The 47002-nt window shown below is 48.1% G+C and carries 41 protein-coding genes; 24 read left to right on the forward strand and 17 right to left on the reverse strand.

What is annotated here, in order from left to right; all coding sequences use genetic code 11:
* Positions 1-732 (reverse strand): beta-ketoacyl-ACP synthase III (locus ABY802_RS04655; RefSeq protein ID WP_372625845.1); only part of this gene is annotated, 732 nt, incomplete at its 3' end.
* A 342-nt stretch (positions 733-1074) separates the two neighbouring features.
* Between ABY802_RS04655 and ABY802_RS04660 the strand changes: the two genes are divergently transcribed.
* Both ABY802_RS04660 and ABY802_RS04665 read left to right on the forward strand, forming a co-directional pair.
* The gene (locus ABY802_RS04660; RefSeq protein ID WP_372625846.1) at positions 1075-2796 is read left to right on the forward strand and encodes an autotransporter assembly complex family protein; all 1722 of its coding nucleotides are present in this window, start codon (positions 1075-1077) and stop codon (positions 2794-2796) included.
* Positions 2797-2827: 31 nt separating this feature from the next.
* A complete protein-coding gene (locus ABY802_RS04665; protein ID WP_372625847.1) occupies positions 2828-6454 on the forward strand; it encodes a translocation/assembly module TamB domain-containing protein in 3627 nt (1208 codons plus the stop codon).
* Positions 6455-6485: 31 nt separating this feature from the next.
* Here the strand turns inward: ABY802_RS04665 and ABY802_RS04670 are convergent, their stop codons facing one another.
* Together ABY802_RS04670 and ABY802_RS04675 are read right to left on the reverse strand one after the other, a co-directional pair.
* Positions 6486-7274, reverse strand: coding sequence for a methyltransferase domain-containing protein (locus ABY802_RS04670; protein ID WP_372625848.1), 789 nt, complete (start codon positions 7272-7274; stop codon positions 6486-6488).
* A complete protein-coding gene (locus tag ABY802_RS04675) occupies positions 7271-8032 on the reverse strand; it encodes a Nif3-like dinuclear metal center hexameric protein (RefSeq protein WP_372625849.1) in 762 nt (253 codons plus the stop codon). Before ABY802_RS04675 ends, ABY802_RS04670 begins: the two co-directional genes overlap by 4 nt.
* A 140-nt stretch (positions 8033-8172) precedes the next feature.
* On the opposite strand from ABY802_RS04675, the gene ABY802_RS04680 reads away from it, so the two are divergent.
* A complete protein-coding gene (locus ABY802_RS04680) occupies positions 8173-8556 on the forward strand; it encodes a hypothetical protein (protein WP_372625850.1) in 384 nt (127 codons plus the stop codon).
* Between the two features lie 53 nt (positions 8557-8609).
* Here ABY802_RS04680 and ABY802_RS04685 read toward each other — a convergent pair whose 3' ends face one another.
* Entirely contained in the window at positions 8610-9836 is a 1227-nt protein-coding gene (locus ABY802_RS04685) for a glycosyltransferase (RefSeq protein ID WP_372625851.1), read from the reverse strand.
* A 173-nt stretch (positions 9837-10009) separates the two neighbouring features.
* Between ABY802_RS04685 and ABY802_RS04690 the strand changes: the two genes are divergently transcribed.
* Both ABY802_RS04690 and ABY802_RS04695 read left to right on the forward strand, forming a co-directional pair.
* Positions 10010-10660 (forward strand): hemolysin III family protein, encoded by a 651-nt coding sequence (locus tag ABY802_RS04690; RefSeq protein WP_372625852.1) that lies wholly within the window; start codon positions 10010-10012, stop codon positions 10658-10660.
* A 90-nt stretch (positions 10661-10750) separates the two neighbouring features.
* Positions 10751-11785, forward strand: coding sequence for a mechanosensitive ion channel family protein (locus ABY802_RS04695; RefSeq protein WP_372625853.1), 1035 nt, complete (start codon positions 10751-10753; stop codon positions 11783-11785).
* Between the two features lie 80 nt (positions 11786-11865).
* Here the strand turns inward: ABY802_RS04695 and ABY802_RS04700 are convergent, their stop codons facing one another.
* Entirely contained in the window at positions 11866-13401 is a 1536-nt protein-coding gene (locus ABY802_RS04700) for a S8 family serine peptidase (protein WP_372625855.1), read from the reverse strand.
* A gap of 372 nt (positions 13402-13773) precedes the next feature.
* On the opposite strand from ABY802_RS04700, the gene trxB reads away from it, so the two are divergent.
* The 4 genes from trxB to infA all read left to right on the forward strand — a co-directional run bounded on the left by trxB (position 13774) and on the right by infA (position 16496).
* Positions 13774-14736, forward strand: coding sequence for a thioredoxin-disulfide reductase (trxB, locus tag ABY802_RS04705; protein WP_372625856.1), 963 nt, complete (start codon positions 13774-13776; stop codon positions 14734-14736).
* A gap of 7 nt (positions 14737-14743) precedes the next feature.
* Positions 14744-15460: a leucyl/phenylalanyl-tRNA--protein transferase gene (gene aat, locus ABY802_RS04710; protein ID WP_372625857.1), complete on the forward strand. Its 717-nt coding sequence runs from the start codon at positions 14744-14746 to the stop codon at positions 15458-15460.
* A 4-nt stretch (positions 15461-15464) separates the two neighbouring features.
* Positions 15465-16181 (forward strand): arginyltransferase, encoded by a 717-nt coding sequence (locus ABY802_RS04715; RefSeq protein WP_372625858.1) that lies wholly within the window; start codon positions 15465-15467, stop codon positions 16179-16181.
* A gap of 96 nt (positions 16182-16277) precedes the next feature.
* Positions 16278-16496: a translation initiation factor IF-1 gene (gene infA / locus ABY802_RS04720; protein WP_019676586.1), complete on the forward strand. Its 219-nt coding sequence runs from the start codon at positions 16278-16280 to the stop codon at positions 16494-16496.
* A 63-nt stretch (positions 16497-16559) separates the two neighbouring features.
* Here the strand turns inward: infA and clpA are convergent, their stop codons facing one another.
* Together clpA and clpS are read right to left on the reverse strand one after the other, a co-directional pair.
* The gene (gene clpA / locus ABY802_RS04725) at positions 16560-18827 is read right to left on the reverse strand and encodes an ATP-dependent Clp protease ATP-binding subunit ClpA (protein WP_372625859.1); all 2268 of its coding nucleotides are present in this window, start codon (positions 18825-18827) and stop codon (positions 16560-16562) included.
* A gap of 52 nt (positions 18828-18879) precedes the next feature.
* Positions 18880-19200 (reverse strand): ATP-dependent Clp protease adapter ClpS, encoded by a 321-nt coding sequence (gene clpS / locus ABY802_RS04730; RefSeq protein WP_372625860.1) that lies wholly within the window; start codon positions 19198-19200, stop codon positions 18880-18882.
* A 192-nt stretch (positions 19201-19392) separates the two neighbouring features.
* Here clpS and cspD point away from each other — a divergent pair, with 192 nt between their 5' ends.
* On the forward strand, positions 19393-19605 hold the full coding sequence (gene cspD, locus ABY802_RS04735; protein ID WP_019676583.1) for a cold shock domain-containing protein CspD: 213 nt from the start codon (positions 19393-19395) through the stop codon (positions 19603-19605).
* Between the two features lie 101 nt (positions 19606-19706).
* Here the strand turns inward: cspD and ABY802_RS04740 are convergent, their stop codons facing one another.
* Positions 19707-21935, reverse strand: coding sequence for an NADP-dependent isocitrate dehydrogenase (locus tag ABY802_RS04740; RefSeq protein WP_372625861.1), 2229 nt, complete (start codon positions 21933-21935; stop codon positions 19707-19709).
* A 309-nt stretch (positions 21936-22244) separates the two neighbouring features.
* Here ABY802_RS04740 and ABY802_RS04745 point away from each other — a divergent pair, with 309 nt between their 5' ends.
* From ABY802_RS04745 to ABY802_RS04765, 5 genes are all read left to right on the forward strand, one after another.
* Positions 22245-22793: a pseudouridine synthase gene (locus ABY802_RS04745; protein WP_372625882.1), complete on the forward strand. Its 549-nt coding sequence runs from the start codon at positions 22245-22247 to the stop codon at positions 22791-22793.
* Between the two features lie 131 nt (positions 22794-22924).
* Positions 22925-24028: a tRNA 2-thiouridine(34) synthase MnmA gene (mnmA, locus tag ABY802_RS04750; protein WP_372625862.1), complete on the forward strand. Its 1104-nt coding sequence runs from the start codon at positions 22925-22927 to the stop codon at positions 24026-24028.
* A 2-nt stretch (positions 24029-24030) separates the two neighbouring features.
* Complete coding sequence (hflD, locus tag ABY802_RS04755; RefSeq protein WP_372625863.1) at positions 24031-24660, forward strand: high frequency lysogenization protein HflD; 630 nt, start codon at positions 24031-24033, stop codon at positions 24658-24660.
* Between the two features lie 15 nt (positions 24661-24675).
* Entirely contained in the window at positions 24676-26046 is a 1371-nt protein-coding gene (gene purB, locus ABY802_RS04760) for an adenylosuccinate lyase (protein ID WP_372625864.1), read from the forward strand.
* Between the two features lie 93 nt (positions 26047-26139).
* Complete coding sequence (locus tag ABY802_RS04765; RefSeq protein WP_372625865.1) at positions 26140-27306, forward strand: JmjC domain-containing protein; 1167 nt, start codon at positions 26140-26142, stop codon at positions 27304-27306.
* Positions 27307-27417: 111 nt separating this feature from the next.
* Here ABY802_RS04765 and ABY802_RS04770 read toward each other — a convergent pair whose 3' ends face one another.
* Positions 27418-27882, reverse strand: coding sequence for a DUF4826 family protein (locus tag ABY802_RS04770; protein WP_372625866.1), 465 nt, complete (start codon positions 27880-27882; stop codon positions 27418-27420).
* Between the two features lie 70 nt (positions 27883-27952).
* Here ABY802_RS04770 and ABY802_RS04775 point away from each other — a divergent pair, with 70 nt between their 5' ends.
* A complete protein-coding gene (locus ABY802_RS04775) occupies positions 27953-29134 on the forward strand; it encodes a Leu/Phe/Val dehydrogenase (protein ID WP_372625867.1) in 1182 nt (393 codons plus the stop codon).
* Between the two features lie 82 nt (positions 29135-29216).
* Here the strand turns inward: ABY802_RS04775 and ABY802_RS04780 are convergent, their stop codons facing one another.
* Entirely contained in the window at positions 29217-31532 is a 2316-nt protein-coding gene (locus tag ABY802_RS04780; protein WP_372625868.1) for an acyl-CoA dehydrogenase, read from the reverse strand.
* Positions 31533-31543: 11 nt separating this feature from the next.
* Positions 31544-32218 (reverse strand): TetR/AcrR family transcriptional regulator, encoded by a 675-nt coding sequence (locus ABY802_RS04785; RefSeq protein WP_372625869.1) that lies wholly within the window; start codon positions 32216-32218, stop codon positions 31544-31546.
* A 479-nt stretch (positions 32219-32697) separates the two neighbouring features.
* Between ABY802_RS04785 and ABY802_RS04790 the strand changes: the two genes are divergently transcribed.
* The 5 genes from ABY802_RS04790 to ABY802_RS04810 all read left to right on the forward strand — a co-directional run bounded on the left by ABY802_RS04790 (position 32698) and on the right by ABY802_RS04810 (position 39546).
* Positions 32698-35301, forward strand: a complete 2604-nt coding sequence (locus ABY802_RS04790; RefSeq protein WP_372625870.1) for a TonB-dependent receptor plug domain-containing protein — start codon at positions 32698-32700, stop codon at positions 35299-35301.
* Between the two features lie 194 nt (positions 35302-35495).
* Positions 35496-36758, forward strand: coding sequence for an HD-GYP domain-containing protein (locus tag ABY802_RS04795; RefSeq protein ID WP_372625871.1), 1263 nt, complete (start codon positions 35496-35498; stop codon positions 36756-36758).
* Between the two features lie 31 nt (positions 36759-36789).
* A complete protein-coding gene (gene upp, locus ABY802_RS04800; protein ID WP_372625872.1) occupies positions 36790-37416 on the forward strand; it encodes a uracil phosphoribosyltransferase in 627 nt (208 codons plus the stop codon).
* 65 nt (positions 37417-37481) lie between these two features.
* Entirely contained in the window at positions 37482-38363 is an 882-nt protein-coding gene (locus tag ABY802_RS04805) for an alpha/beta hydrolase (protein ID WP_372625873.1), read from the forward strand.
* A gap of 64 nt (positions 38364-38427) precedes the next feature.
* Complete coding sequence (locus tag ABY802_RS04810) at positions 38428-39546, forward strand: META domain-containing protein (RefSeq protein ID WP_372625874.1); 1119 nt, start codon at positions 38428-38430, stop codon at positions 39544-39546.
* Between the two features lie 144 nt (positions 39547-39690).
* Here the strand turns inward: ABY802_RS04810 and rplT are convergent, their stop codons facing one another.
* The 6 genes from rplT to ABY802_RS04840 form a co-directional block, all read right to left on the reverse strand.
* The gene (rplT, locus tag ABY802_RS04815) at positions 39691-40047 is read right to left on the reverse strand and encodes a 50S ribosomal protein L20 (protein ID WP_372625876.1); all 357 of its coding nucleotides are present in this window, start codon (positions 40045-40047) and stop codon (positions 39691-39693) included.
* Between the two features lie 16 nt (positions 40048-40063).
* Complete coding sequence (gene rpmI / locus ABY802_RS04820; RefSeq protein ID WP_027672243.1) at positions 40064-40261, reverse strand: 50S ribosomal protein L35; 198 nt, start codon at positions 40259-40261, stop codon at positions 40064-40066.
* A gap of 91 nt (positions 40262-40352) precedes the next feature.
* Entirely contained in the window at positions 40353-40895 is a 543-nt protein-coding gene (infC, locus tag ABY802_RS04825) for a translation initiation factor IF-3 (protein ID WP_026349420.1), read from the reverse strand.
* Between the two features lie 41 nt (positions 40896-40936).
* Positions 40937-42847 (reverse strand): threonine--tRNA ligase, encoded by a 1911-nt coding sequence (gene thrS / locus ABY802_RS04830; RefSeq protein WP_372625877.1) that lies wholly within the window; start codon positions 42845-42847, stop codon positions 40937-40939.
* 194 nt (positions 42848-43041) lie between these two features.
* The gene (locus ABY802_RS04835) at positions 43042-43542 is read right to left on the reverse strand and encodes a DUF6436 domain-containing protein (protein WP_372625878.1); all 501 of its coding nucleotides are present in this window, start codon (positions 43540-43542) and stop codon (positions 43042-43044) included.
* A 50-nt stretch (positions 43543-43592) separates the two neighbouring features.
* On the reverse strand, positions 43593-45086 hold the full coding sequence (locus ABY802_RS04840; RefSeq protein WP_372625879.1) for a methyl-accepting chemotaxis protein: 1494 nt from the start codon (positions 45084-45086) through the stop codon (positions 43593-43595).
* 147 nt (positions 45087-45233) lie between these two features.
* Between ABY802_RS04840 and ABY802_RS04845 the strand changes: the two genes are divergently transcribed.
* The 3 genes from ABY802_RS04845 to ABY802_RS04855 all read left to right on the forward strand — a co-directional run.
* Positions 45234-46094 (forward strand): fructosamine kinase family protein, encoded by an 861-nt coding sequence (locus tag ABY802_RS04845; protein ID WP_372625880.1) that lies wholly within the window; start codon positions 45234-45236, stop codon positions 46092-46094.
* Positions 46095-46103: 9 nt separating this feature from the next.
* The gene (locus tag ABY802_RS04850) at positions 46104-46856 is read left to right on the forward strand and encodes a pteridine reductase (RefSeq protein ID WP_372625881.1); all 753 of its coding nucleotides are present in this window, start codon (positions 46104-46106) and stop codon (positions 46854-46856) included.
* Positions 46857-46871: 15 nt separating this feature from the next.
* The coding region (locus ABY802_RS04855; protein WP_372625884.1) for a CPXCG motif-containing cysteine-rich protein at positions 46872-47002 on the forward strand (131 nt) is incomplete at its 3' end.

Here is a 47002-nt window from a genome sequence, read left to right on the forward strand (position 1 = left end):
GGTGTAGCCAATATCACAACGGATATTGTTTGAAAAACTGGTTTGCAGCCGCATACCCAGAATGGCAAAAGCCTGGTCTGACGTGCAACTGCCTTGTGCTTCAATGATGGTGGCGGTACAGACATCACCAAAAATAAAATGACTGTCACGATTTTTATAATCTACCTGAGGTGAAGCAAATTCGGGGTTAACCACTAACACTACTTTCGCTGTGCCACCCCGTATGGCATTGGCAGCGTTACTAATGGCAAATGTGGCGGATGAACAGGCGACATTCATGTCAAAAGCATAGCCACTTACCCCCAGAATATGCTGCAGTTCGATAGAGAGTGCCGGATAAGGCCGCTGCATATTGGAAGCCGCACAGATAATAAGATCGATATCTGCTGCGGTTTTATTGGCCTGGGCCATCGCTTCACGGGCAGCAGCTACGGCCATCTCGACCATTTCTGGTGGCGTATTTTCATCTCGCTTTTCAAATACAGGGTGCATGATGGTGGGATCAAGAATGCCTTCTTTGTACAACACGTGCCGCGACTTTATGCCTGAGGCTTTTTCAATAAACTCACTACTGGAATATTCCAGTGCTTGATGTTGACCCGCGCTGATTTGAATCGCATGCTGCCGATTGTGTAAATCAACGTATTGGTTATAGCTGGCAACCAGCTCCTCATTGCTGATAGTAGCGGTTGGCGTAAATAGCCCTGAACCACTGATTACAATATTTTGCATTTCAATACACCTTGTCTGGTTGCAACGATCTTATTATCTGTTTAAGGCAATGCCGGACCTGATTTGCTAACAGGGACATTATACTATGCCCGGCACACGGCATAGTATAACGAAAAATAGGGCTGGCGTTTAGTGCCACCCAAACTGTGCGGCTTAGCAAGTGACCAGCCAACACGCTAAACTGTACCTAACCTTGCTTTTGTGGCGGCTTGTTAAGCTAAGATCCAGTATCGGCGGTGTACACTGTGCCACGGTCTGCGGCATAATAGCAGCTAATTATCCAGGACAGACCACATCCACCAGGGGTTTTTCTTCATTTTACCGGGGAACAAGATCATCCGCATGACGCTATTTCGAAGCCTGATTTATCTTTTACTGTTGATTAATGGCAGCTGCTTTGCGCAAACCAAGCTGAAAATTGAGGGACTAAAAGGTGAGTTAGCGCAAAACGTCGATGTTTTTATCGCAAAATATGATGCCAACGACATTTCAGGGTCGTTGCGTTTTCAGTTGAGCTTGCAACAGGATATTGAGACGGCATTGCAAGCGCTCGGCTATTACCAGAGCGAAGTGGCATTTAAACTATCAGAGGGTTCCGGTAAAACCACATTAACCGCTACCATTACCCCTGGAAAACCCGTCAGGATTAACATCGCTGACATTGTGCTGAGCGGCGATGCGATTGACGATCAGCAATTTACCAGCGTGCTTAACAACCAGGCTCCGAAAGCAGGTGATATTCTGCATCATGGAAAATACGAAAGTCTGAAAAATGAGTTACGCAGTCTGGCGCTTCGTAAAGGTTACTTTGATGCTGCGTTTAGCCGCAGCCGGCTGGAAGTGATTCCTGAACTGAATCAGGCCAATATCCACCTGCATTTTGCCAGCGGTAAGCGTTATAAATTTGGCGAAGTCACCTTCAGTGGTCAACAAATCCGGGACGAATGGATGCAAGGGTTAATCCCGTTTGAACCGGGTGAGCCCTATCTCGCCACTGAGCTGGGTGAGTTTAATCAGATACTTGCCAATACCAACTGGTTTTCATCTATCGCCATTGAAGGTGCTACCGAACAAATTAACGATTACACCTTACCGATAACAGTTAAACTGGAACCGAGGCTGCGCAACAGTGTCGAAACCGGTATTGGCTACTCGCAAGAGGTTGGCGCTCGTCTTAAGTTAAGCTGGTTTAAACCCTGGCTAAATGACCGTGGTCATAGTGTAAATGCCGATCTGATCTTATCCGGTGAGGAGCAAAATATTGAAGCGCGCTACAAAATGCCGTTGGCAGAATCGCCCAGTGACTTTTATCAGTTTCAATATGGCGTTGGCGTTAAAGAATATAGCCGGCAGGACAATGTCCGCACCAAGGTCTCAAATCTGGCAGCAGAGCGCCACTGGCTGTTAGAAAGTGACTGGTATCGCATTGCGTCAGTTCGTTGGTTGTATGAAGAGGCAACCGAGTTTGAACAAACCAATACCAGTAATATTCTTATGCCGGGTCTTAGTTTTAACCGGCTACGGCAATCGGCTGGTCAGATGCCACGGTCGGCCGATAGGTTACTGTTTACTGTTGAAGTATCTGATAAGCATTGGGGCTCCGATGCAAACTTTGTCAGATTGCGCGGCCGGGCCGGCTGGATTGGCAGTATCGGCAGCGATCATCGATTTATTACCCGCGCCGACGCCGGAGCGGTGGTCGGCGCCGCACTCGAAGACTTGCCCCCTTCACTGCGTTTTTTTGCTGGCGGCGATAATAACCTGCGTGGCTATGGCTATGAATCACTGCCGCTGCAAGATGAAAGTACCGAGGTGATCGGTGGCCGCTATATGGCAACCGCCTCTTTGGAGTACCAGTACCGGGTCAAAGGCAATTGGTGGCTCGCCAGCTTTTTTGACTATGGCAGTGCCTGGAAAGACAAGCCGGAGTTTAAACGCGGTGTGGGTTTAGGTGTTCGCTGGGCCTCACCGGTCGGTCCGGTGCGACTTGATTTTGGTTATGGGCTGGATAGCGGTGAGCGGAAAGCCTTTAAAATTCATTTCGCGCTTGGTCCTGAATTATGAGCGATAAACGTCAAACGATAAGGCCAGTGCTATGAAGCCAGTGATCCGTAAAACCCTGAAATGGCTTAACTGGACCCTGATCCTGCCATTACTGGTTGTGGTATTGCTGCTGGTAATTCTGCTCTACACCCCTACAGGCATGAAGCTGGGGGTATGGCTTGGTCACAAATATGTCCCTGAGTTATCGGTTGCCGGGCATAACGGTAGCTTGCTTGGCGGTATGCAACTTAATAATGTCCGCTGGCAAAACGATAACACCGCTTTTCAACTTGATCAGTTACAGCTGGACATTGATAACGGCTGTTTTTTTCAGTTTAAGCTGTGTGTATCTAAGCTAGCATTAAGCAATGGCACGGTGACGCTTGGCGAAAATATCTTTCGGTTTGACCAGTTCAATACGTCTGTAGAAGCCTGGGGCCGTGAGCTGCAAGTGAATAACAGCCAGCTGCAACAGTTGCAAATTGAGCTGGCAGCTAAAAGTGAACCATCGCCAGAGCCATTTAGCTATCAGCCGCCCGCACTTAGCGACATCACGCTGCCACTGGCAGTTTTCGTCAACGGCTTTAGTCTGATCGATGCCAGCATCATCCAGGAAAAGCAGAAAACGTTGTTGCCGGATGTACGGTTTAGTCTGCAAGCGCGTAAGCAGAGTATCCGCCTCCTCGACTTGCAAGCCAGCCACCCGCAGGCACGGCTCAGCGCCACCGCCGATATAACCCTTAAAGGCAATTACCCGCTGAACGCCCGGCTAAGCGCCGTTCTTAAGGAGGCACCACTGGCTGAACAGCAATTGAATATCAGCCTCAGTGGCAGTTTGGCTGAGCTGGCGGTACGTGTCCGCGCCACGGGTACAATTGAGGCAACCGGAGAGGCGCAATTAGCAGTACTTAGCGCCGGGCTACCGCTAAATGTCGATTTACAGTATGAAACTTTTGCCTGGCCTCTTGAGGGCGACGACAGCTGGCAACTTAGCCGCGGCAACCTGAGCGCCAGTGGCGATTTACAACAATTACAATTTAAGGTGAAGGCCGGGGTATCGCACCGCACTTTACCCGCCGCAGTGCTGAGCGCAGCCGGGCAGTATCTGCTGACAGATTCGGTATTAACAGTTGATTCTGCAAAGATAGCCACACTGGATGGTACTGTTGTCGGCAACGCCCGAATTGAACTGGCCGACACCCTGCGCTGGCAGGCAGCGCTTAACCTTAGCAGCATAAAACCAGGTTCATTCTGGCCAGAATTTAGCGGCGAAATAAATGGCAAATTAGCTAATACCGGAACTTTTAGTCAGGATGGCAGCTGGCAAACGGAATTAAGCCAATTAGCCATCGACGGCCGCTTAAAAGATGAAACAGTTAACATCCAGGGTAAGCTGGCCGCCAGTTTTCGCCAGCCCGTTAACCGTTATCAACTCGACAGCGAACAGTTGATCCTGCAACATGGCGATAATCGCATTACCCTGTCGGGGTCGCTGGCAGAGCAGTGGCAGCTGGATGCACAAGTTTCTGTACCTGATTTAAGCAGCAGCCTGCCGTCAGCCCAAGGCATTATCAATGCCAACATTGCCGTTCGCGGCGCCCAGCGACAGCCACAGCTGACGGCAACGATTGCCGCCAGTGATTTACGTTACGACGGTAATTCGTTGCAACAATTAGCCCTTGATCTGCAACTGCAGATACTACCGAGCCAGCAATTACAAGCAAACCTTGACCTTACCGCCAGCGAGGGTTCGGTGCAGGGATTTCAGATTGACAAATTTAATCTGACAGGCACAGGCGACGAAACACAGCACCAGCTTAAGCTTGCGTTGCAATCGACCCGGTCTGATATTTCATTCGCGCTGAGTGGCCAGCTAACTGAACGCCAGCGCTGGCGAGGTCAGTTAAGCGATGCCACAGTAGGCAGTCCGATTGGTGCATGGCAACTGCAAGATGCGGTCGAGTTGCGCTATGCGCATCAACCTCAGCAACTGAATATCAGTCGGCACTGCTGGCGAAACGACCCTGGTTCACTATGTTTAACCGACAATGCCAGTCTTAGTGCCGAAAACCTGGCCGCAACAATGGAATTGCAACAATTAAACCTGGCCAGCCTGAATGCCCTTATGCCACTGGCAGTAAATTTATCGGGTGAGTTAAATGCCAGCGTCAGTGCAAATTGGCAACCAGGCCAGCGCCCTCGCCTTGATTTATCAGTACAAAGCAACCACGGTGCGTTAACTGAGCAAAGCTCACCGCCGATTGCGTTAAGCTGGCAGCAGTTAACCCTGAGCAGTCAGTTAGCAAATGACCAGCTAACGACGTCGGTGCAAGCCACGTTAAATGAGCAAGCAGGTTTAACTGCCAAGCTTAATATTGCTGATATTAGCAGCAGTAACCGGCCACTGAGCGGCAGCGTGCAGTTAACCGACTTTACCCTGGAGTTCCTGCAACCTTTACTGGATGAGTACAGTGAGTTAGCCGGCGTAATTAGCGCTGATATTGCTGCCGAAGGTAGCCTGGAAAACCCATTACTCTCTGGACAGCTCGCCCTTGATAAACTGCGGGTAAAAGGCAAACTGGCCCCCACCGATATCAATAACGGTAGCCTGCGGGTTGCCTTTAAAGGTGCTCAGGCCGATTTGCAGGGTGATATTGTCACCCCGCAAGGTGATTTGGCACTGACGGGTAAGGCCGACTGGCAACAACTTGACAACTGGCAAGCCCGCCTGGGGGTCAAAGGAGACCCGCTCAGTATTCAGATTGAGCAAGGCAAACTGCAGGTTAAGCCAGACCTTGAAATCAGTGCTAACCCGCAACTGATTAAACTTACCGGTAGCGTCGCCATCCCAAGTGCGCAGTTAAGTATCGATGAATTACCACAAAATGCGGTCGGCTTATCTGGCGATACCGTTATTCTGAATGCTGAAGGCCAGCCTGTTACGGAACCACAAGCCATGGCAACGCCCATTATTGCAGATATTAAGTTGCAACTGGGCGACAAGGTTAAGTTGGCCGCATTTGGTCTGGAAACCTTATTACGCGGCAATTTGCAGGTAAGGCAGCAAGACGGCAAACAAACCATTAATGGTGAAGTCAGACTGGTTGATGGTACGTTTCGTTCGTATGGCCAGGATTTGCTAATCCGCCGCGGCAAAATGACCTTTAATGGCCCGCCAGATCAGCCCTATTTAAATGTAGAAGCGATCCGTAACCCAGCCAATATGGAAGATAATGTGGTGGCCGGGATCCGGGTGACTGGCCCGGCAGACAAACCACAAATTACTATTTTCTCAGAGCCTGCCATGCCGCAGGCCAATGCCCTGTCTTATTTGCTGGTGGGGCGTGATCTGGATAGCCAATCGGGCAGCGCCGCCAATGCCGTAACCACCAGCCTTATCGGTATGAGCATTGCCTCAAGTGGCAGTCTGGTTGGCGAAATAGGTGAAGCGTTTGGAGTAAGTGATTTAACCCTTGATACAGCGGGATCAGGTGACAAATCACAGGTAACGGTGAGCGGCTATTTAACCCGGGATTTGCAGGTAAAATACGGCATTGGGATTTTTGAACCTATTGGCGAATTCACCCTGCGCTATCGTTTAATGCAAAGTCTGTATCTGGAAGCGGTATCTGGCCTGGACAACGCCATAGACTTATTATACCGCTTCGAGTTTGATTAACCCTGCTTAGATTACTGACAACGTCAGCGGTTTAACGCGGTTTTTGCAGCAGCAGATGGGTATAACGGCCCAGTGACGCATAGGGCTCTTGCTGATTATATAACAACTCCAGTGCCAGCAGCTGTTGGAAATGGCTTTGCTGCTGGGTACGATCCCTTAAATAATCATGAAAGCAACGAACCCCGGTTTTACTGATCAGGGAAAACCCTGCCTGCTGATACCATTGTTCTACCTTAAGCGGTTCCAGCGGGTTTTGCGGGCTTAATTGTACTTTCTTTTTAACCTTAAAGTCGGCGGCCACATAATCGAAGTTACCATAGAGAATATTGCTAAAGCGCTTGCCATCTTTGTTGTAGTACATCAGCGACAAGGTCCCCCCAGGCTCAACCAGCTGCCATAATTGCGTTAACGCCAACTGTGGCTCAGCCAGCCATTCTAGCATGGCATGGCATAGTACCAGAGGGTATTGCTGCTCGGCCTGCTGGCTTAACGCCGCCAGGCTTTGCTGGCTAAAACGCAGCTTGGCATCAGCACCGGTAACGATTATGCCCTGTGCGGTCGCCGCTGCTGCTGCCATCGCCAGCATATCTGCCGAAATATCCGTTAATGTTACCTGATGTCCTTGCGATGCCAACGCCAGACCAAGCTGGCCCTGACCTGCGCCAACGTCCAGCACCTGACATGGGTTTTGCAGCACCGCCAGCGTGCCTAAATCCCGCAGCAGCACTTGCTGGCGGATCGCACCTTTACTACTCTGGTAAATATTGCGCTGGAACTTGGCGGCAATGCCATCGAAGCTACGATCGGTATTTTTGTTCATGCCGGGTTATCGATATCAATAAATTGCACCTGCAACGGATAGTTGGCGCTAAGGTACTCCCCCAGTGCTTTAATACCATAGCGCTCTGTTGCATGGTGGCCCGCGGCAATAAAGTGAATATCAAGCTCTCGCGATACATGAATGGTTTGCTCAGATACTTCACCGCTGATAAATAAATCAGCACCCGCTGCAGCCGCTTGCTCAATGTAACCCTGACCGCCACCGGTACACCAGGCCAATTTATGTACTGGCCGGTTACTGCCAGCATCGTGCGCTAACACAGGGCGGCCCAGCGCTTGCTCAAGGCTATCAGCCACCTGGCTAAGGCTCTGGGGCGTTGGCAGTTCTCCTTGCATTACCACACCAAGCGGCTCTGCTGCGGGCAGTGGCATAACCGCTGCTGCCTGCAGCAGTTTGCCTAATTGCACGTTATTACCAAGGCCAGGATGAATATCTAACGGCAAATGATACGCAAACAAATTTATGTCGTGCGTCAGCAACGCTTGCAGGCGTTTTTTCTTCATGCCGGTTACCACCATCGCTTCGTTTTTCCAGAAATAGCCATGATGCACGATCACCGCATCTGCCTGCCAGCTAATGGCTGCATCTATAAGAGCCTGGCTGGCGGTTACCCCGGTAACAATACGTTTAATGTGCTGCTTGCCCTCAACCTGCAAGCCGTTTGGACAATAATCACGTATCCGTTCGCTTTGCAGTAGTTCTGCCAATAGGCTGGTCAATTGCTGCCGTTGCAACATAAAATCTCCGGTTAATCTGGTTGGCTATCAGGTCTATTGTACTTAAAAGCTGTTAAAAAGCAGGCAGATTTGTCTATTACCTGCATTTTGATGTATAAATAGCGGGCAACGATTAATTTTCACGCACAGGTACCCTAAGCATGACAAAATTGGATAAAGATCAGGTAATCGCTGATTTTACTGCAGCTTATAAAGCTGAATTTGGTAAAGCACCAGAGCTGGAGCAAAAGCCAGGCTGGTTTAGCGTTGATGGTGGTAAAAATATCCGTCTGGCTGAACTGGCAGAACTAGCAGAGAGCTATGGTAAAGGCGGCAAAACTAAAGCGGCTGCAACCAAAGCAGACAAGCCTGCAAAGGCAGACAAAAAACCTGCTAAGCCGGCCGCGAAAGTAGCAGCCAAACCGGCCGCGAAAAGCAAAGCTAAAGCAGCAAAACCGGCTAACACCACGCCGGGCGCAGCCGCTGCGTTTTGGGCGGAGAAAATAAACGATAGTAAGCAGCGGCCACCTCGTGGTGCGCGTTAATACGCTTACCCGTTAATACCGACAGCGGGTTTTTCGTTATCACAAACTGGCGCTTATGGCGCCAGTTTGTTTTTCAGCGCTATCCATTGCCCCATAAATTTGGTACTACGGTAGGCATGATGCCGTAACATCAGGCCGGTAAAATTCAGCTGGCGGCAATGTTCCAGCGTAGCCATTACCTGCTCAATTCTCTGCCATACCAACTGCCCCTGATCCGGGCCAAAACGTGTGCTGACAATCTGATATCCCTGTTGCTGCGCCCGTTGCCAGCGCTGCTCATCTTCATACAACAGGATCGCGGCTGCGGCAATATCGCTACTGTCATTAGCAACCATACCACTCCAGGTGCTATCTATACTCATGCCCTCAGCACCGATATCCGTTGTTACGCTGGGAGTTCCCTGACACATTGCTTCCAGCAATTTACCTTTTAAGCCCGCACCAAAGGCCAATGGCGCCAGACATATCCTGGCCTGGCGCATCACTTGCTGGCTATCAGCTACCCAGCCTTTAACCAGAAACCCCTGCCTGGCATTATGCAATGCGGTCGCTTTTGCTGGCGGATAAGCGCCATAGATATGCAGCTCTGCCGCTGGCAACTGCTGGCGTATTTGTGGCCAAATGTGTTGCTTTAACCACAATACGGCCTGCCAGTTAGGCGCATGGCGAAAATTGCCAATGGCGATAAAATGCTGCCGCTCGTTAAAAGCCGGGATCTGCATAGCCGGCAACACTTCCAACCAGAACGGGCAATAACAGAGCAATGCAGCAGGTACACCATAGTGCTGTTGTAACAGCTGCATTTCAGCTTCAGATATCACCAGGGTTAGATCACAGCGGTAAATGGCGGCTATTTCCCTAAGCGCCAACTCAGAATTAAGGGTGGCAGCATCTACCGGCTGTTGCTGGCTGTGGCAACGTTGCCGTGCATCGCGCAGGGCATGACAGTCTTCCATATCCAGGATCCGCATCGCCTGCGGACACGCCTGCTCTACCCGCCAGCCAAATTGCTCTTCGAGCATAAAGCGGTCAAACATGACTGCCTGTGGGTTTTGCTCAGATAGCCAACTATCGAAACTGTCACAATTTAAGGCAATACGCTGCTCTTTAACACCCAATTCAGCCAACAGGTAGCGGTGAGGGCTTAATTCAGCCGGGCTGGCAAACTGTACCTGCCAGCCCTCAGCCAGATACAATTTAATCAGGCTGAGCATGCGGCTGCCGGCGGCAGAGGAATTAGGTTCAGGCCAAACATAACCCAGAATAATAAGCAGTGGCATAAGTCTATCTTGACGTAAAAGCGCAGTTTACCGCTGCTCTGACTAAATACCAACGCTTTAGTGTTTACCTGTGATAGCGTGCTGTTAAGATAGCATTGTTTTTAACGACCTGAATTTGCCAGGCCTATTCTGTGACGATACCTTTGTGAGCAATACGTAATGAGCAATACTGAATGACCAGCGTAAGCCGCTATACCCCGTTGGAAGAATACCTGCATGCACTAAGCCATGCTGTTGGTGCCGTGCTGGGGCTGGTTGGCCTGGTGTTAATGCTACGGTTAAGCGTAAGCTATGGTGATAGCTGGCAACTGGCCAGTGCGATTGTCTATGGTAGCAGTATTATTTTGTTATACAGCAGCTCGGCGCTCTATCACAGTATCCATAACCCACAGCTAAAATACCGACTGCGCCAGCTCGACCATGCTGCTATCTTTATTTTAATCGCCGGCACCTACACTCCTTTTACACTGATTAGTTTGCGCCATGATTGGGGCCTTATTTTATGCGGCATTATCTGGACTATTGCCTTGGTTGGCGTCGTGTTAGAGCTCGCTACGGGTCTGAAATATAAAAAGTTATCTTTAGCGCTGTATCTGGGGCTTGGCTGGATTGTGGTGGTGGCGATTAAACCAATGCTGGCTAATGTGCCAGCCCCAGCAATGTGGCTGTTACTGGCCGGCGGCCTGGCCTACTCCAGTGGCGTAGTGTTTTACACCTGGCGCACCCTTTACCTGCATCATATGCTCTGGCACTTATTCGTGCTCGCTGGCAGCATATTGCATTTTCTAGCAGTATATTTATACCTGATGCCGCAACCCGCCTGAGGCTGATTGCAACCTACGGTGTCAGAGTAACATTAAGTGCCCAGCTAAAGCGCGTGTTGCTGGTTCTGTAAGTAACCTTATGAGGCCTCTATGTCTGTTGTCCAATCAGTGACTGAAACCTTAAATTTATTTTTACCGTTATTGCTAACCAGTGTCGTGGTCATAGCACTGCTGTGGTTGGCCCATATCTTATTAATCAAGCGTCACAAGACTGATGGCAACGAAAAGCTTTTTCCCCGACAACTGGCAATGCTTATCCTCACTGTAGTCGGCATTATTGCCATCGCTTTATCGCTGCCGGTAAGTGACAGTACCCGCAACCAGGTGATTGGCTTAATTGGCCTGGTCATTTCTGGCGTATTTGCTTTTTCGTCCAGCACACTCTTCTCTAACATTATGGCGGGCACCATGCTGCGGGTAACCATGCCCTTTCGTACCGGCGACTTTATCCAGGTGAGTGATTTTTTTGGCCGGGTCGTTGAGCGCGGGCTGCTGGATACGGAAATTCAAACTGAAAACCGGGAACTGGTCTCGTTGCCTAATACGTTTTTAGTTAATCACCCCATCTGCGTTACACGCAGTTCTGGTTGTATCGTCTCTACCACTCTTTCTCTTGGCTATGATGTGCATAATGCCGACGTTGAAACTTTATTACTCCAGGCCGCAACCAATATCGAGTTATCGGATCCCTTTGTGCAAATCCTTGAACTTGGCAATTATGCCATTACGTATAAGGTCAGTGGCATGCTGACTGAGGTGAAAAGCTTACTAACTGCCCGCTCCAGTTTACGGCGCCAGGTAGTGAATGTCCTGCACGATGCAGGGGTTGAAATTATGTCGCCGAGTTTTATGAATCAGCGAAAAATTGCAGATGACGGCAAAGTGTTACCGGCAAAACGCGCAACACGCAGCAGCACCCCGGAAACCGTAGTGGAAGACGTGGTATTTGACAAAGCAGAACAAGCCGCTCAGCGGGAAGATAGTAAAGATCAGCTTTTAATTAAAATAACGGCCTGCGAAGAAAAGCTCAAAACGGCCGATAGTGACCACAAAACGCAAATTCAAAACCAACTAAAGATGCTTCAGGATCAGTTAAAAGTTATCGATCAGACGATTTCTGAATAACTTGTTAATGCATAAGTTGCGTTGCTAATAACCGGGCTGCTTACACAACCCGGTTCAGCATCGTGCCTATCACTTTATCATTAGTACTGATAGCTATACGTTACACCACTAAAGGCACTATAAGCACGTATACCGACATGCCAGGTGCCGGCTTGTGGGTTGTTAATAGTACACACTTCATTGTTACCATTTAAATAGGGCCGACAGGTATAAGCACTGGTGCTTGGCTGGCTGCCATAACGAACATACAGGTCTGCATCACCGCTGCCGCCTGAGATTTGGAAAGTAAGTTGTGCTACGCCAGCCGGGATTTGATAGCTACCACGTAACCACTGACCGGTTGAAGCCGACAGATTCGGGAAGGTTGCACCACCGCCAGGAGGCGTTCCGCCGCCGCTACCGTCACAGCCATTGTTGGTAATAAAGTCATCGGCAGCTTTAGCCTGGACAATACCGAAGCCATAAGAATTGTCGCGCCCTGCTGCGCCGCGGTCCTGCGCCGTTACATTTAACACATTACGGATTTGTGCCGCGCTACATGAAGGATGGTTACTCCAGACTAATGCAGCGACACCGGCGACATGTGGTGAAGCCATAGACGTACCACTGATGCTGTTATAACCGCCATTGCGCCAGGTTGAACTGACATTTACGCCAGGGCCGGCTATCTCTACCTGTGAGTTACGCTGTGAAAAGCTGGCAAGGTTTCGGTTGGAATCTACCGCTGCTACTGACACAACAGCGTTGTAAGAAGCTGGATAAGACAAACTGGTATTACCCGAGTTACCTGCTGCGGCAACCAGTAACATGCCATCATTATAAAAATTGGTCATGGCGTTACTTTCAGTCTGGTTTGATGAACCGCCGCCAAGACTCATGTTCACCACTTTGGCGCCGGCATCTTTACACGACTGAATAGCCTGAACCAGATTAGACGCAAAGGTCCAGTTACCAGAGTCGTTAAAAATTTTAACGATATGCACGCCAGCCTGGCCAGAGCCAATCGTCCCGACTACACCCGAGTTATTATCCAGCGCTACCATGGTGCCCGCAACATGAGTACCGTGACCATTGCCGTCTGAAAACCAGTTGCCATGGCCTGAAAACGCAAAGCCGGTAACACCCGAGCTTTGCAAGTCTTCATGGCCTGAGGTATAGCCAGTATCAATGACACAGACTTTAATGTTACCCGCGCTGCCATCACTTACCTGGTTTGCTTGCACCATACTAATACCGTAAGGCGTCGATTGCGCCATCGGGCTTATAACATCCATCAGGTAACGTTTAGCATCTTGCTCAATATATTCGACATTGGGGTTAGCTTGCAGTGCTTTTAACTGTTTGGCTGATAACTTTGCCACACTGGCGTTGGCAGATTTTAAATGCATCACAGCGTCGACCCGATGACCACGTAAAACCGTTTCTGCCTGCTGCGTTGAAAACGTATTCTGGCCATTGTTGCTGCTCATTACCGCAGCAGTCGGCTTGAATTTTATAATATAACGGTCAGTATCGTTGTTTTGGTCAATCAGGCTGGTCTCGACGGCCTGCGCAGTTAACGTGAGGGCAAAGCAACTGCTGACACCAAGTATTAAGAGGTTTTTAGTTGTTTTCATTGTGGTACCTTGTTTTCATAATAATGATTAGGTGACTTCCTTTTTTTTGACTGCGTCCTGGCACATCCAACTAACCAGTTACTCAACAAAACAACAATTACAAAACCCTTACAAAATGATTATAAAAAAAATCGCCAACCCTGATTCAGGAAATAAAAGTGGAGATTAGAAACAAATAAACTATTTAAGGAAATTTTCCCGAGCCTTATATAACGATAGGTTATTAGTTAGTCTTTTAAGGAATATTGAATTGATCCTGTAAGGTTTACAGACAGCTGCAAACTAATTGCAGCTCAGATCTTTCTATGGTGATTGCATTCTTTTAGAATCACCCCCATTGCGTTTTCATTAAGTCGTTTTTTGGAGTAATACATGTCAAACAGCAAGCATTGTCGGTTACTAATTCTGGGCTCTGGCCCGGCCGGATATACCGCGGCAGTTTATGCTGCCAGAGCCAATTTAAATCCGGTACTGCTAACGGGCATGCAACAAGGTGGCCAGCTGACCACAACTACCGAAGTTGAAAACTGGCCGGGCGACGCCCACGGCCTGACAGGCCCAGGATTGATGGAGCGGATGCAAGCCCATGCTGAAGCTTTCAATACCGAAATCATCTTTGATCACATTCACACAGTCGATTTAAAGCAGCAGCCTTTTACCTTAACCGGCGATAACGGCAGCTATACTTGTGATTCATTAATAATCTGTACCGGTGCTTCAGCAAAATATCTGGGGTTACCTTCTGAAGAGGCTTACAGCGGTAGAGGCGTCTCCGCATGTGCCACCTGTGATGGTTTCTTTTACCGGAATCAAAAGGTCGCGGTAGTCGGCGGTGGTAATACTGCTGTTGAAGAAGCACTTTACCTGTCAAACATTGCCAGCGAAGTAAACCTGATCCACCGCCGAGACACCTTTAAAGCTGAAAAAATTCTGGTTGACCGTTTAATGGAAAAAGTGGCAGCGGGTAAAATTGTGCTGCATACCCATTGCGTATTGGAAGAGGTGTTAGGCGACGACATGGGTGTTAACGGCGTCCGGTTAGGCTCTACCAAAGGTGAAGCCGCCAAAGAGCTGGCGCTGCAAGGCGTATTTATCGCTATTGGTCACTCACCTAACACCGATATTTTTAAAGGTCAGCTGGAAATGAACGGCGGTTACTTAAAAGTAGTCAGCGGAACGGAAGGCAATGCCACCCAAACCAGTATTCCCGGCGTGTTTGCAGCCGGTGACGTGTCTGATCATATTTATCGACAGGCGATTACCTCTGCCGGTACTGGCTGTATGGCAGCATTGGATGCCGAACGTTACCTGGATGGTCTGACCGAGCAGAAATAACGCTGCTATGGCCATCTATTTGCCGGAACTTGACCCTGTTCAACTGAGCTTTCCCCCCGTTGAACAGGCGTTGTCGCAACCTGATGGTTTGCTGGCAATGGGTGGTGACTTGTCAGCAGAGCGACTGGTGCTGGCATATCAAAGTGGTATTTTCCCCTGGTTCAGCGAGGGCGACCCTTTATTGTGGTGGAGCCCCGCTACCCGGGCGGTTTTTGCGCCTGATAGCATCAAGTTTAACCGTACCTTGCGCAAAAAATGGCAGCGCGGTGAACTGTCGCTCACCCTTAATCAGGCGTTTAGCGAGGTCGTCCGAGGCTGCGCCGCGCCGCGCAAAAATCAGCCCCACACCTGGATACTGCCGCCAATGCAACACGCTTATCAGCGCCTGCATCAGCAAGGCCATGCTCATAGCATCGAAGTGTGGCAGCACTCCAAACTGGTCGGTGGCTTGTACGGTATTGCAGTTGGTGGATTATTCTGTGGCGAATCAATGTTTAACCGGGTGCCCGATGCGGCAAAATTCGCGTTACTGGCATTGCAACAACACATCAGTCATTTTGCACCAGGCTGGATTGACTGTCAGCTACCTAACCCGTTTTTACAACAGCTGGGAGCCGAACCAATGAGCAGAGCGCATTACTTAAACTTGCTACAACAGCAAGTAAAAATAAGCAGTCCAACCGGGCACTGGCAACCTACTACCCTGAGCTTGCAGGATGAATGACGATGTGAAGGCAGTATCACAACCGTTACGGTTTGGCTTAACACAGCCTGGTCCATGCAGTTATCTGCCGGGCCAACAGGAACAATTAGTGGTGCTGATGCCAGAAGAGCCGATAAGCCCAGCATTATACCAACAGTTGCTTACCCTTAATTTTCGCCGCAGTGGCGAACAGAGCTATACACCGCACTGCCCTGCCTGCCAGGCCTGCCAGTCGGTGCGGATCAACCCGGTGCTTTGGCAGCCGTCGCGCAGCCAGCGCCGGTTACAAAATAAAGCAACACGCGCAAATTTGGCGTACAGGTTGGTTACAACTGCTGATTTTGCCGACTATTATCCGCTGTTTGCAGCTTATATCGCGTTTAAACATGACGATGGCATTATGTTCCCGGCTACCGAGGAGCAACTTAACAGCATGCTGAAGTGCAGCTGGCTTAGCATCCGTTTTTTAGAGATTTATGATGAGCAGCAACTGATTAGCGTCAGCATTATTGATGAGCTTGCCGATAGCTACTCGGCGGTTTATACCTTTTTTTCCCAGCAGTATCAGCAGTATTCTCCAGGAAAATTAGCCATTATTTATTTACTGGAACGTGCCCGACAGGATCACAAAGCGTTTGTCTATTTAGGTTATCTGGTAGAAGCATGTCAAAAGATGGCTTACAAGGCCGAATTTAGGCCACAACAACGATTTATTCGGGGACATTGGCACTCTTTTGCCTAAAAAAGCGCTTGTTGCTTTACTTATTGCTGTGATTTCGGCACAATCTGCGCAGTTTTTTGAAGGTTCAAACCCAATTTATAGAGGCGAGTACGCTGAATGGCGAAAGAAGACGTAATTGAAATGCAAGGTACCATCCTGGATACATTGCCAAATACCATGTTCAAAGTTGAACTGGAAAATGGTCATGTGGTTATCGCTCACATTTCCGGTAAGATGCGCAAAAACTATATTCGCATTTTGACAGGCGATAAAGTTACCGTTGAATTGACGCCTTATGATTTAAGCAAAGGCCGTATCGTATTCCGTCAGCGTTAAATCAGCTTAAGTACCAAAAAAACCCGGTGAATACCGGGTTTTTGCATGGTAACCAGTGCCAACCTAATCCATTAGGGCCAAATCCTGCTCGGTCTGATAATCAAAGCATAACGCATCGTTTTTCAGACTGACTTTGACATCGCCGCCGTGTAACAGCCGGCCAAACAATATCTCATTGGCCAATGGCTTTTTCAGTTGCTCCTGGATAACCCGAGCCATAGGTCTGGCTCCCATCGCCTGATCATAGCCTTTGTCTGCCAGCCATTGTCTGGCATCCGTGGTTAACTCCATTGACACCTGCTTTTTATCCAACTGCACCTGTAAATCACAGACAAATTTATCAACAATTTGCAGAATAATATCGGCTGCTAAATGTTTAAACCAGATAATCCCATCCAGCCTGTTCCGGAATTCCGGGCTGAAAGTACGGTTTATTTCACTGAGCGCATCATGGCTGTGATCTTGCTGCTTAAAGCCAATGGATTTACGCACCGTTTCCTGAACCCCGGCATTGGTGGTCATTACCAGCACCACATTTCTGAAATCTACTTTACGACCGTTATTATCGGTAAGGGTACCGTGATCCATCACCTGCAACAGAATATTGTAAACATCGCTGTGAGCTTTCTCAATTTCATCCAGTAGCACAACCGAATACGGATGTTTAGACACTGCATCTGTCAGCAAGCCACCCTGCTCAAAACCAACGTAGCCTGGCGGTGCGCCAATTAACCGGCTGACGGCATGACGCTCCATATACTCTGACATATCAAAGCGCAATAACTCTACTCCCATGACTTTTGCTAACTGCTTGGTCACTTCGGTTTTACCCACACCCGTAGGACCGGCAAACAGAAAACTACCGATCGGTTTTTCTTCATTGCCAAGGCCTGATCGCGACAAGCGGATAGCGGCAGTCAGCACCTCTATTGGCTCGTCCTGGCCAAATACCACCAGTTTAAGATTACGATCCAGATTCGCCAGCACATCTTTGTCTGTAGCGGATACCGACTTTTCCGGAATCCGCGCCATTTTGGCGATGATATGCTCTATTTCAGGCACATTAATCACTTTTTTACGCTTCGACGCCGGTAGCAACCGCTGGCTGGCTCCCGCCTCATCGATAACATCTATCGCTTTATCCGGTAAATGTCGCTCATTGATGTATTTTGCAGACAATTCTGCCGCGGCGCGAATGGCTTTTTGGGTATAACGCACATTATGGTGCTGCTCGTAACGTTCTTTTAAACCCATCAATATCCTGGTGGTATCTTCCACACTGGGTTCAGTAACATCAATTTTCTGAAAACGCCGCACCAGAGCGGTATCTTTTTCAAAAATACTTTTAAATTCCTGATAGGTGGTTGATCCCATACACCGCAACCGGCCACTGGACAATAACGGCTTAATTAGATTAGATGCGTCCATCACGCCACCTGAGGCGGCACCTGCACCAATAACAGTATGAATTTCATCAATAAATAAAATGGAGTCTTTCTCTTTTTCAAGCTCTTTCAATAACGATTTTAAGCGCTTTTCAAAATCGCCACGGTATTTGGTACCGGCTAGTAATGCGCCCATATCAAGCGCATAAATGGTGGCATTGGCAATGACTTCGGGCACCTGCTGCTGCACTATACGATACGCCAACCCCTCAGCAATCGCTGTTTTACCAACGCCGGCTTCGCCAACCAGTAACGGGTTATTTTTCTTACGTCGACACAATACCTGTACCGCACGCTCTACTTCACGATCACGGCCAATTAACGGATCAATGTGACCGTTTTTTGCTTGAATATTCAGATTACTGGTAAAGTTCTCCAGATATTTACTCTCTTCCGGAACCGTATCAGTCAGCTCTTCCTGCGGACTGTCATCATGCTGTTCAAGCTTTTCCGTTTTAGTGACACCATGTGAAATAAAATTGACGATATCTAACCGGGTTATATCAATTTTCTTCAGCAAATAGACGGCCTGCGACTCTTGCTCACTAAAAATTGCCACCAGCACATTAGCACCCGTGACTTCCGATTTACCTGACGACTGCACATGAAACACGGCCCGCTGCAACACCCGCTGGAAACCTAATGTAGGCTGGGTGTCGCGTTCTGCGTCACTGTCAGGCAATACTGGCGTAGTAGAATCAATAAAGCTCGCCAGTTCCAGTCTGAGCTTATCTATATTCGCGCCACAAGATTTCAGCGCATCTCCGGCTGCCGGGTTATCCAGCAGCGCCAGCAGTAAATGTTCAACCGTCATGTATTCATGCCGGCGTTCGCGCGCGAACCGGAACGCTAAATTCAGCGTCAGTTCCAGATCTTTATTTAACATAGCTCACTCCCAATACCCCTGAGAACCACTTCCAGACCATGCCAAGACATTTCTAAGCGCGTTCCATTGTGCACAACAGCGGATGCTGATGCTCTTTCGCATATTGTTGCACCTGCTGTACTTTCGTTTCTGCAATTTCAGCTGTGAAAACGCCACACACCGCCTTACCCTCGTAATGTACTTTCAACATTATTTCACTGGCTTTTTCATATTGCATATTAAAAAAATGGGTTAGCACATCGATGACAAAATCCATAGGAGTGTAGTCGTCGTTGTGCAAAATTACCTTATACATCGGTGGCGGAGTCACTTTTTGTCGGGTTAACTCTGCCAGGTCATCGTGTTTCGTATCTAAATTTTGCTTACCGCTCATAAACTATAGCCATGCCTGCGCCAACCAGCAAAGGCGCTTATATTAAAAATTAGTAAATAAATCGCGCTATTTTTGCAAACAGCTTGACTCTTTGCTTAAATTATCTACAGTAGATATTGGGGCTGTACAAGTCCCCTTCAAGTTCACTCTAGAATACAGAATATAGCTAACTTAGAGAAGGAAGTAAGTAGTATGGCTACCGGTAAAGTAAAATGGTTCAATAATGCCAAAGGATTTGGGTTTATTCGTGAAGATGGCCGTGATGAAGATATCTTCGCGCATTATTCTACCATTAGCATGGATGGCTACCGCACGCTAAAAGCAGGCCAGGATGTGGTGTTCGATCTATCAGAAGGCCCTAAAGGGCTGCATGCTGTAAATATTAAGCTCCCCGGCGAAGAATAACGTTTTCATCGTTTCCAAGTTGTACCGACCTGGCATCGGCAGTTACTAATAAAAAAGCAGGCAAATGCCTGCTTTTTTTATGCTGCTTAATCTGGCGCAGCTTACAGTGACTGTAACGTCCTGTTTAACGTCGGGCTTGGCCGCATTGCATCGCTAACCAACTTGTCGTTCGGCCGATAGTAGCCGCCGATCTCCACCGGCTTACCCTGCACACCGTTCAGTTCAGTTAAAATATCCTGCTCGTGAGCCTGCATCGCGCTTGCCAAGGTTTTGAAGCGGGCAGCCAGTTGGGTATCAGTAGTTTGATTTGCCAGCTCCTGCGCCCAGTACAGCGCCAAATAGAAATGGCTGCCGCGGTTGTCCAGCTCACCCGCTTTGCGTCGCGGTGATTTATCGTTATCAAGGAATGTCGCTGTCGCTTTGTCCAGGCTATCTGCCAGTACTTTGGCTGCACTGTTACCGGTTACCTGAGATAAATGTTCTAGCGATGCCGCAAGTGCCAGAAACTCACCCAGCGAGTCCCAACGCAAATGGTTTTCTTCAACAAATTGCTCTACGTGCTTCGGTGCTGAACCACCGGCACCGGTTTCAAATAAACCACCGCCATTCATTAGTGGTACTACCGAGAGCATTTTAGCACTGGTGCCCAGCTCTAAAATCGGGAACAAATCTGTTAGATAATCACGCAGCACGTTACCGGTTACGGAAATCGTATCAAGGCCCTGTTTAATCCGGGCCAGGGTATGACGGGTAGCCTCTACCGGCGCCATAATCTGCAGATCCAGGCCACTGGTGTCATGATCTTTTAAGTAGCGCTTAACTTTTTTAATCAACTGTGCGTCATGAGCACGTTCACTGTCCAGCCAGAAAATCGCCGGCGTGTCACTCAATCGTGAGCGGTTCACGGCCAGTTTTACCCAGTCACGAATAGGCGCATCTTTTACCTGACACATCCGCCAGATATCACCCTGTTCAACCGCATGGCTAAACAACTCATCACCCTTGCTGTTTAACACTTTAACCGTGCCCTTTGTGGTAATCTCAAAGGTTTTATCGTGTGAGCCATACTCTTCGGCTTTTTGCGCCATCAGACCTACATTCGGCACTGAGCCCATGGTACGGGGGTCAAATGCGCCGTTTTCTTTACAGAAACTAATGGTTTCCTGATAAACACCGGCATAGCAGCGGTCCGGGATAACGGCTTTAGTATCTTTTAACTGACCATCCGGGCCCCACATCTGGCCAGAGCTACGAATCATCGCTGGCATCGACGCATCGATAATCACGTCGCTTGGCACATGTAAGTTAGTAATACCTTTATCTGAGTTCACCATCGCCATTGCTGGCTTGTCTGCGTACAACGCGGCAATCGCATCTTTAATTTCCTGCTGTTTTGCTTCTGGCAAACTGGTGATTTTTGCATAGACATCACCCAAACCATTACTAACATCAACACCAGCGCTCGCAAAATCGTCTGCATATTTGCTGAAAATTTCCTGATAAAACACCTTTACCGCATGGCCGAACATAATGGGATCAGACACTTTCATCATTGTGGCTTTTAAATGCAGCGAAAACAGGACATCTTTTGACTTCGCATCGGCAATTTCAGCAGCGTAAAAATCGCGTAACGCTTTGGCGCTCATGGTTGCTGCATCAATAACCTCATCAGCCAACACAGTCACTTTGTCTTTTAATACTGCCACTTTGCCATCGGCCTGATGCAGTTCTATACGTAACGTATCAGCCGCTGTGACGGTAGTGGATTGCTCAGAGCCATAAAAATCGCCATGTTGCATATGCGCAACATGGGAGGCTGAGCTTGATTGCCAGGCGCCCATGCTGTGAGGGTTCTTTTTGGCGTATTGCTTAACAGAAGCCGGAGCACGCCGGTCAGAGTTGCCCTCGCGCAGTACCGGATTTACCGCACTACCCTTAATTTTATCATAGCGCCCTTTAACATCACGTTCCTGTTCTGTTTTTGGCTCTGCCGGATACTCGGGTAGCGCATATCCCTGGCTTTGTAATTCTTTAATCGCGGCCTTTAACTGAGGAACTGACGCGCTGATATTAGGCAGTTTAATAATATTAGCTTCTGGCTGTTTTGCCATCTCGCCTAATTCTGCCAGCGCATCGTTAATCTGTTGCTCTGGCTTTAAAAAATCTGGGAAACTGGCAATAATACGCCCTGACAGAGAAATATCCCGGGTTTCAACCGCAATTCCTGCAGCTGAAGAAAACGCCTGGATAACGGGCAGCAAAGAATGAGTTGCCAGTGCTGGCGCTTCATCGGTGATGGTATAAATAATTGTTGCACTTTCTTTCGACATGTTAGTTCCTGTATTGTAATCGCACTATGTGCACGGAAGCCTGCGGCCCCGGTGGCCCGGTGGCCCTCCCGGTGGGAAGTGCCGCGCTAACACTGTAGCACTGTGATTATTGTTTAAAACGCAGCAAAAACAACGGCCGTTAGTATATCAGCATAAAGTCGATTTAAACAGGCGCGCCAGCGCTAGCAATATCGACATGGCCGCATGACGTTAAGTGACTTATAGGAAATAGCTTTGAAACAACCCGCGCCATTTCGCCACAGGCAACATAAGCCAATTAACAAAAAAAACAATAGGACCAAAGTCGACATTCCACTATTGGTATTGTTCAATAAACCTTACGATGTGCTTAGCCAGTTTACCGATAACAGTACACCGGCCCGTAAGACACTGGCAGACTTTATCACTGTGAAAGATGTCTATCCGGCAGGCAGACTTGATCGCGACAGCGAAGGGCTATTGCTGTTAACAAACTGCGGCCAGACCCAACATCAGTTAAGCGATCCTAAATATAAAGCACCTAAAACGTATTGGGTGCAGGTTGAAGGTGAGATCACTGATGCCGCCCTGGCCAGCTTACGTCAGGGCGTGCTGCTAAATGACGGCCCGACCTTACCTGCTGTGGCAGAGCGTATAGCCCCGCCACCACTATGGCCACGCAACCCACCAGTGCGTTATCGCGCCAATATCCCTACCAGCTGGCTTAGCCTGACGATCACCGAGGGCCGTAATCGTCAGGTTCGACGCATGACTGCGGCCGTGGGCTTTGCTACATTGCGATTGGTGCGCCAGCAAATTGGCCAATGGCAGTTAGCTGACTTAGCGCAGGGAGAATACCGGGTTATAAATTTGCCTTAGCCTGATCCCGGCTACGCTAAAAACCAGCCAGCAGACACATAAGCTGCAGCCACGCTGGTGATAACGATTTTTTACCGCTTAATTTAGTGCTATACTCCGCGCCTTATTTTGGTCACAGCCAGTGTGGTGCAATGTCAGCTAACAGCAGTAAAAAAGTCATCGTCGGCATGTCCGGCGGCGTGGACTCTTCAGTATCGGCCTATTTGTTAATTCAGCAGGGTTACCAGGTTGAAGGCCTGTTTATGAAAAACTGGGAAGAAGATGACAATGACGAATACTGTGCTGCAGCAGAGGATATGCACGATGCGCAGCAGGTTTGCGACAAGCTGGGTATTCCGCTGCATAAAATAAATTTTGCTGCAGAATACTGGGATAATGTATTTGAATATTTCCTGGCGGAATACCGGGCGGGACGTACCCCGAACCCAGATATTATGTGCAATAAAGAGATAAAGTTTAAAGCTTTTCTCGAATTCGCCGCAGAGGCCCTGGCAGCCGATTATATTGCTACTGGGCATTACGTGCGCCGCCGCCAACATAATGGCCATTGGCAACTGCTGCGTGGCCTGGATAACAATAAAGATCAAAGCTATTTTTTATACACCCTAAGTGAACACCATGTCAGCCAGACCTTGTTTCCAATAGGTGAGCTGGAAAAACCTGCGGTGCGGGCGATTGCCGAACAGCAGGGTTTAATTACCCATGATAAAAAGGACTCTACCGGTATCTGCTTTATCGGCGAGCGTAAATTTAAAGACTTTTTACAGCAATATCTGCCTGCCCAACCTGGTGATATTGTCAGCATTGATGATGAGCAGGTGCTGGGCCGGCATGATGGTCTGATGTACCATACCCTGGGCCAGCGCAAAGGTTTGAAAATTGGTGGGCTGCGAGATGGCAGTGACGAACCCTGGTATGTAGTTGGCAAAGACTTAGCGCAAAACCGGCTATTGGTTGCTCAGGGGCATGATCATCCGGCGTTACTGGCCAATGGCCTGCTTGCCAGCCAGTTAGATTGGGTTGACCGTAAAGGGCCCAAGCAGCCGCTGCGCTGTACAGTAAAAACCCGTTATCGGCAGACGGATATTAGCTGCACCCTTACCCCGCTGGCTGACGGCCAGATTAAGGTGGTATTCGATCAGCCGCAAAAAGCTGTTACACCGGGCCAGTCTGCGGTGTTTTATCTTGATGACGTCTGTTTAGGCGGCGGCATTATCGACGAGGCCATTACGTAACTATGCAACCTTCTTTATCAAACCAAATTATTGGTCTGGCCGGCCTGTGTCAGGCGCTGAGCTTACTACAAAACCTGGCAAGGCATAATAAATTGCAGCCTGAGCTGTACCACACCACGCTTGCCAGTGTTGCCAACCTGAGTCCGGAATCACCTTTGGCGGTATATGGCAATGATCCGGCAAATCTTGCCGCCGGCTTAGCGTTGATTATCGACCAGCTGGGCGACAATACCAAAAAAGATGTTGAACTGACCCGCTACCTGGTGGGGGTGCTGGCACTAGAGCGCAAACTCAATAAAAACCAGAGAAACCTGGCGGAGCTAGGTAAACAACTTGGCCAGCTGGAGCGTCAGCTGCAACACTTTGCCGTCACCGACGAGACCATCGTCGGTCGTCTGGCCGATATTTACAGTGAATGCATCAGCAGCCTGGGCAGCCGCATTCAGGTCTATGGCCAACCTGATTTACTAAAACAAACTGCCGTTCAGCAAAAAGTCCGGGCGCTGCTGTTAGCGGCGGTTCGCGCTGCGGTGTTATGGCGTCAGGCTGGCGGTAGCCGGCTGAATTTTATTTTTAAACGTCGCAAACTGGTGGCAGCCGCTAAGCAGATGCTGGCACAAACCACACCTTAAACTTCAGGAGTTTTCATGGAACTTAATGCCCTTACCACCATATCCCCGGTTGATGGCCGCTATGGTAGCAAGACGGTTGAGCTACGCCCGTATTTTAGTGAGTTTGGTCTGATAAAATATCGGGTTACTGTTGAAGTTCGCTGGTTACAGCAACTCGCTGCCACTCCTGGAATTGCCGAAGTGCCAGCGCTATCTGCTGAAGCAAATAAATTACTTAATGATATTGTTGACAATTTCAGTCTGGCGGATGCTCAGCGGGTTAAAGATATTGAACGCACCACCAATCACGATGTAAAAGCAGTAGAGTACCTGTTAAAAGAAAAAGTGGCGGCCAATAGCGAGCTTAATGCCATCAGCGAATTTATCCACTTTGCTTGCACCTCAGAAGACATTAACAACCTGTCGCACGGTTTAATGTTAAGCCAGGCCCGCAACGACGTATTGTTGCCACAATGTGATGCCCTGCTTGCTGCGATCAAAAACCTGGCAGTGCAACATAAAACCGTTGCCATGATGGCACGCACCCATGGCCAGCCTGCATCGCCCACGACCATGGGCAAAGAAATGGCCAACGTATACGCCCGGTTACAACGGCAGCGTGATCAGATTGCTGCCGTAGATATTATGGGCAAAATTAATGGTGCAGTAGGTAACTACAATGCCCATTTATCAGCCTACCCTAACCTTGACTGGCATCAGTTTGCCGAACAATTTGTCACCAGCCTTGGCTTAAGCTTTAACGCTTACACCACCCAGATAGACCCACATGACTATATTGCAGAGCTATTTGATGCGATAGCCCGCTTTAACACCATACTGCTTGATTTTGACCGCGACATTTGGGGTTATATCGCGCTGGGCCATTTTAAGCAGAAAACGGTGGCCGGTGAGATCGGTTCTTCCACCATGCCACACAAGGTAAACCCGATTGATTTTGAAAACTCGGAAGGCAACCTGGGCATTGCTAATGCATTGTTTAACCACCTGTCGGCTAAATTACCGGTATCACGCTGGCAGCGGGATCTGACAGATTCGACCGTATTACGTAACCTGGGCATGGGCTTTGGCTATACCTTAATTGCCTATCAGGCGACCTTAAAAGGCATTAGTAAGCTGGAAGTGAATACCTCGGCCTTGCTGGCCGAATTAGACAGTAACTGGGAATTGCTGGCAGAGCCGGTGCAAACCGTTATGCGAAAATATGGCATTGAAAAGCCTTATGAAAAACTAAAAGAACTGACGCGCGGTAAGCGCATTAATCAGGCTGATTTAGCCCGTTTTATTGATACCCTGGCACTGCCTGAAGCGGTAAAAGCAGAACTGAAACAGCTAACCCCTGCCAATTATATTGGCGATGCCATTGCCCTGGTAAATAAACTGCCATAACCGCAGCAGCAACTGCTGGCGCGGCACCATTGCCACGCTGGCCCAACATAACAGGCATTGCATGGCGCAGTGCCTTTTTAATTGGAATACTCTATGTACACACTTGATTTTGCCGACCTGACTCCAGAGCGTTTTTTGGCCGAGTTCTGGCAGAAAAAGCCGTTATTGCTAAAACAAGGGTTTAAGCAGTTTACCGATCCGTTGTCGGCGGATGAGCTTGCTGGCCTGGCACTGGAAGAGGAAGTCGAATCCCGGGTAGTACAATGTGGTAACGGTGACTGGCAAATGGAAACTGGCCCCATCAGCGATTTTAGTCGTTTTGGTGAGCGAGACTGGACCATTTTAGTGCAGGCGGTGGATCACTGGCATAGTGAGGCGGCAACCTTATTGGATCCGTTCCGGTTTATTCCAAACTGGCGGATAGACGATTTAATGGTCAGTTTCTCCACACCTGGCGGTGGTGTTGGCCCGCATTTAGATCAATATGATGTCTTTATCGTTCAGGGTGAAGGCAAACGGCACTGGCGGGTTGGCATGCCGGATAACAGTCTGCAGCAATTCTGCCCTCACCCCAGGCTGCTGCAAGTTAGCCCTTTTACCGCCTGTATTGATGTGGTCATGGAGCCAGGCGATATTCTGTATATTCCACCAGGTTGCCCGCACGAAGGCATCTCGCTTGAAAATAGCTTAAATTACTCCATTGGGTTCAGAGCGCCGGCGCAAAAAGATCTGCTAACAGGCCTGGCTGACTATCTAATAGACAATGATATCAGTGGCAAACGTTTCACTGATCCAGCGCGGCCAGTGTCAAAGAATATTGGTGAACTGGGAAGCGCCGATTTGGCTCAGGTAAAGCAGTTGTTGCAGCAATTGGTTAGTGATGATGCAAGCTTACCATTATGGTTTGGCCAGTATATCAGCCGTGCCAAACACGAACTGGATTTACAGGAACCCGATCCGCATTATCAGGCCGAGGAAATAGCGGAATATCTGGAAGAAGGCTCAGCATTAACACTGACCGGTGGCTTACGGTGCTGCTACCATCAGGCAAGCTCAGAGAGCAATGAACCGGCTGACATTGCGCTATTTATTAATGGTGAACAATACCTGCTGCCGGGCGACGAACTGACTACGGCTAAGTTACTTACCGAGCAGCGCCAGCTCGATGAACAACAGTGCCGCCACTTTCTGCAGTTGCCAGAGCGACTTGGTTTACTGGTGCACTTAATTAACCTTGGTTACTGGCATTTTACGGAATAAGGCAGCAGTGAGGTTCTATTATTCAACCCGGCTCAGACAATAGGTAACTGGACTAATAAAAAAACCGCAGATTATGCGGTTTTTTTATTATTGTATGCTCTGCGTTACAGCTTACTCACTGGTCGTGCTCTGCCACATGGCTTCATTTTCAAATAATTCATAGAGCCCCTGCGCTCTCGCTACCAGAAGATTAGCAAAATCCCGCTGAGTTTTGTCAACCGCCGCGTTATTCATAATATTTTCTGCCTTAAGCTGCCAGTTGAGTGAAAAAGAACGCATGGCGTCCCGTGCTGTTGGCGCCGCTGAAAAAGGCATATGGTCGGTTGGCAAATCACCGCTAATAACCCAGAACGACTTTTTATCTTTGGTATTTAGCTTCCACACTGAAACCAATGGCGGCAAGTAACGACTCTCGGTTACCGCGACATTGTCGGGAATAATGCCTTTACCTGCCAAATACTGATTGGCCTTCTGATATTGATTTTTAACCCACTCTACCCGCTGTTCATCTGACATCGCTTGCGGTGCTTGTTGCTGCTCCTGAGTTAACTGCTCACTCATTTTTTCGCTTCCCATTAAAATTTGCCTTACTTTAAGTTACTCAGCGAGCACAATCAAGCCTCGCCAATCATTGCCACCAACCTACATGTCAGACCAGCCATTATTTTCGGTGATATATAGCGTAACTCAGGTTGAAATGTTACATTCCGCGGCGCAAAAAAGTGGCGTAGGGTCACTCATTATCAGCCAGATTAAACCCGAGGGAGAATCAGACGTGGCAGTATTTAATCATCCTGAATTCGACAACCATGAGCAAGTGGTATTTTGTAGTGACCAGGAAACCGGGCTACGGGCCATTATTGCTGTGCACAGCACCCGATTAGGACCTGCCGTGGGCGGCTGTCGCCTATGGAACTATGCCACTGACGAAGAAGCCATTGTTGATGTACTTCGGCTATCCCGGGGCATGACTTATAAAAATGCCATGGCCGGCCTGCCACTGGGCGGTGGCAAATCGGTCATTATTGGCGATGCCAAAACCATTAAAACGGAAGCGTTATTCCGTGCTTTTGGCAGAATGCTGCACCGGCTTAGTGGCAGTTATTACAGCGCCGAAGACGTTAATATCACCACCGGTGACATTATGCAGGTGAATAAAGAAACCCCTTATGTTGCCGGATTAGAAGGTAAAAGTGGAAACCCAGGCCCGTTTACGGCATTAGGAACGTATCAGGGTATAAAAGCAGCCGCCATGCATAAATTTGGTTCAGCCGATCTTAGCGGTAAAACGATAGCCGTGCAGGGCCTTGGCAGCGTAGGCTTCGCCTTATGTGAACATTTACATAAAGAAGGCGCTAAACTTATTGTGTGTGATATCAACCCGGCGTCGGTTGAGCGTGCAGTAACTCAGTTTGGGGCAACCGCAGTTGGTTTACATGGTGTCTACGAAGTTGAAGCTGATATTTATGCCCCCTGTGCATTGGGTGCGACGTTAAACGACGATACTATTGGCTTACTTAAAGCGACAATAGTCGCAGGTTGTGCCAACAATCAGCTAAAACAGGCACGTCATGGTGAAATGCTGCGCCAGCGCGGCATTTTATATGCACCGGATTACGTTATTAATGCCGGCGGTATTATTAACGTGGCATGTGAAATGCGACCACAAGGCTACAATGCTGATGAGTCAACAGCCAAGGTCAATCAGATTTACCATACCCTGCTTAATATTTTTCAGCGTGCCGATGAAGAAGCTAAGCCAACCAGCGAAATCGCTGACGTCATGGCTCAGGAAATTATCAGCCGTGGCCAGCAGTCCGTCGAGTAATTGCTAAAAATCATGTTATAGATGCTGATGTAATAAAAAACCGGAGTTTTTACTCCGGTTTTTTTACGTAGCGGCTTAGCGATTAAGCCGCATTCTGCTTCTTAACGGCCAGGGCCGATAACACGCCGGGTTTAAAGCTATCAACCGAAATCGATTTAAAGCGTAACCGGTTCATTTCAGTTAACTGGCTCGCTTCCGTCTCGCTGATAACCTGCTCTACTAAGGCCTGCTTAATACTGTCGGCAAGTGGCAGTTTACGGGCAAGTTTACCCTCGCGCTGCGCTTGATAGATTTTATTCATTACCGGCTGTGCGTTATGCATAGCGATAAAAGCAGACTCCATCAGGCCGGTCGCATCGTCCTCACTCTTGCCGATAAAGCACAAGTGTGTTAACCGATCACGGATCACACCGGGCTTAGCAAGTGCAGTACAAATACCAATGGCAATCTCATCATCCGGCATTTTGTAACCAATACCAAATGGGAACACCAGGGTACGAATAACCCGCGACACAATCCGATTTGGAAAATTAACCAGGAAACCATCGAACGCTTTGCCAATTTCTGCCAACGCGCGTTGCACACTGTAATGAACAAAAGGTAAATCAGCTTGCTGACGACCATTATCTTCATAAAATTTCAGCACGGCCGAGGCAATATATAACTGGCTTAATACATCACCTAACCTGGCTGATAGCATTTCCTTGCGTTTTAAATCGCCACCTAGCATCAGCATTGACACATCGGCACTTAATGCCAGTGCGCGACTCATTCTGCTTAATTGCTTGTAATAACGGGCTGTCTCACCCGATACCGGTGCACTATTAAACGCGCCAGCTGTCAGGCCCTGCCACAAGGCAGAGAATGTATTGCCGATAGCGAAACCAACGTGGTTAAGTAACAACTTATCAAACTGCTTCAGACCTTCTTCTGCATCCGGGTTTGCCGCAGCTTCTAATTCTGCCAGCACATAGGGGTGGCACCTGGTGGCGCCTTGACCAAAAATCATCAAATTCCGGGTCAGGATATTGGCCCCTTCAACCGTAATAGAAATTGGCATTCCCATATAGCCATGCGCCAGATAGTTCATCGGACCACACTGGATAGCTTTGCCGGCGTGAATATCAAACGCATCATTTAATAAGGTACGCGACATTTCCGTCATATGGTACTTCGCAATTGCGGTCACGACTGACGGGCTCAATTTTAAATCTATTGCACCAGCGGTCATCACTCGCATCGCTTCAAGGGTATACGTCAGGCCGCCGATTCTGGCCATACCTTCCTGCACACCTTCAAATTTACCAATCGACATACCAAACTGTTGCCGGACATAGCCATATGCACTGGTCATCCGGGTTGCTAAATGGCCCGTCGCCGTTGCCAGTGCGGGCAGCGAGATACCGCGGCCAGCTGATAAACATTCCACCAGCATCCGCCAGCCACGACCTGCATAATCAGGCCCACCGATGATCCAGTCGATCGGAATAAACACATCTTTGCCATAAGTCGTGCCGTTCATAAACGCCATGTTCATCGGGAAATGACGATCACCAATTTCAACGCCTTTGTGGCTGGTTGGAATAAGTGCACAGGTAATCCCAAGCTCTTGTTTGTCGCCCAGTAATTTTTCCGGATCATACAGTTTAAAAGCCAGACCTAATACCGTTGCCACCGGTGCCAGCGTAATGTAACGCTTGTCCCAGTTGAGCTTGATGCCCAGAACCTCTTTGCCTTCAAACTCGCCTTTGCAGATAACACCAGTATCCGGAATACCACCAGCATCAGAGCCTGCCTCCGGGCCGGTTAACGCAAAACAGGGGACATCAGTACCATTGGCCAGGCTTGGCAGCCAGAAATCTTTTTGCGCCTCGGTACCGTAATGCATTAACAACTCGCCCGGGCCTAACGAATTAGGCACCATAACCGTTACCGCCGCCGTTAAACTGCGGGTGGCAATCCGCGATACAATGGTAGAGTTGGCAATAGCGGAAAATTCAAGGCCACCGTAGGCTTTCGGAATAATCATCGCAAAAAAGCCTTCGCTTTTGATGTAATCCCATACATCTTTGGGTAAATCACGGTCTTCCTGCACTATTTTATAGTCATCCAGCATGGTTAACAGGGTTTCGACCTGGTTATCCATAAATGCCTGTTCATCTTCTGAAAGTTCTGCTTTTGGAAAATTGTGCAGTTTTTGCCAGTCTGGCTTGCCTTTAAACAGCTCACCATCCCACCAGACGTCACCGGCTTCCATCGCCTCCCGCTCGGTATCAGACAAAGGCGGTAATATTTTTTTAAATACCGCAAATACCGGTTTACTGATCAGACTACGGCGAATATCGGTAACACCGAGTATCACGACCACAGCCAACACCAAAATTATCAATATTTCCATAACGCTTTCCTTTAAGTACCTGAGCGCGACAGCTGCTGAGGGTATGAACGAGTAAACACGGGCGCGGCAATACCTGCAGCCAGATAAGGCAACAAGCGCTGGATCACGCCTTCTATATCAACTTCTTCGCTAAAATCGGCTTCGGCTATTTCAGCCAGTGCCTCGTTGGAGGCCATAGTAAAGACCACTGTACCCAGCGAAAAGTGAAGCCGCCAGAACAGTTCGCTGGCAGGCAACTGCGGACAGGATTGCTGCACCAGCAAGACAAATTTATCCAGCACCCGGCCATAATTATGGTTGATAAACCAGCGCAAATGACCCTGCACATCAGTATAACCGCGGCCAAGTAACTGCAAAAAAATCCGGGTACCGTTGTTGTGGACCGAATTAAGTTCCAGCAGCGGTTTCACGAATACTGCCAGAACCTGCGTCAGGTTATTAGGTTGCTGCAACGCCAGTAACCGGGTAAATTCCTGATCCAGCCGCACCATCAAAACCCGCAAATAACGTTGCAGTACCGCCTGAATAAGTTCTTTTTTTGACCCAAAATGGTAATTAACCGCTGCCAGATTCACCTCAGCTAAACTGGTGATCTGGCGTAATGAGGTATCATTAAAACCGGTTTCTGCAAACAGGCTTTGTGCTGCATCCAGGATTTTTTGTTGAGTATTTTGTTTTGCAACCATGGTTAACGCACAAATTTAAACAGGTGTTTGAAATGTACGTTTGAATCCAAAACTTGTCAAGCAACAACTTTACCACTGGTCTGACTTGATGACCAATTAATAGCAAGCATATGATTTATAATGGTATTTTTTTCACGTCCTGTCTGGCTAAAAAAATAGCTTGACATTATTCTGCCACTAAGCGAACTTTGCTGTCATATCAATCAACCAGAGAAGTAGTCAGATGCAAAAGTGCGCCCGCAATCACTGCTATTACTGCTCTGTGTTTTATCTGTCTGAATGGTTCAATAATTAGTTCTCCCTCTGCGTCAAGCAGAGCCATCCCTGTGTACTATCAAAAATAGCATTAAAAAACTTTCAGCGTTTTGCTGTTTTAGAGCCTGTCCGGGGTATATCTACTCGTCTTTGCTTTGACGCACTTTTCCTTTTTTAATCAGATTGCCGTTATAAGGCAACATTTGTAATCCAGAGGAATGTGTATGTACTTTAAAGCAAAAATGAAGCTATCAACCCTAAGCGTTGCAGTAATGCTCGCTGCCACAGGCCAAAATGCAATGGCAGCTGAAGAAAGCACTGCCGAAGAACAAAAAATTGAGAAAATACAAGTCACCGGCTCCCGCTTAAAAGGTGTGGATATGGAAGGCGCTAATCCGGTTCAGGTGTTTAGTCGTGAAGATATGGCGAAACGGGGTTATGACAGTGTCGGCTCTTTTCTGCGTGACTTGCCACAAGCTTCAAGCGCCGGCACTTTTACCGAAAATGGTGGCGTGGGTGGCGCCGATGGTGCACCTGCAGGCTCTTCCGGTGTAAGCCTGCGTGGTTTGGGCAGCAGCTCAACTCTGGTACTGGTCAATGGTCGCCGAGTTGCCGTTGACTCGTTCACCAACGGCTTCGACTCCTTTGTTAACGTCAACTCTATTCCGATGTCAGCACTAGAGCGGATTGAAGTATTGACCGACGGCGCCTCGTCAGTATACGGTTCCGATGCTATCGCCGGGGTAATCAACTTTATCCTGCGTAAAGATGTTGAAGGCCATGAAGTCTCGGTATCTTATGGCGACGATACCAAAAGCAGTAACTTTGGCCGCACTAACCTGACCTACGTTGGCGGCTTTAACACTGAAAACAGCAATACCACACTAGTCGTAGACTACTTTGATCGCAATGCGCTGTTTAACAGTGATCGTCCGATTGAAGTCACTTTAAAATCCAGCACCCGGGTCAGCATTGATGGTAGCGATTATGCCGAGCCATGGTGTGGCAGTGACGTCCGCAGTGGCGGTACCCGTTGTAACTATGACTATGTTATCGAGCGAGCTATTCAGCCTGACACCACCTCTATCGGTGCCACGCTGCATCATAACTACCAGCTTGGTAATGGCAATGAGTTCTTTGCTGAAGCAATGTTTCAGAACAATACCGGGTCCGCTTACGACTCTGCGGCCGCTTTCGATGTGCGGATTGCTGGCAATTCACCATTGGTTCCACAGTGGGCACAAGATATTGACGCAGAAGATGGCATGGTAAACCAAATTCGGATACGGTCACGCTTCCCAGAAACCCGGGTTCAGGACTATGACACCACCAGCTACCGCCTGTTGGCAGGCTTACGGGGTGAACTGGGTATGTGGTCGTGGGAAAGCGCGGCGACTTATGGCAAAACCGACAACGAAATTACCCATGTTCAGGGCTATATGGGCATTGATAAGGTTAATGCCGCTATTGCCAGCGGTTCATTCAACCCTTTCAATTTAGGCCGTGATAATAGTGCAAGTGCTATCGCCGCGGTGCGAGAACTGGCACCAAGGGTTGGTGAATCAGAAGTTTATTCCGTTGATTTTAATATCGCTGGCGATTTAGCTATCGAATTACCTGCGGGTAATATCAGCGCCGTATTTGGTGGCGAATTCAGAAGTGAAGACATTTTTGACCGGCCAGCTGAAATTGCCCAAAGCGGTGGCGTGTTTGCGCTCGGTGCCAGCGACGCCGCAGCAGATCGCACCCAGTATGCAGCCTATGGTGAGTTCAATCTGCCACTGACAGACGAATTGGACATGATTGCTGCGCTTCGCTACGACCACTACAGCGATTTTGGTGGTGATATTAACCCTAAACTGTCCCTGCGCTACCGGGCAACAGATGATTTAATTGTCCGGGCCTCGTGGAGCACTGGCTTTAGAGCGCCATCACTGTCTCAACTTGGTGCCGGCGAGTCATTAGGTTCGGCCTACATAAACTGCGGCACTGGCCAGCCATTCGATGCGCTGTGCGGTGACTTTGGTGCGACCGCGGGCGAGTTAGAACTAGATCAGGAAACCCTGGGTAACCGTGATTTAAATGCTGAAAACTCTGAAGCAGTCAACGTCGGCTTCTCCTGGAACCTGACAGACAAATTGCAAGTTACTGCTGATTACTGGCGCTATGAACATACCGATATCGTGGATGTTGATGCCAACACCACCCTTAAAGCCTGTATTGCCGGCACTGCCCCGGTAACCAGCAGCATTGCAGCGCTTAATGGTGATTTTGGTTGCGTATTAGATGGCGGCGACGATTTAGTGTTTTTACGTACCGGTTTCTTTAACGTTGGTAGCCAGGAAACAGACGGTATTGACGTTAAACTGAACTATCGCATCGACACAGATAGCTTTGGTAGCTTTAAGCTGTTTGCTGCCGGTACCAAAACATTCAGTTATCAGCGTCAAATCACACCTGATAGCGCCAGCGAAGATTTGCTGGGTAAATTAAGCGGCGCTAATGAAATTGCCCGGCCTGACTTTGTTGCAGACTTTGGCACTGACTGGAGCTTCAACAACTGGACCGCCAGCTTGTCAGCGCACTATATCAGTGAGCTGGGCGATGGTGATTTTAAATTTGGTGGTAATGAAACCGTTGATGCCTGGCTGGTGTTCAGCGGCAGCGTTGGTTACGAATTAACCGATAGCCAGCGCGTGTTGCTTACGGTGCGTAACCTGACTGATGAGAAACCACCTTATGCGTCATCACCTACCAACGGTTATGCCAGCTCAGTACACGACTGGATAGGGACTTTGTGGACAGTGCGCTATACTGTTAATTTCTGAATCGGTTAGCGGAATTCGGTGCTTAATGCAGCTTAAGCGCCCAACATTGCATTGAACTATACTAACACGACACTGATCTACTACAATAAAGGGGCTGAAAGGCCCCTTTTCGTTGCGGTAACGCTGGCGCAGGAGCCTATCCTTACTTAGACTAACTATCTTTCTTTTAGTCGTTCTATGAGACGGAGTAGCTTTTGCCCGCCCTTAAAATAAAACCTGAACAAGTAAAATTAGGTTATGCCATAAAGCTCCCCAGCGGCTGGATGAAACATCCTTTTTTATCCAGCAATATGCTGGTAGAAAACCAGCAACAACTTCATATTATTAAAAATCTGGGGTTAGAATATGTTTACTTTTACCCTGCTAAAAGTAAACAAATAGAGGAAGATACCGCTTCATTATCGGAAACAGAAGAAATTGAATTTAACAGTAAAATGTCTGAAGCCCAGGCAAAAATGTTACATGAAAAAATGCGCCGGATAGAACAGGCTAAAGCTCACAGACGGGATATTCAGAAAACGGAAAAAGCCTTTACCCACTCGTTAAATCAGGTGCGTGAGCTGATGAAGCAAGTCAGTGGCAGGCCACTGAATGCAATTGCTGAGGCCACACAACTCATTAGCCAGCTGGTCGATACCATCGTCAATGCTGAAAGCCTGATCCTGCATTTAATCTCATCGGGCAGCAAAGACCAGGAAACCCTGTATTATCATGTGTTGAATGTCTCTATTGTCAGCATGATGCTGGCCCGGAATATGGGCTTGTCTGCTGAAGAAATCAAAATAATTGGTATTGGCGCCTTGTTTCATGACATTGGCAAACTAAAAATCCCAAGTCAAATCATACGCAAAACCACCCCGCTGACCACCCCGGAACAGAACCTGCTGAAAATGCATACCAAATACGGTACAGACTTAGTCGGTTTGGCCGAGACGTTTCCTTTAGAAGCCTGGCCCATCATTGAGCAGCACCACGAATATCTGGACGGATCGGGTTATCCCAAAGCCCTTAGCCGGGAAAATATTAATCAACTGGCGCATATTGTTGCTGTGGTAAATGAATTCGATAATCTGTGTCATCCGACCGATACGACTAAGGCACGTTCCCCACATCACGCTCTGGCTTATCTTTATCGCAGTATGAAAGGCAAACTGGATGATAAAACCATGCGCGTTATGATTAAAATGATGGGCGTATATCCGCCAGGTACCATCGTCATGCTTAACGATCAGCGTATTGCCATGGTTATGTCAGTAAACAGCGATAGCCTGTTGCAACCTAATGTGATGATATTTGACCCTGAAGTACCCCGGCTTGAAGCTCCGGTAATCAGTCTGGACAGCGATGATCTTGCCATCAGAAAAGTACTGGCAATAGCAAACTTACCAGAGCGGGTACGCGAATATCTGAATCCCAGAGCACAAGTAAGCTACTATGTTCAGGGTAAACCCGGTTAAGCGACTACGACACCAGCACAGGGAACATAAGATGCACGTTACTGAAGTAAAACATCCACTGGTTCAGCATAAAATTGGCTTACTCAGAGCCGCCGATATTTGTACCAAGCAGTTTCGTCAGTTAGCCGGCGAACTTGGCAGCCTGCTGACCTATGAAGCAACCAAAGATTTAGCCACCGAAACCACCCGTATTGATACCTGGAGTGGTGAATGTCAGATTGAACAAATTCAGGGGAAGAAAGTTACTATCGTACCTATTCTTCGTGCGGGTCTGGGCATGCTGGACGGCGTGCTGGATTTACTCCCCAGTGCACGGATCAGCGTTGTCGGTATTTATCGCGACGAAAGTACTCTGCAGCCTGTACCGTATTTCCAAAAGCTCGCAGCAGAGTTGGATCAACGTCTGGCACTGGTAGTTGATCCGATGCTGGCAACGGGTGGTTCAATGATTGCTACTATTGACTTACTGAAAAAACAAGGATGCCAACGAATTAAAGCGCTGGTTTTGGTCGCAGCCCCTGAAGGGATAAAGGCCCTTGGCGAAGCGCATCCAGACATCGAACTTTACACCGCAGCTATCGATAAATGTTTAAATGAGCAAGGCTATATTTTGCCTGGCCTGGGTGATGCTGGTGATAAATTGTTTGGTACACGCTAAGCACCGTTGCCTGGCAGCAGAAAACATGGCACTTTAGTGCCATTTTTCGTTACAGAGTATCCTGTGTGGACTTAACTCCCTGGCACTACCCGACCCGTTACGGCTTTACCTTACGCGGTTATCACAGCAAACCCAGCGGTAAGCCACTGCTGCATATGTTACATGGCAATGGTTTTTGCAGTCGCACTTATTTGCCGTTACTGCGATATTTAACAGGACATTTTGATTTTTTTCTGTCTGATGCACAGGGTCATGGTGATAGCGATCACGGAGGTCCCTTTTTAGGCTGGAATGTCAGCGCTGACCTGGCCGCCGAAGCATTAGAAGCGCATCGCCATCTTTTCAGCGGCCAGCCGGTAATTGGCGTTGGTCACAGTTTTGGTGGCATCCTCACGGCATTAATTCACAGTAACGGTAACAGCCCGTTTAGCCAGGTCATTTTGCTTGATCCGGTGCTATTTACCCCTTCCATGCTTACCGTGATGCGCTCACTTGACGGAGTGGGATTATATCGAAAAAACCCCATGGCCAAAGCAGCGCTGCGCCGACGCCAGCATTGGCCAGACAAAAGTACTGCCTATGCTTATTTTAACAACCGCGGGTTGTTTAAAAACTGGCATCCTGAAGCGCTGGCCGCTTATATTGAGCATGCCATATGCTCATCAGAGCAAGGACTCAGGCTTAAATGTTCACCCGATCGCGAAGCTGAAATTTTCAGTTCTTATCCCGATAAGCTTTGGCAGCAATTGCGCAAACCTTGCTCGCCAATTTTGGTGATCCATGGCAATAGCAGCTATCCCTTTATCGCTAAAGCGGTTAAAAAATGGCAACGTCAGAATCCGGCGGTGCAAAGTACGGAGACAGAGGGCGGACACTGCTTTATGCAGGAATATCCGGAGGCAACTGCCAGACTAATATTACAGTATTTAAGCGAGCAGCCAGCCTGAAAATGGCGTTAAAAACTGCCAGGCTTTACGGTATAATGCGACAAATTCTTATCAGGATATGCAGATGAAAAAATCCTTACTACTATTGGCACTGGTATTGACAGGTTGCAGCCAATTACCTGCGCCTGAACAGGTGTCACCAGAGCAAATAAGCCCAGGCCCTGTTGTGACAGCACCGCAAGAGCAGCGGCAGCAGCAGGAAGACGAAGTGCCAGATAGTGATACAACCAAAGCGGTTGCCACTAACTTTGAACAAATTTTTATCGACAGTGACGTTACTTTTACCGGTACCCTGCCTTGCGCTGATTGTCCGGGTATCCAGTATCATGTAAACCTGTACCGTGATGGGCGCTTTGAAGTTCGCCAGGAATATCTGGAACGTGCTGAAATTAATATTATTAAAGGAATATGGTTACTGGAAAAACGCAACCTGCATCTGGTTAATCAGCAGCATACCCTGCCAGCATTTTACTTCTCGAACAATAACCAGTTAGCCATGTTGGATTTAGCCGGTAAACCAATAAGCTCTGCGCTCAATTATCAACTAAAACGTAAACCGGAATTTAGTAAACTCGACACCCGTCAACCGATGCTTGGCTTATATTTTCTAAAAGATAATAACGCTACATTTACTCCCTGTCAGACCGGTGAAAGTTTGCCCGTTGCCAATACCCAACATCATTTACCGATGATGCGCCATTATCAGCGAGATGAACGGTTGCGGAGTAATCCGGTTATCGCCACTTTGGTTGGCCGCAAACAGGACAACGCCGAGGGCGAAACCCAATTATTGATAGAAAAGTTCGAACAGTTCTGGCCTGACGCAGTATGTCCGGATCCTTATGCGCCGGGGAAAATCCAGGGTATTGTCTGGCGGGCAGAGAAACTGGCTGGCAGCTATTTACCTCAGCAACTTAATGTCAGATTAATATTCGACTCACAAGATCGTTTGTACGGTTTTGCCGGTTGCAACAGTTTTAATGGCAGCTACAAGCAACACGCCAACCGACTAAATGTCGGCGGCCTTGCCAGTACTCAAAAGTACTGTAGTGACAGCAGTCAGCTTGAACAACAATTCACCAGCTCATTGCAATCAGCTGACAGGGCTGAAGTAAATGGTAATAAGCTCCAGCTCTTTAAGGACAATAACCTGTTAATCGAACTGAAACCGGCGCTTAACTAACACCTGCTACCCTTGCCTTTCTAGAACGGCCTTTAAATTAAAGGTCATTTTTTGTGAATTTCAGTCAAAAAAAATACCCTCAAACCAAAGGCCTTGAGGGTATTTAAGCCACCGCTAAGTGGCTGCCGATGCTATCAGCTTATATCAGACTAACGCTTCTTTTGCTTTAGATACTAAAGCGGTAAAAGCAGCTTTGTCATATACAGCGATGTCGGCCAGGATCTTACGGTCGATTTCCACAGAGGCTTTTTTCAGGCCAGCAATGAAACGGCTGTAAGATAAACCATTCATCCGTGACGCTGCGTTAATACGCGCGATCCACAGTTGACGGAACTGACGCTTACGCTGACGACGGTCACGATAAGCATATTGACCGGATTTAATAACGGCCTGGAAAGCAACACGATAAACACGACTGCGGGCACCGTAGTAACCTTTAGCCTGGTTTAACACCTTCTTATGGCGCGCACGCGCCGTCACACCACGTTTTACTCTTGGCATTTCTGACTCCTGTTAATTATGCGTACGGCATGCAACGGACTAAGCCGGCAATGTCTACTTTAGCGACTAAGGTTTTTGGACCTAACTGACGCTTACGCTTAGAAGTCTTCTTCGTCAGGATGTGGCGAAGGTGTGATTGCTTACGTTTAAAGCTACCAGAAGCTGTTTTTTTGAAACGCTTCGCGGCACCTTTATTGGTTTTCATCTTTGGCATAGTATTTAAACTCGCATTGTTAAGTTACAACGAATAATAAGGCGTTAAAAAACTGCGGCAAGCCGCAGCTTAATAAACTTGAAGGCACTTATTACTTCTTATTTGGGGCCAGCATCATGATCATCTGACGACCTTCCACCCGTGAAGGGAAAGATTCGCAGATAGCGATATCAGATAAATCCTCTTTAATTCGAGAAAGCATCTCAATACCAATTTCCTGATGCGCCATTTCACGACCACGATAGCGCAGCGTTACTTTAGCTTTGTCACCCTCTTCAATGAAGCGACGCAGGTTGCGTAGTTTTACCTGGTAATCGCCTTCGTCAGTTCCAGGCCGGAATTTTATTTCCTTAATCTGGATCTGTTTTTGCTTCTTCTTCTGCTCTTTCAGAGCTTTACTCTTTTCGAACAGGAACTTACCGTAGTCCATCAACTTACAAACTGGTGGTTCGGCTGTCGGGCTGATCTCTACTAAATCGTTGCCACTGTCTTCTGCCAGTTTAATGGCTTCAGCAATACTTACTACACCCAGTTGCTCACCTTCGACACCAATTAACCTTACTTCTGGCAGGTTAATCTCTTCGTTGATCCTGTTAGGACGGTTTGCAGGTAATGTTTTCTTTCCTACTTTAATAGTATGTTCCTCCGAAAAATTATTCTTATACGCTTAATTGCTTAAACCCGGGTTTTAATTTCTGTGGTCAGCTTCTCTACAAAAGCGGCCACCGACATTTTTCCAAGGTCTTCGCCTTTACGCGTTCTTAAGGCGATATCGCCCGCTTCCATTTCTTTATCGCCTACGACAACAAGATAAGGAATACGCTTAAGCGTGTGCTCGCGGATTTTAAAGCCTATCTTCTCATTTCTCAAGTCACTAATGGCTCTAATACCGTGAGATTTGAAAGTTTTTACTAATTTTTGCACATATTCGGCCTGATTATCGGTAATATTCATTACCACCACCTGAATTGGCGCTAACCAGGCGGGAAAAAGACCGGCGTATTCTTCAATCAAAATACCGATAAAACGTTCCAGCGAACCGAGAATGGCCCGGTGAATCATTACCGGAACCTGTTTTTCGCCGCCTTCAGAAATAAAGGTGGCACCCAAACGGCCGGGTAAGGCGAAATCTAACTGAATGGTACCGCACTGCCAGGCTCTGTTCAGACAGTCGTGCAGGGTAAATTCAATTTTAGGACCATAAAATGCGCCTTCACCTGGCTGCAAGTCGTAATCAATATTGTTGCTTTTCAGCGCTTCAATCAGGCCTTGCTCGGCTTTATCCCAACTCTCGTCAGAACCAATACGCTGTGCTGGCCGGGTCGACAGTTTTACTTTTACATCTTTAAAACCAAAGGTGCTGTATACATCGAACACCATCTGGATACATTTGGTCACTTCGGCCTGCACCTGATCTTCAGTACAGAAAATATGAGCGTCATCCTGAGTAAAACCCCGAACCCGCATTAAACCGTGCAAACCACCTGATGGCTCGTTACGGTGACAACAACCAAATTCAGCCATTCTAAGTGGCAAATCACGGTATGATTTTAAACCCTGATTAAAAATCTGGACATGGCCCGGGCAGTTCATTGGCTTTATTGCATATTCACGGTGCTCAGACTGGGTGGTAAACATGTTTTCGGCATATTTATCCCAGTGACCTGATTTTTCCCACAGCACCCGGTCCATCATTAATGGACCTTTTACTTCATCGTAATCGTATTCGCCCAGCTTCTCCCTGACATAGCTTTCGAGCTCTCGAAAGATAGTCCAGCCATCGTTATGCCAGAACACCATGCCCGGTGCTTCTTCCTGCCAGTGAAATAAGCCAAGCGCTTTACCTATTTTTCGATGGTCGCGTTTCTCTGCTTCTTCCAGCTGAGTTAAGTACCCAGCCAATTGCTTTTTATCAGCCCAGGCCGTGCCGTATACTCGTTGCAGCATTTTGTTTTTCGAGTCACCACGCCAGTAGGCGCCGGCCACTTTCATTATTTTAAAGTGCTGACAAAACCGCATATTAGGCACATGCGGGCCACGACACATATCAATGTATTCCTGGTGATGATACAAACCTGGCTTGTCGTCCTTACTGACGTTCTGCTCCAGAATTTCCATCTTGTAGCTTTCACCACGCGCTTTAAAGGTATCAAACGCTTCCTGCCAGCTAACCTTATGCTTAATAACGTCGTACTCAGTCTTGGCCAGTTTTAACATTAGTGCTTCTAACTCAGCCAAATCGTCACTGCTAATCGGCTGATCGATATCAACGTCATAATAAAAGCCGTTTTCAATTACCGGGCCAATGGCCATTTTGACATTGGGCCACATTTGCTTAATGGCATGGCCTAATAAATGCGCGCAAGAGTGGCGGATAATCTCGAGGCCATCCTGATCTTTGCTGGTAATAATACTTAGGCTGGCATCGGTTGTAATAGGGTCACAGGCATCCACCAGCTGACCATTTACCTTGCCGGCAATGGTGGCTTTGGCTAAACCGGGACCAATGTCTTTGGCGACATCCATAACGGATACAGCAGAATCAAACGCGCGCTGGCTGCCATCAGGCAGAGTAATAACTGGCATGATATTTCCTTTTACAGTGGTGGCCCACACCAAGGGTCACTTGTTTAATAGTGAGACATTACCGCAACCAGCTCCGACAGTTAATGGCTTACACCAAAAGTCATTTGTCAGCGCCTGTGGCGCGGTAATAAGAATAGCGGCGCTATAGTATCATCAGGCGTCGGGCTTGACTACTCTGGCTTAACTACTCTGGCTTAACTACTCTGGGCTATCTGCTTCGTATTAACCACGCAGCGGCAGGCTTTGGCTTCGCCATTGAGCCATAACCCCGGCAATGTTACTTGTTTTAGTAAAATGGGAGCGATCAGGCTGTCGGTAACCGAGCACAGCGGGCCCGTGGCATAGGGCCCTGCGTAAATTAGCCTGCCATTGTCAAAGATTAATACCGCCGGGCTGGCAGGCAGGTAAAGGCCGGCGGCGGCAACATCAATAAGACTTCGTTGATACTGGGCAGTGACGGGTACCTGATAATCTCGGTCAAATAATGCGATATGCTGTTTTGCTTTGTTATTACAGCTGCACTGTGGCTGCTGCACATGTACTACCTGAAAACCCGAGTTGCTATTAATATTTAATGCACTGAGGTTGAACTCAGCAGGGGCCTGCTGTTGCCAGTCTGTATCAGCAGCAAACAGGCCGTAATTCTGATTGCCAAAGTAAAATAATCCGATACTAGCCAGCAGTACCCAGACCACAAATACCGGTAAAATGAGCAAAACGCGCTGAGTGTTATTCAGCGCTTTGATTAAACGATAAATTTTGCCGACTCTTTACTAAGGGCAAGGGTAATTCGCTCCAGACTGTCGGCACTTTGTAACACTTTGATGCCAAGTTCATTTTGCTCTGACGTCATTTCATTTAGCTGCTGGATACTTTGTGCCACCTCGTTGCTGGAAGCGCTTTGTTGTTGCAATGCGTTGGCCATAGTTTTGGAAGAGTCAGCCACTTGTCGTGCTTGCTCCAGAATAGTTTGCAACAACTGGCCACTTTGCTCGGCGTGCTGACGGGTATCTTCCAGTTGCTCTACACTACGTTTAACCACGGTAACAGATTCGGCACTATTGCCTACCAGCCGTTCAATCATAACTTTAATTTCATCGGTCGCGCCCCGGGTCCGGGATGCCAGGGTGCGCACTTCATCCGCAACTACCGCAAAGCCGCGGCCTTGCTCTCCTGCTCTGGCAGCTTCTATTGCCGCATTAAGTGCCAGCAGGTTTGTTTGCTCGGCAATCGACTGAATGACGTCTAACACTTTGCGGATATCGATGGTGGCATCGGCCACATCATTAACTTTACGCCCGGTATCGCTTAACTGACTGGCCAGTTGCTGCACGGAGCTGATGGTATTACCTACAGACGTTTTGCCTTGGTCGGCCGCCTGCTCTGCCGATTTTGCATATTGCAGCACCTGCTGCGACAAATTAAATACATCCTGAATACTGTGCGACATTTGTTCGGTGGCAGCGGCTATCCGCTCGACTTCATTCATTTCATTGCGCATGCTTATCGCCAGGGCATCACCCTCAGCACGCAAAGTACCAGATTCTTGTTTTAATGTTGCTGACTGATGCTCAATAGCCGACAGGGTTTTTTGCAGCGTATCAAATACCGCATTGAAATTATTTATTACCTTCGAATTTAAATCTGCACAACGATGAATTAATTCTACCTTGCCATCACTGGTTAACAGCTGTTCTGTCGCATTAAACAAGCTCTGGCCTACGGTGGCCTCGCGATAACTTTGTCTGGAGATAACCATTAATACCGCCGCCTCAACTACCACATAAGCCGCATGCACCATAATAATGCCAAACGATAGACTTTGCTCTGGCACCAGAAACACGCTGGCGCCTTGCATTTGCAACCACATAAACAGCAAATGATGAACAGCAATGGTGGCAGCCGCAACCAGGATCACCAGATAATCCCGAAAGGCAATTAACACTGCAAGCAACACGAAGATACCAAAATGAACCTCCAACATGCCTGCCGACTGATGAATATGCAGCGCTGAAAAAAACATAAAGCTGATACCGTAACTCAGTCTGGCCAGCAAGTGATCGCCCAGCAACCGATAAAACAAAATGGGTAACACAGCACTGGGTAAACCAATCAACAATGCAGGTAGCCAGCTGTTATGCCAATTGGCTAGAAGTAATGACAGTACAAAAAGCGCGACATTAACAGCGCTGATAATGGTATAAGCTTGCACACGAAAACGGGGGGTTACCATAGCCATCACAACTCCAGGCGGAAGGGATAAGTATTTACTTTAGCAGGTTCGGGATAACATTAGTTCATTTACGTCATCAAAGGTAATTAAAGATCAGTGATTTTTCCAGTTTATCAGCCATACTGAATTAAGCACGGAACAGGGAGAAAGCCGATGTGGCAGGCGATTGCAGATAGTATAAATACTGAGCTGGATACCAACTTTAAAGTTGAAGACAAAACTCAGCTTACCGGCGGTGATATTAATCTTGCATTTAAAATCAGCGATAACGATCGCCACTTCTTCGTTAAAATTAATCAGCGTGAGCAGTTAGAACATTTTGAAACCGAGGCATTAGGCCTTCGGACCTTGCGCCAACATCATTGTATCCGGGTTCCCGAGGTAATTTGCTACGGTCAAACCCTTGATAAAGCCTTTTTAGTGCTGGAATATCTACCCCTGGTAAAAGAAAGCGGCAGCGGCTGGCAGCAATTAGGTCAGCAATTAGCCTTATTACACCAACAACATGATCAAGCCATGTATGGTTTTGACTGGGACAATGTTATCGGTCGCACCCCTCAGCCTAATAAGTGGCAAAGTAACTGGAGCAGCTTTTTTTCAGAGCAGCGCCTTGGTTGGCAATTGCAGCTGCTACTTGAGCAGGGTTTTGGTTTTGGCAATATCGACTATCTGGTGGAGCAGTGCCGGCAGCGTTTAACCCATCATCAACCCGCACCAAGTTTACTGCATGGTGATTTATGGCGAGGTAATGTTGGCTTTCTCGCTGGCTCGCCAGTGATATTTGACCCAGCCTGTTACTACGGCGATCAGGAAACCGATGTCGCGTTTACCGGGCTGTTTGGCCGCTTTCCTGAAATTTTTTATCAAAGCTATCAGCAGTTTAATAAACTGCCGGACGGCTTTGAACAACGCAAAGAGCTGTATAATTTGTACCATATATTGAATCATGCATATTTGTTTCGCGGTACTTTTCTGGTACAAGCACAGGAGATGATTAAACAGCAATTTTACTAGGACAGCGTTATGCCCCACTTCAACTCGCCGGTCGCACTGGTTACCGGCAGCGCCAAACGTTTAGGCAAACACATGGTATGTCAGCTGCATCAGGCAGGCTACCGGGTCATTATTCATTATAACCAATCAGCATCTGACGCAAGTAACCTGGCAGCAAGCCTTAACCAGCAACGACCAAACAGCGCCAGCACATTGCAAGCTGATCTGTTAAACAACAACGAATTAACCCAATTGGCCAGCGATGCGCTGAACTGCTTTAATCGGCTGGATGTTCTGGTCAATAATGCCTCAAGCTTTTATCCCACACCGCTAAAGAGCGCCACCTTAGAACATTGGGATGATTTATTTGGCAGTAATGTTAAAGCGCCTTACTTTTTAGCTCAGGCATTGGCACCTGCCCTGTCAACAAATAAGGGCTGTATTATCAATATGGTTGATATTCATGCCAGTCAGCCATTGCAGGATCACAGTATTTACTGCATGGCTAAAGCGGCATTATTAATGATGACAAAATCGCTGGCACGGGAATTAGCGCCTACAATAAGAGTTAATGGCATCGCACCGGGCGCCATTTTGTGGCCAAGTCAGGCCTTAGATGAGGAAGACAAAGCGGCTATTTTGCAGCAGATACCACTGCAACGCATCGGCAGCCCGGATGATATTGCCAGCACGGTGTTGTTTTTAGTGCAGTCACCTTATATAAGCGGCCAGATCATAGCGGTTGATGGCGGCCGCAGCCTTGGCTCAGCACAGAAAGCCTGAATGTATGGAGGCAGTATGAGTATTTTAACCAAAACCATCAGTTGCCCGTTTTGCGGCCATCCGGTGCATGTTGATATCGAGGTTACCGATGAGGATCAGGATTACATCGAAGATTGCAGCAATTGCTGCAATCCTATCCACTTAAA

The sequence above is a fragment of the Arsukibacterium sp. genome, from assembly GCF_041616895.1.
GTDB lineage: Bacteria > Pseudomonadota > Gammaproteobacteria > Enterobacterales > Alteromonadaceae > Alishewanella.

What these genes read in the sequence shown, in the direction of transcription:
- ABY802_RS04810 (WP_372625874.1), top strand. Translation starts at nt 38,428, where the DNA reads ATGAAAAAATCCTTACTACTATTGGCACTGGTATTGACAGGTTGCAGC.
- aat (WP_372625857.1), top strand. Translation starts at nt 14,744, where the DNA reads ATGGCCATCTATTTGCCGGAACTTGACCCTGTTCAACTGAGCTTTCCC.
- purB (WP_372625864.1), top strand. Translation starts at nt 24,676, where the DNA reads ATGGAACTTAATGCCCTTACCACCATATCCCCGGTTGATGGCCGCTAT.
- ABY802_RS04775 (WP_372625867.1), top strand. Translation starts at nt 27,953, where the DNA reads ATGTCAGACCAGCCATTATTTTCGGTGATATATAGCGTAACTCAGGTT.
- cspD (WP_019676583.1), top strand. Translation starts at nt 19,393, where the DNA reads ATGGCTACCGGTAAAGTAAAATGGTTCAATAATGCCAAAGGATTTGGG.
- ABY802_RS04685 (WP_372625851.1), bottom strand. Translation starts at nt 9,836, where the DNA reads ATGCCACTGCTTATTATTCTGGGTTATGTTTGGCCTGAACCTAATTCC.
- ABY802_RS04845 (WP_372625880.1), top strand. Translation starts at nt 45,234, where the DNA reads ATGTGGCAGGCGATTGCAGATAGTATAAATACTGAGCTGGATACCAAC.
- ABY802_RS04765 (WP_372625865.1), top strand. Translation starts at nt 26,140, where the DNA reads ATGTACACACTTGATTTTGCCGACCTGACTCCAGAGCGTTTTTTGGCC.
- hflD (WP_372625863.1), top strand. Translation starts at nt 24,031, where the DNA reads ATGCAACCTTCTTTATCAAACCAAATTATTGGTCTGGCCGGCCTGTGT.
- ABY802_RS04665 (WP_372625847.1), top strand. Translation starts at nt 2,828, where the DNA reads ATGAAGCCAGTGATCCGTAAAACCCTGAAATGGCTTAACTGGACCCTG.
- rpmI (WP_027672243.1), bottom strand. Translation starts at nt 40,261, where the DNA reads ATGCCAAAGATGAAAACCAATAAAGGTGCCGCGAAGCGTTTCAAAAAA.
- trxB (WP_372625856.1), top strand. Translation starts at nt 13,774, where the DNA reads ATGTCAAACAGCAAGCATTGTCGGTTACTAATTCTGGGCTCTGGCCCG.
- ABY802_RS04680 (WP_372625850.1), top strand. Translation starts at nt 8,173, where the DNA reads ATGACAAAATTGGATAAAGATCAGGTAATCGCTGATTTTACTGCAGCT.
- ABY802_RS04780 (WP_372625868.1), bottom strand. Translation starts at nt 31,532, where the DNA reads ATGGAAATATTGATAATTTTGGTGTTGGCTGTGGTCGTGATACTCGGT.
- ABY802_RS04695 (WP_372625853.1), top strand. Translation starts at nt 10,751, where the DNA reads ATGTCTGTTGTCCAATCAGTGACTGAAACCTTAAATTTATTTTTACCG.
- ABY802_RS04785 (WP_372625869.1), bottom strand. Translation starts at nt 32,218, where the DNA reads ATGGTTGCAAAACAAAATACTCAACAAAAAATCCTGGATGCAGCACAA.
- infA (WP_019676586.1), top strand. Translation starts at nt 16,278, where the DNA reads ATGGCGAAAGAAGACGTAATTGAAATGCAAGGTACCATCCTGGATACA.
- mnmA (WP_372625862.1), top strand. Translation starts at nt 22,925, where the DNA reads ATGTCAGCTAACAGCAGTAAAAAAGTCATCGTCGGCATGTCCGGCGGC.
- ABY802_RS04700 (WP_372625855.1), bottom strand. Translation starts at nt 13,401, where the DNA reads ATGAAAACAACTAAAAACCTCTTAATACTTGGTGTCAGCAGTTGCTTT.
- thrS (WP_372625877.1), bottom strand. Translation starts at nt 42,847, where the DNA reads ATGCCAGTTATTACTCTGCCTGATGGCAGCCAGCGCGCGTTTGATTCT.
- ABY802_RS04675 (WP_372625849.1), bottom strand. Translation starts at nt 8,032, where the DNA reads ATGTTGCAACGGCAGCAATTGACCAGCCTATTGGCAGAACTACTGCAA.
- ABY802_RS04850 (WP_372625881.1), top strand. Translation starts at nt 46,104, where the DNA reads ATGCCCCACTTCAACTCGCCGGTCGCACTGGTTACCGGCAGCGCCAAA.
- ABY802_RS04840 (WP_372625879.1), bottom strand. Translation starts at nt 45,086, where the DNA reads ATGGCTATGGTAACCCCCCGTTTTCGTGTGCAAGCTTATACCATTATC.
- ABY802_RS04660 (WP_372625846.1), top strand. Translation starts at nt 1,075, where the DNA reads ATGACGCTATTTCGAAGCCTGATTTATCTTTTACTGTTGATTAATGGC.
- clpA (WP_372625859.1), bottom strand. Translation starts at nt 18,827, where the DNA reads ATGTTAAATAAAGATCTGGAACTGACGCTGAATTTAGCGTTCCGGTTC.
- clpS (WP_372625860.1), bottom strand. Translation starts at nt 19,200, where the DNA reads ATGAGCGGTAAGCAAAATTTAGATACGAAACACGATGACCTGGCAGAG.
- ABY802_RS04790 (WP_372625870.1), top strand. Translation starts at nt 32,698, where the DNA reads ATGTACTTTAAAGCAAAAATGAAGCTATCAACCCTAAGCGTTGCAGTA.
- ABY802_RS04770 (WP_372625866.1), bottom strand. Translation starts at nt 27,882, where the DNA reads ATGGGAAGCGAAAAAATGAGTGAGCAGTTAACTCAGGAGCAGCAACAA.
- ABY802_RS04670 (WP_372625848.1), bottom strand. Translation starts at nt 7,274, where the DNA reads ATGAACAAAAATACCGATCGTAGCTTCGATGGCATTGCCGCCAAGTTC.
- ABY802_RS04740 (WP_372625861.1), bottom strand. Translation starts at nt 21,935, where the DNA reads ATGTCGAAAGAAAGTGCAACAATTATTTATACCATCACCGATGAAGCG.
- rplT (WP_372625876.1), bottom strand. Translation starts at nt 40,047, where the DNA reads ATGCCAAGAGTAAAACGTGGTGTGACGGCGCGTGCGCGCCATAAGAAG.
- ABY802_RS04690 (WP_372625852.1), top strand. Translation starts at nt 10,010, where the DNA reads ATGACCAGCGTAAGCCGCTATACCCCGTTGGAAGAATACCTGCATGCA.
- upp (WP_372625872.1), top strand. Translation starts at nt 36,790, where the DNA reads ATGCACGTTACTGAAGTAAAACATCCACTGGTTCAGCATAAAATTGGC.